This is a genomic window from Caballeronia sp. LZ024, from assembly GCF_031451455.1.
GTDB classification, from domain to species: Bacteria; Pseudomonadota; Gammaproteobacteria; order Burkholderiales; family Burkholderiaceae; genus Caballeronia; species Caballeronia telluris.
Genome location: NZ_JARUXL010000001.1, coordinates 2,666,798 through 2,724,468 on the forward strand (window position 1 = coordinate 2,666,798; position 57,671 = coordinate 2,724,468).

General features: G+C 64.9%; 47 protein-coding genes (1 of these 47 cut by a window edge). 19 read left to right on the forward strand and 28 right to left on the reverse strand.

Annotation, left to right across the window (positions count from 1 at the left end; genetic code table 11):
• The 5 genes from QCE48_RS12005 to QCE48_RS12025 all read left to right on the forward strand — a co-directional run.
• The coding region (locus QCE48_RS12005; RefSeq protein ID WP_309794154.1) for a DUF2345 domain-containing protein at positions 1-1,069 on the forward strand (1,069 nt) is incomplete at its 5' end.
• A 4-nt stretch (positions 1,070-1,073) separates the two neighbouring features.
• Positions 1,074-2,945, forward strand: a complete 1,872-nt coding sequence (locus QCE48_RS12010; RefSeq protein WP_309787616.1) for a phospholipase D-like domain-containing protein — start codon at positions 1,074-1,076, stop codon at positions 2,943-2,945.
• A 3-nt stretch (positions 2,946-2,948) separates the two neighbouring features.
• Positions 2,949-4,229, forward strand: coding sequence for a DUF6396 domain-containing protein (locus QCE48_RS12015; protein ID WP_309787614.1), 1,281 nt, complete (start codon positions 2,949-2,951; stop codon positions 4,227-4,229).
• Positions 4,230-4,273: 44 nt separating this feature from the next.
• Positions 4,274-4,765: a hypothetical protein gene (locus QCE48_RS12020; protein ID WP_309787612.1), complete on the forward strand. Its 492-nt coding sequence runs from the start codon at positions 4,274-4,276 to the stop codon at positions 4,763-4,765.
• Positions 4,743-5,906, forward strand: a complete 1,164-nt coding sequence (locus QCE48_RS12025) for an MFS transporter (protein WP_309787611.1) — start codon at positions 4,743-4,745, stop codon at positions 5,904-5,906. The genes QCE48_RS12020 and QCE48_RS12025 overlap by 23 nt, the downstream gene beginning before the upstream one ends.
• On the opposite strand, the gene fahA is transcribed toward QCE48_RS12025, so the two are convergent.
• On the reverse strand, positions 5,898-7,202 hold the full coding sequence (gene fahA / locus QCE48_RS12030; RefSeq protein ID WP_309787610.1) for a fumarylacetoacetase: 1,305 nt from the start codon (positions 7,200-7,202) through the stop codon (positions 5,898-5,900). The genes QCE48_RS12025 and fahA overlap by 9 nt on opposite strands.
• Positions 7,199-8,536 (reverse strand): homogentisate 1,2-dioxygenase, encoded by a 1,338-nt coding sequence (gene hmgA / locus QCE48_RS12035; protein WP_309787609.1) that lies wholly within the window; start codon positions 8,534-8,536, stop codon positions 7,199-7,201. The genes fahA and hmgA overlap by 4 nt, the downstream gene beginning before the upstream one ends.
• Positions 8,537-8,814: 278 nt before the next feature.
• Between hmgA and QCE48_RS12040 the strand changes: the two genes are divergently transcribed.
• The 4 genes from QCE48_RS12040 to QCE48_RS12055 all read left to right on the forward strand — a co-directional run bounded on the left by QCE48_RS12040 (position 8,815) and on the right by QCE48_RS12055 (position 13,936).
• A complete protein-coding gene (locus QCE48_RS12040) occupies positions 8,815-9,636 on the forward strand; it encodes an EAL domain-containing protein (RefSeq protein ID WP_309787608.1) in 822 nt (273 codons plus the stop codon).
• 238 nt (positions 9,637-9,874) lie between these two features.
• Positions 9,875-11,266 carry a D-arabinitol 4-dehydrogenase gene (gene dalD, locus QCE48_RS12045; RefSeq protein WP_309787606.1) on the forward strand — a complete coding sequence of 464 codons (1,392 nt, stop codon included), beginning with the start codon at positions 9,875-9,877 and terminating at the stop codon, positions 11,264-11,266.
• A 135-nt stretch (positions 11,267-11,401) separates the two neighbouring features.
• Positions 11,402-12,883, forward strand: coding sequence for a xylulokinase (xylB, locus tag QCE48_RS12050; protein ID WP_309787605.1), 1,482 nt, complete (start codon positions 11,402-11,404; stop codon positions 12,881-12,883).
• Positions 12,884-12,988: 105 nt separating this feature from the next.
• The gene (locus tag QCE48_RS12055; RefSeq protein ID WP_309787603.1) at positions 12,989-13,936 is read left to right on the forward strand and encodes a sugar-binding transcriptional regulator; all 948 of its coding nucleotides are present in this window, start codon (positions 12,989-12,991) and stop codon (positions 13,934-13,936) included.
• A gap of 394 nt (positions 13,937-14,330) precedes the next feature.
• Here the strand turns inward: QCE48_RS12055 and QCE48_RS12060 are convergent, their stop codons facing one another.
• From QCE48_RS12060 to QCE48_RS12085, 6 genes are all read right to left on the reverse strand, one after another.
• The gene (locus QCE48_RS12060; RefSeq protein ID WP_087631533.1) at positions 14,331-15,452 is read right to left on the reverse strand and encodes an ABC transporter ATP-binding protein; all 1,122 of its coding nucleotides are present in this window, start codon (positions 15,450-15,452) and stop codon (positions 14,331-14,333) included.
• A 67-nt stretch (positions 15,453-15,519) separates the two neighbouring features.
• The gene (locus tag QCE48_RS12065; protein WP_309788339.1) at positions 15,520-16,188 is read right to left on the reverse strand and encodes an HAD-IA family hydrolase; all 669 of its coding nucleotides are present in this window, start codon (positions 16,186-16,188) and stop codon (positions 15,520-15,522) included.
• 58 nt (positions 16,189-16,246) lie between these two features.
• On the reverse strand, positions 16,247-17,095 hold the full coding sequence (locus QCE48_RS12070; RefSeq protein ID WP_309787602.1) for a carbohydrate ABC transporter permease: 849 nt from the start codon (positions 17,093-17,095) through the stop codon (positions 16,247-16,249).
• Positions 17,092-18,006 carry a carbohydrate ABC transporter permease gene (locus tag QCE48_RS12075; protein ID WP_404983344.1) on the reverse strand — a complete coding sequence of 305 codons (915 nt, stop codon included), beginning with the start codon at positions 18,004-18,006 and terminating at the stop codon, positions 17,092-17,094. The genes QCE48_RS12070 and QCE48_RS12075 overlap by 4 nt, the downstream gene beginning before the upstream one ends.
• Positions 18,007-18,120: 114 nt before the next feature.
• The gene (locus QCE48_RS12080) at positions 18,121-19,482 is read right to left on the reverse strand and encodes a sugar ABC transporter substrate-binding protein (RefSeq protein WP_309787600.1); all 1,362 of its coding nucleotides are present in this window, start codon (positions 19,480-19,482) and stop codon (positions 18,121-18,123) included.
• Between the two features lie 361 nt (positions 19,483-19,843).
• On the reverse strand, positions 19,844-20,617 hold the full coding sequence (locus QCE48_RS12085; protein ID WP_309787599.1) for an L-iditol 2-dehydrogenase: 774 nt from the start codon (positions 20,615-20,617) through the stop codon (positions 19,844-19,846).
• 291 nt (positions 20,618-20,908) lie between these two features.
• Here QCE48_RS12085 and QCE48_RS12090 point away from each other — a divergent pair, with 291 nt between their 5' ends.
• The 4 genes from QCE48_RS12090 to QCE48_RS12105 are packed head-to-tail and all read left to right on the forward strand — an operon-like array spanning position 20,909 to position 23,982.
• On the forward strand, positions 20,909-21,367 hold the full coding sequence (locus QCE48_RS12090) for a Fur family transcriptional regulator (RefSeq protein WP_309787598.1): 459 nt from the start codon (positions 20,909-20,911) through the stop codon (positions 21,365-21,367).
• A gap of 41 nt (positions 21,368-21,408) precedes the next feature.
• Positions 21,409-22,290, forward strand: coding sequence for a metal ABC transporter solute-binding protein (locus QCE48_RS12095; RefSeq protein ID WP_309787597.1), 882 nt, complete (start codon positions 21,409-21,411; stop codon positions 22,288-22,290).
• Complete coding sequence (locus QCE48_RS12100; protein ID WP_309787596.1) at positions 22,287-23,207, forward strand: ATP-binding cassette domain-containing protein; 921 nt, start codon at positions 22,287-22,289, stop codon at positions 23,205-23,207. The genes QCE48_RS12095 and QCE48_RS12100 overlap by 4 nt, the downstream gene beginning before the upstream one ends.
• Entirely contained in the window at positions 23,200-23,982 is a 783-nt protein-coding gene (locus QCE48_RS12105) for a metal ABC transporter permease (protein WP_309787595.1), read from the forward strand. Before QCE48_RS12100 ends, QCE48_RS12105 begins: the two co-directional genes overlap by 8 nt.
• 735 nt (positions 23,983-24,717) lie before the next feature.
• Here QCE48_RS12105 and fghA read toward each other — a convergent pair.
• From fghA to QCE48_RS12125, 4 genes are all read right to left on the reverse strand, one after another.
• Positions 24,718-25,566, reverse strand: coding sequence for an S-formylglutathione hydrolase (fghA, locus tag QCE48_RS12110; RefSeq protein ID WP_309787594.1), 849 nt, complete (start codon positions 25,564-25,566; stop codon positions 24,718-24,720).
• Between the two features lie 16 nt (positions 25,567-25,582).
• Positions 25,583-26,689: an S-(hydroxymethyl)glutathione dehydrogenase/class III alcohol dehydrogenase gene (locus tag QCE48_RS12115; protein WP_309787592.1), complete on the reverse strand. Its 1,107-nt coding sequence runs from the start codon at positions 26,687-26,689 to the stop codon at positions 25,583-25,585.
• A 35-nt stretch (positions 26,690-26,724) separates the two neighbouring features.
• Positions 26,725-27,957 carry an AGE family epimerase/isomerase gene (locus QCE48_RS12120; protein WP_309787589.1) on the reverse strand — a complete coding sequence of 411 codons (1,233 nt, stop codon included), beginning with the start codon at positions 27,955-27,957 and terminating at the stop codon, positions 26,725-26,727.
• A gap of 81 nt (positions 27,958-28,038) precedes the next feature.
• Complete coding sequence (locus QCE48_RS12125; RefSeq protein ID WP_309787588.1) at positions 28,039-29,475, reverse strand: FGGY family carbohydrate kinase; 1,437 nt, start codon at positions 29,473-29,475, stop codon at positions 28,039-28,041.
• 348 nt (positions 29,476-29,823) lie between these two features.
• Here QCE48_RS12125 and QCE48_RS12130 point away from each other — a divergent pair, with 348 nt between their 5' ends.
• Together QCE48_RS12130 and QCE48_RS12135 are read left to right on the forward strand one after the other, a co-directional pair.
• On the forward strand, positions 29,824-31,197 hold the full coding sequence (locus QCE48_RS12130; protein ID WP_309787586.1) for a nucleobase:cation symporter-2 family protein: 1,374 nt from the start codon (positions 29,824-29,826) through the stop codon (positions 31,195-31,197).
• Between the two features lie 158 nt (positions 31,198-31,355).
• Complete coding sequence (locus tag QCE48_RS12135) at positions 31,356-33,458, forward strand: PhoX family phosphatase (protein ID WP_309787584.1); 2,103 nt, start codon at positions 31,356-31,358, stop codon at positions 33,456-33,458.
• An 82-nt stretch (positions 33,459-33,540) separates the two neighbouring features.
• Here the strand turns inward: QCE48_RS12135 and QCE48_RS12140 are convergent, their stop codons facing one another.
• The 3 genes from QCE48_RS12140 to QCE48_RS12150 are packed head-to-tail and all read right to left on the reverse strand — an operon-like array spanning position 33,541 to position 39,652.
• Complete coding sequence (locus QCE48_RS12140; RefSeq protein WP_309787582.1) at positions 33,541-35,172, reverse strand: efflux transporter outer membrane subunit; 1,632 nt, start codon at positions 35,170-35,172, stop codon at positions 33,541-33,543.
• 1 nt (position 35,173) lies between these two features.
• Positions 35,174-38,365 (reverse strand): efflux RND transporter permease subunit, encoded by a 3,192-nt coding sequence (locus QCE48_RS12145; RefSeq protein WP_309787580.1) that lies wholly within the window; start codon positions 38,363-38,365, stop codon positions 35,174-35,176.
• A gap of 15 nt (positions 38,366-38,380) precedes the next feature.
• Positions 38,381-39,652, reverse strand: coding sequence for an efflux RND transporter periplasmic adaptor subunit (locus QCE48_RS12150; RefSeq protein WP_309787577.1), 1,272 nt, complete (start codon positions 39,650-39,652; stop codon positions 38,381-38,383).
• A gap of 436 nt (positions 39,653-40,088) precedes the next feature.
• On the opposite strand from QCE48_RS12150, the gene QCE48_RS12155 reads away from it, so the two are divergent.
• Positions 40,089-40,736 carry a TetR family transcriptional regulator gene (locus QCE48_RS12155; RefSeq protein WP_309787575.1) on the forward strand — a complete coding sequence of 216 codons (648 nt, stop codon included), beginning with the start codon at positions 40,089-40,091 and terminating at the stop codon, positions 40,734-40,736.
• Here the strand turns inward: QCE48_RS12155 and QCE48_RS12160 are convergent.
• Positions 40,716-41,342 carry an isochorismatase family protein gene (locus tag QCE48_RS12160; RefSeq protein ID WP_309787573.1) on the reverse strand — a complete coding sequence of 209 codons (627 nt, stop codon included), beginning with the start codon at positions 41,340-41,342 and terminating at the stop codon, positions 40,716-40,718. The two genes, QCE48_RS12155 and QCE48_RS12160, sit on opposite strands and share 21 nt — an antisense overlap.
• A 102-nt stretch (positions 41,343-41,444) precedes the next feature.
• Between QCE48_RS12160 and QCE48_RS12165 the strand changes: the two genes are divergently transcribed.
• Positions 41,445-42,419 (forward strand): helix-turn-helix domain-containing protein, encoded by a 975-nt coding sequence (locus tag QCE48_RS12165; RefSeq protein ID WP_404983178.1) that lies wholly within the window; start codon positions 41,445-41,447, stop codon positions 42,417-42,419.
• 16 nt (positions 42,420-42,435) lie between these two features.
• On the opposite strand, the gene QCE48_RS12170 is transcribed toward QCE48_RS12165, so the two are convergent.
• The 6 genes from QCE48_RS12170 to QCE48_RS12195 form a co-directional block, all read right to left on the reverse strand.
• On the reverse strand, positions 42,436-43,251 hold the full coding sequence (locus QCE48_RS12170) for an SRPBCC domain-containing protein (RefSeq protein ID WP_309787569.1): 816 nt from the start codon (positions 43,249-43,251) through the stop codon (positions 42,436-42,438).
• Between the two features lie 107 nt (positions 43,252-43,358).
• Positions 43,359-43,727: a DUF427 domain-containing protein gene (locus QCE48_RS12175; protein ID WP_309787567.1), complete on the reverse strand. Its 369-nt coding sequence runs from the start codon at positions 43,725-43,727 to the stop codon at positions 43,359-43,361.
• Positions 43,728-43,931: 204 nt separating this feature from the next.
• Positions 43,932-44,414, reverse strand: coding sequence for a carboxypeptidase regulatory-like domain-containing protein (locus tag QCE48_RS12180; RefSeq protein ID WP_309787564.1), 483 nt, complete (start codon positions 44,412-44,414; stop codon positions 43,932-43,934).
• 153 nt (positions 44,415-44,567) lie between these two features.
• Positions 44,568-46,085: a DegQ family serine endoprotease gene (locus QCE48_RS12185; RefSeq protein ID WP_309787562.1), complete on the reverse strand. Its 1,518-nt coding sequence runs from the start codon at positions 46,083-46,085 to the stop codon at positions 44,568-44,570.
• Between the two features lie 103 nt (positions 46,086-46,188).
• Entirely contained in the window at positions 46,189-47,490 is a 1,302-nt protein-coding gene (locus QCE48_RS12190) for an ATP-binding protein (protein WP_309787560.1), read from the reverse strand.
• A complete protein-coding gene (locus tag QCE48_RS12195) occupies positions 47,490-48,152 on the reverse strand; it encodes a response regulator (RefSeq protein ID WP_309787558.1) in 663 nt (220 codons plus the stop codon). Before QCE48_RS12195 ends, QCE48_RS12190 begins: the two co-directional genes overlap by 1 nt.
• A 199-nt stretch (positions 48,153-48,351) precedes the next feature.
• On the opposite strand from QCE48_RS12195, the gene dacB reads away from it, so the two are divergent.
• Positions 48,352-49,968 carry a D-alanyl-D-alanine carboxypeptidase/D-alanyl-D-alanine-endopeptidase gene (gene dacB / locus QCE48_RS12200; RefSeq protein WP_309787557.1) on the forward strand — a complete coding sequence of 539 codons (1,617 nt, stop codon included), beginning with the start codon at positions 48,352-48,354 and terminating at the stop codon, positions 49,966-49,968.
• A gap of 281 nt (positions 49,969-50,249) precedes the next feature.
• Complete coding sequence (locus tag QCE48_RS12205) at positions 50,250-51,404, forward strand: SGNH/GDSL hydrolase family protein (protein WP_404983174.1); 1,155 nt, start codon at positions 50,250-50,252, stop codon at positions 51,402-51,404.
• Positions 51,405-51,500: 96 nt separating this feature from the next.
• Here QCE48_RS12205 and QCE48_RS12210 read toward each other — a convergent pair whose 3' ends face one another.
• The 6 genes from QCE48_RS12210 to pyk all read right to left on the reverse strand — a co-directional run.
• Positions 51,501-52,523, reverse strand: coding sequence for an L-threonylcarbamoyladenylate synthase (locus QCE48_RS12210; protein ID WP_309787552.1), 1,023 nt, complete (start codon positions 52,521-52,523; stop codon positions 51,501-51,503).
• A 10-nt stretch (positions 52,524-52,533) separates the two neighbouring features.
• A complete protein-coding gene (locus tag QCE48_RS12215; protein ID WP_309787550.1) occupies positions 52,534-53,721 on the reverse strand; it encodes a 5-(carboxyamino)imidazole ribonucleotide synthase in 1,188 nt (395 codons plus the stop codon).
• Positions 53,722-53,842: 121 nt separating this feature from the next.
• Positions 53,843-54,361 carry a 5-(carboxyamino)imidazole ribonucleotide mutase gene (gene purE, locus QCE48_RS12220; RefSeq protein ID WP_309787547.1) on the reverse strand — a complete coding sequence of 173 codons (519 nt, stop codon included), beginning with the start codon at positions 54,359-54,361 and terminating at the stop codon, positions 53,843-53,845.
• Between the two features lie 18 nt (positions 54,362-54,379).
• Positions 54,380-55,282 (reverse strand): phosphoribosylaminoimidazolesuccinocarboxamide synthase, encoded by a 903-nt coding sequence (locus QCE48_RS12225; RefSeq protein WP_309787545.1) that lies wholly within the window; start codon positions 55,280-55,282, stop codon positions 54,380-54,382.
• A gap of 144 nt (positions 55,283-55,426) precedes the next feature.
• The gene (fba, locus tag QCE48_RS12230; protein WP_309787543.1) at positions 55,427-56,491 is read right to left on the reverse strand and encodes a class II fructose-bisphosphate aldolase; all 1,065 of its coding nucleotides are present in this window, start codon (positions 56,489-56,491) and stop codon (positions 55,427-55,429) included.
• A 216-nt stretch (positions 56,492-56,707) separates the two neighbouring features.
• On the reverse strand, positions 56,708-57,671 hold the 3' portion of the coding sequence (pyk, locus tag QCE48_RS12235; RefSeq protein ID WP_404983171.1) for a pyruvate kinase. The gene runs 791 nt beyond the window's last position; 964 of the gene's 1,755 nt are visible here — the last part of the coding sequence; the start codon falls outside the window, past its right edge — the gene reads right to left on this strand; it ends in the stop codon at positions 56,708-56,710.

Below are 57,671 nucleotides of genomic sequence, written 5' to 3' on the forward strand. Positions count from 1 at the left end.
GAGAACATCGGGCTGGGGAGTGCTTCGCGCAGGCAAGGGCGTGATGGTGACCACCTACGACCGTCCCGGCGCGAGCGGCAAGCAACTGGACATGCAGGAAACCATTGCGCAGCTTGAGAGCGCGTTGGCGACGGCGAAGGCGCTGGCGGCGTCCGCCACGAGCGCGAAGGCCGAGCCAGCCGATACCGACGCGCAGCAGCAGATGAAGGACGATCTGGATGGCCTGAAAAACCCGGGGCTGCTGATGAGCACGCCCGCCTCGGCGGCCATCGTCGCGGGTAGCGGCGTGCAGTTGTCGGCGCAGGACAGCATTTCGACCGTTGTCGGGAAAAATGCCGACTGGAGCGCGCTGAAGCGGTTCACGGTTGCAGCGGGCGAAAAGATATCGCTGTTCGCGCAGAAGTTCGGCATCAAGATTTTTGCAGCGAAAGGCCCCGTCGAAATTCAGGCGCAAACCGATGCCATGTCCCTGCTGGCCGCCCAAGATCTGACAATGGCGAGCGTCAACGGCACGGTGCGCATCAGCGCGAAGAAGGAACTCACGCTCGAATCCGGCGGCGCGTTCATCAACATGAAGGACGGCAGTATCACGCTCGGCGGTCCCGGCGATCTGTTCCTGAAGACGATTACGGTCCAGAAAAAAGGCGCGGCGTCGCTGAACATGCCGTTAGACCTGAATCACCCGTCGCTCGCGGGCCTGCCGACCGTACCTCTCACGCTGAATACCGCAGCGTCGCCATCATCGCGGGCCGCCATTCCCGCAGGCATGCCTTATAAGCTGTTTGCTGGTGGCGCGCTAGCGAAGCAAGGCATATTCGATGAAACCGGGCTGCTTCAGGTCGATCATCATCCGACAACTCAACAATACACGCTGGAACTGGCGAGCGGCGTCACACATACGATTCCTGTTGCCAAGGCATATCGCGGTAACACAGCGAATGGCGATCTAGCGAATCAGGGCTTTCACTTCCATGAGAGTCAGCCATCCGCCGATATCAATCCACCGGGCGACCGTGCGTTGAACAGGCAGCGATACGACAAACTGCTCAACCCCGAAACGGAACAATAAGAACGTGGGCAAAACTTCATCTATCGTTACGCCGATTGCACTCGACAAGACTTCTTCGGCGCTGATCTGTACGCCATGGTTTGTGCAACTGACGGAATATCCCGCAATGGAGGCATCCTATCGTCCGTTAGTTAATGGCGAGGAAGCATTTGGCGCTTTATACAATGCCATCGAAAACGCCAAACATACCATTGACTACATCTGTTGGGGTTTTCAGCCATCAATGTACTTCAGGCGGGATGGCGGCAATTCGCTATGCATTGGCGACCTCCTCGTTAAGAAGGGGCAGGAAGGTGTGAAGGTCCGCCTTTTAGTCTGGGCAGACTCATTTGCCGTTGGACAATTCATCGAAAACGAAAACCCAGGCTATGACCTGCTGCGAAGTGTGAAAACGCAAAACGAGAATAATACCCAGCGCGAATACGACCGCGCTTGGTACTATCGCGCGCGAATCGCTGCCTCGCCGGAACAGGATTCTCTGTCGGAGGACTTGCGCGCGCATATGAAAGCTGCTCCGCCAAATTTGTCCTCTGCGCCTAAATTGGCGGTGCAGCCGCTGAAGAACATACAGCTCGTCACACGCGATTTCTCACTAACAGACCGCGCTGAGATCATGTACCGGGAAAGCCTGAGGAGAGCAGATAAGGGCTTAAGCGGACAGGCGGTGGCAATCGGTTTCGGTGGCGGCCCGTCGCACCATCAGAAGATGGCGATAATCGACTATGAGGCTCCGGAGCATGCGGTCGGATTTGTCATGGGACACAATACGCTCGACGCATATTGGGACGATGACGCGCATCGCTATGCCAGAATGAATGCGCGCTTTGGACGCAACGGAGAAACGCCGCGTCAGGATATGTCAAGCATCATCACCGGGCCGATTCTGGAGTGCCTGAACGCGAATTTTTGCAGCGCGTGGAAGCATAATGCGAAGGTTGACCTGCTGACGAAGCGCAAGCCATTGGCCGCCCGTTTGAAGGTGCGCCCTGATTTTGGAACTCCGGTCATGGCGCAGATTACGCGCACCCAGTCTCAGGAGAGTAAGCAGGATATCAAGTCGCTTTATCTTCAGGTGGCGTGCAACGCGACGAAGTTCCTCTATATCGAGAACCAGTATTTCCGCTGGGAACCGCTGGCTAAAAAAATCAAGGAAGCTGCCGCGAAACAGGTCGCATGGGGTCGCGATCCCGGAAAGCACGGGTCGATTTATCTCTTCGTCGTGACCAATTCAAGCGATGACGGGATGGGTGTTGGCACGGAAAGCACCTACAAGATGCTCGATAGTCTTGGGCAGGCAAATCTCATGTCCGGTATGGCGAAAGAGCATCAAGATATCCAGCAACAGCACGACGTCATGAGCGCGGTGAATGAACTTGCGATCGCCCGGATGAGTTCTGGAACGGACGCTGCGGCGCGTCAGAAGGCTGCACAGAAGAAACTTGATGACGCTCGACAGGGGCGCAATGGACCGCTTACGCCAAAGGACATCCCCGGTCTGAAAATTCACATCTGTACGCTGGTGGCGCCCGATTCGCCAGGCGATAATTGGATGCCGGTTTATATTCACAGCAAGATCATGATTATCGATGACGTGTTTCTGACGCATGGCTCGGCGAATATCAACACGCGCAGCATGGAGGTGGATAGTGAAATTAATATCTGCCATGAGCATATGGGAGTTACGCAGCCGCTGCGCCGGAAGCTGTGGACTATCCACACTGCAGACAAGGGAGCACATGATGATCCAAAGAAGGCTTTCAGCGCGTGGTCAAACATAATCACACAAAACGCAAGTAATCAGTTGAATGGAAAACCTCCCGTTGCGTCGCTTGTCGGCTTTTCACGCACGTCGACAACACAGAGCCGGATGGATTGATCCATGAGAAAAGCCTCGTTAGCCATTTGTCTCGCCTCGATGTTGTATGCCTGTTCAAATAAGGAAAATTCAGTGCCTTCAGCTTCTGATATGTCTGCCGTACGCGCCAAACTGACCTTCACTTGTACGCATGAAACCGATCATTTGCCACCACTTGATCCGACCGCTGACTTGTTGTTCAAGTACGGACGGCACCTCGAAAAAAAGGATGGTCCAAAGGATTTTGATGCAATTGCCCGTTATTACCGGATTGCCGCAGCCTATGGTCATTACAAAGCCAACAATAATCTTCAAGGCTTACTTACGGAAGGTTTAGCGTTGTCACCTGATGCCTCCAGCGAAGCGATCGATCTTGCTACGCAGTTAATTAACGCCGGTGTCCCAGCTGGGTACTACGATATGGGCCACTATCTTGAAGAGGGATACGGCGTCGAACAGGACGCGGACAAGGCGCGACGCTATTTCCGCAAGGCAGCCGATTTGGGCAACCCCAACGCACAATCTTATGTTGGCGATCTGCTTGCCCCGTTGGACCGAGCGCCGGATATTGCGAAGCAGATGCGTCAATGCGCGATGGAGCAGGGATTTGGGAAGGCAGCTACGACGTTAGGGGTCGATCTGAAGACCCAGAATAACTACCCCGAAGCTATTAAGGTATTTCAGAAGGGTGTAAAGGCCGGCGATTCTCAATCTGCGTCGTTCTTGGAAAATGGTTTCAAAGGGCCTCAGCCATCTGAGCAACTGTATTACATGGCGCTCCCTGACGACGCCGAGCGTTCGAGGCGCTACCAGTTGATTTGGGATTTCTTAACCGATAATGAAAATCTCAATCCGAAAGTGCCTGACATTGAGCAAATTGTGCCGCTGCCGCCGGCACCGCTGCCGGCGTGGGACGGCACGTTCCAGTGGGCGAAGGATCAGGCAGCGGCCGTGCCGCCGCAGAAGCCCGACGACCAGCTGGTTGAACGTCTTGCGCGCGAGAAGAACCTCGACCCTGCGACGGGGCTCCCTCTTGCGCCTGCCAAAAGCGCGAAGGACGAGCGCGTGCCATTGGGGACGGTTGCCCGCACGGGGCAGGTATGTCCGCAAGACGGGCTCTGGACCGTGCGGCAATTCGCGGACGTTTCCTACGACGCGACGCGCCGCTTCAAAAAAGGCGAAACGATGCCCCAACTCGTGATGAACGACCCTCGTCTCATTCCAGGCCTCGACGCTCTGCTCGGCATGCGCAAGTTTCGGAGCGACAGCGAATGGACCCTGAAGGCATACGTCGAAGAGGCATAGTGGGTTTCGTGATGGGCCGTAACGGCCTTCATCAACGTCAGGACATGTCCGCCAAGGTGACAGGACCGATCGTCGACTACCTGAACCGCAGTTTTTGGCAGGCCTGGGATGACGCGACCGGCCAGAGCCCGACGCAAGCGCGGGCGACGCTGGCATGCCGGCTGAAGCTGCGCCCGGAACATGGCACGCCGGTCGTGGCGCAGGTTCTTCGCACGCAGTCACAACACGGCAAAGGCGGCACGAAGGACATCCCTTCGCTGCACATTCAGGCAGTCAACAACACGACGAAGTTCGTCTACATCGAAAACCAGTATTTCCGGTATATGCCGTTCGCCGATAAGCTGCACACGCCAGCCAGTCCGTCCACGCCCGCTTCCCTGACCAAGTCGGGATCACTATCATGTCTCGCGTGCGCGCGCGCGGACGAACGGCCCAGGCGAGCCGCTTACGCCGCTATGCTGTGTCAAACTCTATGGTTTCCTCACAGGAACCCGCGCCGGCGCGCGTTCGTCGATGAAACGCATTCTCTCGCGTGACTTCCTTGCCTTGATCCTCAGTGTCGCCGTGGTCGGGCTCGGCCTCGGCGCGACACTGCCGCTCACCGCGATCGCGCTGACACAAGCGGGCTACGGCACCGACGTCGTCGGCCTGATGACCGCGATGCAGGCCGGCGGCGGCCTCGCGATCGTGCCGTTCGCGAGCCGGATCGCCGCGCGCTTCGGTGCGCGCGAGGCGATCGTCGGCACGGTGATCGCGGTTGCAGGCGCGACCGCGCTGATGCAGTTCACGACCCATCTCTGGCTCTGGGCCGTGCTGCGCTTCGTCTGCGGGGCGGCGCTGATGCTGCTCTTCACGATCGGCGAGGCGTGGGTCACGCAGCTCGCCGACGATTCGACGCGCGGCCGCGTCGTCGCGATCTATGCGACCAATTTCACGCTGTTCCAGATGGCGGGGCCGGTGCTGGTGAGCTTCATCGGCGACTGGCAGGCGGGGCGCTTCGCGCTGTGCGGCGCGATCTTCCTGTGCGCGCTGCCCGCGCTCGCGCTGATCCGCGCCGCGCCGCAGACGGAGGAAACGCACGACGCGCCCGCGAACTGGCGGCACGTCCTGCCGCGCATGCCGGCCATCGTGGTGGGCACGGGCTTTTTCGCGCTCTTCGACACGCTCGCGCTCTCGCTGATGCCGCTCTTCGCGATGTCGCACGGGGTGTCGGCGGAAGTGGCGGTGCTCTTCGCCTCCGCACTCCTCCTCGGCGACACGACCATGCAGTTCCCGATCGGCTGGCTCGCAGACCATGTCGGGCGCACGCGCGTGCATATCGGCGCGGGGGCGGTCGTCGTGATGCTGTTGCCGCTTTTGCCGTGGGCGGCCTCGCGGCCGTGGGTCTGCTGGCCGCTGCTCTACGTGATCGGCGCGGCGGCGGGCAGCATCTACACGCTGTCGCTCGTCGCGTGCGGCGAACGCTTTCGCGGCGCGGCGCTCGTCTCGGCGACGTCGATCGTCGGCGGTTCGTGGAGTATCGCGAGCTTCGGCGGCCCGGTCGTCGCGGGTGCGCTCATGCGCCAGAGCGGGCCGAATGCGTTGATCGCGGTGCTGGTCGCGAGCGCCGCCGCGTTTCTGGTCGCGGCGGCCTGGGAAGCGCGCGGCGCTCGCGCGATGTCGAACGTCTCAGACTGACGGCACGGCACGCGCCGCCAAAATCTGCCCCGCGCATTGACCGAAGCCGATGCGATAGCCGTCGCCCTGGCACCAGCCGGTGAGCGTGAGTTCGTCGCCGTCGACGATGAACGCGCGCTCGCCGCCCTCTTCCAGCGCGATCGGACGCTGGCCGTTCCAGGTGCTCTCCAGCAGGCTGCCGCAGGAATCCGGCGTCGGTCCGCTGATCGTGCCCGAGCCCATCAGGTCGCCGACGCGCGTGTTGCACCCCGCCACCGTGTGATGCGCGAGTTGCTGCGCCATCGACCAGTACATCAGCCTGAAATTGGTCCGCGAAATCGTGGTCGCCTTCGACGCGCCTTCGGGACGCAGCGTCACCTGCAATTCGATATCGAATGCGTGATCGCCTTCGTGACGCAGATACGCAAGCGGTTGCGGGTCCTGCGCGGGCGTCGCGGTGCGAAACGGTTCGAGCGCGTCGAGCGTGACGATCCACGGCGAGATGGTCGTCGCGAAACCCTTCGCGTTGAACGGCCCGAGCGGCACGTATTCCCACTGCTGAATGTCGCGCGCGCTCCAGTCGTTCAGCAGCACCATGCCGAAGATGTGCGACTCGGCCTCGTTGCACGCAATCGGCTCGCCGAGCGCATTTCCCGCGCCGACGATGAACCCCATCTCCAGTTCGATATCCAGCTTGCGACACGCGCTGAACACCGGCCGCTCGTCGTTCGGCAGCTTGATCTGTCCGTTCGGACGGCGCACCGGCGTGCCGCTCACGATCACCGACGACGCGCGCCCGTTGTACCCGATCGGCATCTCCGACCAGTTCGGCAAAAGCGCGTTCTTCGGATCGCGGAACATCGAGCCGACGTTCGTCGCATGCTCCTTCGACGAATAGAAATCCGTGTAGCCGGGAATCTCGACGGGCAAATGCAGCGTCGCGTCCGATTGGGGCACGAGCGCGCGCTGGCGCAGCGCGGCGTCGTCGCGCAGGGTCGCGTTGCCGTTCGCGAGCAGCGCGGAGAGCGCGATGCGCACGTCGCGCCAGGCGTCGCGGCCGAGCGCGATGAAATCGTTCAGACGCGGCTTGTCGAACACGCCGCTCGCCGGCAAGAGCCCGGCCCGTTCGAGCGCGGCAAGATCGACGATCCACTCGCCGATCGCCACGCCCGCGCGCGGCGCCGGATTCACCGCGTTGCTGAACACGCCGAACGGCAGGTTCTGGATCGGGAAGTCGCTCGCCGGGTCGTTGGCCGATTCGATCCAGCTTTTCAGCGCCGGGGCCCGCGTGGCGTTCAGTTGCTCGGACGTGCTCATCGTTGCTCCGGGTTGAAATGTTTCGTGAGACCTTGCCAGCATTCGTAGTAATGCGCCTGCAACTGCGCGGTTTCGAGCGCGAACTGCGTCGGCTTGATGAGCGTGCGGGTTTCGATCATGAACGCCATCGTGTCGCCAACCTTCGCCGGCTTCGACGTATCGATGCTCGATGCCTTCTCGAACGTGCCGGCGTCCGGGCCGTGCCCCGACATGCAGTTGTGCAGGCTCGACCCGCCCGGCACGAAGCCTTCGGCCTTCGCGTCGTAGGCGCCGTGCACGAGTCCCATGAACTCGCTCGCCACATTGCGATGGAACCACGGCGGGCGGAACGTATCCTCGGCGGCGAGCCAGCGCGGCGGGAAAATCACGAAGTCGATCGTATCGACGCCCGGCGTGTCGCTCACCGATTGCAGCACCAGAAAAATCGACGGATCCGGATGGTCGAAGCTGATCGAGCCGATGGTATTGAAGTGACGCAGGTCGTACTTGTACGGCGCGTAGTTGCCGTGCCACGCGACCACGTCGAGCGGCGAATGGCCGATGTCCGCGCGCCACAGCACGCCGTTCATCTTCGCGACGAGTTCGAACGCGCCTTCGCGGTCTTCATACGCGGCTTGCGGCGTGAGGAAGTCGCGCGGATTGGCGAGGCCGTTCGAGCCGATCGGCCCGAGATCCGGCAGTTGCAAAAGCGCGCCGAAGTTCTCGCAGATGTAACCGCGCGCCTGATCGTCCGGCAGCGCGACCGAGAAACGCACGCCGCGCGGAATCACCGCGATCTCGAACGGCGCGACATCGAGTTTGCCCATCTCCGTGAAGATCGCGAGGCGCCCTTCCTGCGGGACGATCAGCAACTCGCCGTCGGCGCTATAGAAAAAGCGATCCTTCATCGAGCGATTCGCGGCGTACAGGTGAATCGCGCAGCCCGTCATCGACTCGGCCGCGCCGTTGCCGGCCATCGTCACCCAGCCGTCGATGAAATCGGTCGGCTCGGCGGGCATCGGCAGCGGGTCCCAGCGAAGCTGGTTCGGCGGCGTCGGCGGCACTTCGGCGAAATTCGCGACGAGTTTCGCGCGCAACGGGTCGCCCGCGACCTGCGTGAACGGCATATGGACCGCCGCCGGGCGAATGCGATACAGCCACGAGCGGCGGTTGTGCGCGCGTGGCGCCGTGAACGCCGTGCCCGAAATCTGCTCGGCATACAAACCGTAGGGCGCGCGTTGCGGCGAGTTGCGGCCGAGCGGCAGGGCGCCTGCCAGCGCCTCGGTCGCGAAGTCGTTCGCGAAACCCGACTGATAGTGAAGGCTCGTGTCCGTGTGAGTCTCGAACGTCGGCATGGTGGATGTCCTCGTTGGGCTGTCCGTTTCGCGACGCGAACAGCCGCGTGTCGAGATGGACGGAGAGATGAGTGATTCAAATTCAATTTACGAATAGTAAAACGAATTACGTTTAGTTAAATCGTCGTTAACCCTAGGCACGCGTCCTGCGCTATAGAGCGGGCATATCAATATGTGAATATTGTGCAAAGCGGCGCGCCGCGCGCTGCTACCATCGACGGATGCCCCGCTGCGTCATCGCATCCGGCATCGCGCCCTGCCTAAAAGCTACGACCACAATGATCGCGCCGACCGTCCCCGAACTCGTTTCCAAAGCAGCGACCCATCCGTTTCTCGGCGCCCACATCGCGCTCGGCGATCGCGCTAATGGCGGCGCGGCCGTCGCGCAATACCACGGCGTCACGCTCGCGAGCGCCTATGAGCCGATCTTCGATGTCGGCACGCACAGCTTTCCGCAGACGCTCTCCGCGTCGCCGGAGAGCGCCGAGCGTTTCGGCGACGAACTCGGCATGCAGGCGCTGACGCTCGTCGATGAGCGCACGTCCTACGATCCGTTCGCGCCAATCGACGACGATCGCGAGCTGGTCGAGCTCGACCGCCTCTCGCGCGCGCTGCACGCGTTCAATTTCTTCGGCGCGCAGCGGCCGGGCCTTCTGTTCCTGCGCGTCCATGAACGGCTTCTGAAAAGCGTGAAATACGATCACGGGCTGCACTTCTCGTCCGTGCTGATCGACTTCGGGCTCAATCCGTCGCGCATCGTGATCGAACTGCCGGAGGCGGCCGTCGCGCACAAGACCTTTCTCGGCTATCTGACGAAGAGCTACCAGCACTACGGCTTCAAGGTCGCGGGCAACCTGCCGAACGCCGGGCAGATCATGTCGGTGTCCGACATGGCGCGGCTCGACTTCATCAAGATGGACGCGGGCGCGGCGCTGCGCGACTCGGTGGTGAAACATCTCGTCGGTTATGCGGGGCGCCTGCGCATTCCGCTCATCTTCAGCCACGTCGTCGACGAAGCGCAGTTCGACGCCCTCCAGCAATTCGACGTGCGCTTCGTGCAAGGCCCCGTCTTCGACGCGCATCCGGCAAATTCGCGCTGACATTCGTTGTGCGACGCAACCTTCGCGGCACGCCGAACCCGGCGTGCGTGCCGAGTCTTTCCGCCCGTTTCCTACCGCATCGCAGCGCCCGCTGAACTGCAAGGCGCCTTGACTTTCCGCGATCCGGATACGATCATTCGCTCACAACGAGAGCAATTGATCGACCATCGGCGATGCCGGGATCGACGCACAACAGCGGACGCCATCGACGGACGCTTCCATTCAGAGGACGACAGACATGACTAGCGAACGCAGTGCGGCCGCCGATGTGATCCTGCACATCGGCGCGGGATCGTTTCATCGTGCGCATCAGGCGTGGTATCTGCACCGGCTGATCGAGTCGGGCGACACGCGCTGGTCGCTCGCCGTCGGCAACATTCGCGGCGAGATGAACGCCGTGCTCGAAGCGCTCGCGGCCCAGGACGGCGCCTACACGCTCGAAACGGTGACGCCGCAGGGCGAGCGCGCCTACGAGACGGTCAAGTCGATCACGAAGGTCGTGCCGTGGTCCGCCGATCTGAACGCGCTGATCGTCGCGGGCGCCGCGCCCGAAACGAAGATCGTGTCGTTCACCGTGACAGAAGGCGGCTATTACCTCGACGAAAACGACAAGCTCGACACCGCTAATCCCGATCTCGCCGCCGACCTGAAAGGCGCGCGCACGACGATCTACGGCGCGCTCGCGGCGATTCTCGATGCGCGCATGAAAGGCGATGCCGGCAAGCTCACGCTGCAGAACTGCGACAACCTGCGCAGCAACGGCGATCGCTTCAAGGCCGGCATGCTCGAATTCCTGACGTTGCGCGGTGAGACCGCGTTGCGCGACTGGATGACCGCGAACACGTCGTGTCCGAATTCGATGGTCGATCGCATCACGCCGCGCCCGACGCCGGACGTGCGCGAGCGCGTAAAGGCCGCGACCGGTTTCGACGACCGCGCGCCCGTCATGGGCGAGGCGTTCATCCAGTGGGTCATCGAGGATCACTTCTGCGCGGGACGGCCCGCGTGGGAAAAGGCCGGCGCGGAGCTGGTCGAGTCGGTGCTGCCTTACGAGGAAGCGAAGATTCGCATCCTGAACGCGAGCCATAGCTGCATCGCTTGGGGCGGGACGCTGGTCGGGCTGCAATATATCCACGAAGGCACGCTCGATCCCGAGATTCGCGCGTTCGCCGAGGCCTACGTGACCGAAGACGTGATTCCGTGTCTCACGCCGAGTCCGCTCGATCTGGCGAAGTATCGCGACGTCGTACTCGACCGCTTCAGCAATCCGCATATTCAGGACACGAACCAGCGCGTCGCCGCCGACGGCTTTTCGAAGCTGCCCGGCTTCATCGCGCCGACGCTTTCGGAATGCTTCGCCCGCGACGTCGATCCGAACGCGACCGCCGTCCTGCCCGCGCTCTTCTTCCGCTTCCTCGAACGCTGGCACGAGGGCAAGCTGCCCTACACCTACCAGGACGGCGTGATGGATCCGGCGGTCGCGCACGGCTTTTTCACCTCGCCCGATCCGCTCAAGGCGTTCGCCGGCGACAAGCTGCTGTGGGGCAGCATGGCGGGCTCCGAAGGGCTCGAACGCGTGCTGCGCGCCGCCGTCGCCCGGGTCGACGGGTGGCTCGAGAAGCGCGGCTGAACGCCGGCACCGCGCGGCGCTCAACCGGCAGACGCTGGCTCCGTTCTAATGCTCATGGCGCAACGCGGGGCGCGGCGCTACATTAGCGGCTCGCGGCTTTCCCCATTGCCTTTCGCCTTCGATAAGGGTTCGTTCATGTATCTGGGTATCGACCTCGGCACCTCCGAAGTAAAAGTCCTGCTGCTCGCGAGCGACGGCAGCGTGATCGGCACGGCGGGCACGCCGTTCTCCGTGTCGCGGCCGAAGCCGCGCTGGGCGGAACAGAATCCGCTCGACTGGTGGGAAGGCACGCGCACCGCGCTCTTCGTCCTGCGCGACAAGTATCCGAACGAGTTCGCTCAAGTGCGCGGCATCGGCCTCTCGGGGCAGATGCACGGCGCCGTGCTGCTCGATTCGAACGATCGCGTGCTGCGTCCCGCGATCCTCTGGAACGATATGCGCAGCGACAAGGAATGCGCGGAACTCACCGAGCGCGCGCCGGAACTGCATCGCATCGCGGGCAATCTCGCGATGCCCGGCTTCACCGCGCCGAAGCTGCTCTGGGTCGCGCACAACGAGCCGGACATCTTCCGGCAAACGGCCTGCGTGCTGTTGCCGAAGGATTATTTGCGGCTGCATCTGACGGGCACGAAGGTCTCCGATCCGTCGGACGCGGCCGGCACGCTCTGGCTGGATGTCGCGCGCCGCGACTGGTCCGACGAACTGCTCGCCGCCTGCGACATGTCGCGCGCGCAGATGCCCGCGCTCGCCGAAGGCAGCGAGCCATCCGGCACGCTGCTGCCCGAACTCGCGCGCCAGCTAGGCCTCGCGGACGGCGTGATCGTCGCGGCGGGCGGCGGCGACAACGCCGCGAGCGCGATCGGCATCGGCGCGACGGAACCGGGCGACGGCTTCCTGTCGCTCGGCACGTCGGGCGTGCTGTGCGTGGTCGGCGACCGCTTCCGGCCGAATCCGGCGTCGGCGGTGCACGCGTTCTGCCACGCGATTCCCGACCGCTGGCATCAGATGAGCGTGATCCTCTCGGCGGCGAGCTGCCTGCGCTGGGTCTGCAAGCTGACGTCCACGGACGAACCGACGCTGCTCGCCGAAATCGCCGCGCTCGGCCCCGAGTCGACCGCCATCGCTCCGCTCTTTTTGCCGTATCTGAGCGGCGAGCGCACGCCGCACAACGATCCGTTCGCGCAGGGCGTTTTCTTCGGCATGACGCACGCGACCGACCGCGCCCTGCTCGGCTATTCGGTGCTCGAAGGTGTGACGCTCGCGCTGACCGACGGCCTCGACGCGCTGCGCTCGGGCGGCACCGAGGCGCATGCGCTGTCGCTGCTCGGTGGCGGCGCGCGCAGCGCGTACTGGGGGCAGATGTTCGCCGACGCGCTCGACACGACCACCCGCACGCACGGCGGCGGCGAGACGGGCGCGGCGCTCGGCGCGGCACGGCTCGGCTGGCTCGCGGCGGGCGGCGATCCGGCGACGGTGCTCGCGAAGCCGCCCATCAAGGACGAGTTCAGGCCGAACCAGGAACGACATGAATTGCTGCGCCAGCGTCTGAAGGGTTTTCGCGAGCTGTATCAGCACGTGCGGCCGCTCTTCGATCCGGCGCGTCCGCGGCTCGCGTAAGCGCGGCGGCGACAGCCGCCGCCGACATCCGAGGCACAGCAACTAGAATAAGAACGAGGCGGGCGCAGGCTTTTGCCGCGCCCGCGCAACGACAGCGACCACACCGTGCCCAAGTCCAACGAAAAACTCGATCTCGCGACGCGAGCCGCCTGGCTCTACTACGTCGCGGGCAACACGCAGAACGAGATCGCCGAGAAGCTGCAGATTTCGCGGCCGGTGGCGCAGCGGCTCGTGGCGTTCGCGGTCGAAAAGAATCTGATCCGCGTGCGGGTCGATCATCGGATTGCCGATTGCCTGTCGCTCGCGGCGCAATTGTCGAAGCGCTACGGGCTTTCGATGTGCGAAGTCGTGCCGATCGACGGCGATACCAGCGAGCAGGTCGACCGCAAGCTCGCCGTCGCGGGCGCGCAGGTGATGGAACGATTTCTCGTCGAGGAGAAGCCGCTCGTCGTGTCGATCAGCAGCGGCCGGACGCTGAAGGCCGTCGTCGCGCAGATCGGACAGCTCGAACGGCCGCAGCATCGGCTCGTGTCGATGGTGGGCGCGATTGCACACGACGGATCGTCGAATCGCTACGACGTCGCGCAGCATCTTTCGGAGAAGACCGGCGGCAAGCACTTCATGCTGCCCGCGCCGCTCATGGCCGACAACGAGGCCGAGCGCGCGCAGTGGTGCAATCACCGGCTGTATCGCATCGTCGATGCGCTCGCGCAAAAGGCGGACGTGGCGTTCGTCGGGATCGGCAATGTGGGCATCAACTGTCCGCTGCATGAGGACGGGTTCATCACGTCGGCCGAAGTGAAGGAGCTGATGCAGGCGGGCGCGGTGGCGGAACTGCTCGGCTTGCCGATCGATGCCGGCGGCGCACGGGTGAATTCGGCGACCGGCGCGCGCGTGACGAGCCTGCGGCTAGATACGCCGCCGAAGCGCCCGACGATCGGCTTTGCCGGCGGACAGCGAAAACGGGAAGCGCTGATCGCGACGCTCAAGGGCAAATGGCTCTCGGGGCTTGTGACCGACGAGCTTTGCGCGAGGGCGGCGCTGGAGGCGTGAGGCGCCGCTGGCTCCTTCTCAGGCGCCGGAACGCAGTACTCGCTCACGGATGCTTTGCACTTTTGCAAAGGGCGCGGCCGGTGCCTTGCCCACGGCTGCGGCGTCGCATTGCGCGCTCGCAGCACGAATGACTTCGGCATCCACGCAAGTGCAAATTTCGTTTCGCCTAGCTCCTCGAAAGAAACGGCATCCTCGTCCGATTGGTTGTATGTCGCCGATGTCATCGGAACGCCGAATACGAGGCCAGTTTGTCGGGCCGGCATCCGATGATGGCGGTCTCGTTAGGAATAGAAGTCAAAAAGCGCCTGGCTGCAACGCAATCCAGGCGCTTCGATCCTGTTCATCCATGCCCGACATCGACAGTCGGCGGAACGGCCAACGTCGCCGCGAAACCTCAAGCCGCCGACAACACCTCGATGATCTTACGCTTGAACGCCTGCCCTTCCGCGTTGAACAGGTGGCAATGCTCGGGCGTCGCGCCGAGCTTGAGCGTCTCGCCGCGCGCGTGCCGTTCGAGCGGCGGAATCCGCGCGATCAGCCCGTCCGGCGCGACCGGTGTTTCCGCATACAGATAAGCCGCATCGCCAAGCGACTCGACCGCCATCGTCGTGCTCGACACGCCGTGCTCGACGGTCGCCGCCGTGCCCGCGTGGAGATGCTCGCCCCGGATGCCAACCGTCACCGCATCGCCGACCTTCACCGGCCCCGGCTCGACCGCGACCAGTTGCGTCTCGCCGGTCGCGTACTTCACGAGCACGCCGTCGGACATCACCTGCGTGACCGTACCGTTCAGGAAGTTCATCTTCGGCGAACCGATAAACCCCGCGACGAACTTGTTCGCCGGCGCGTGATAAAGCTGGTTCGGCGTGCCCACCTGCTCGACGTTCCCCGCCGACAGCACGACGATCTTGTCCGCGAGCGTCATCGCTTCGACCTGGTCGTGCGTCACGTAGATCATCGTCGTCTTGAGCTCGTCGTGCAGGCGCGCGAATTCGAGGCGCATCTTCACGCGCAACGCGGCGTCGAGGTTCGAGAGCGGTTCGTCGAACAGAAACACCTTCGGCTTGCGCGTGATCGCCCGGCCGATCGCGACGCGCTGCCGCTGTCCGCCCGACAGCTGCTTCGGCTTGCGGTCGAGCAGGTGATCGATGTGCAGGATCTTCGCGGCGTTCTTCACCGCTGCGTCGATCGCCGGCTTCTTTTCGCCCGCGAGCTTGAGGCCGAACGCCATGTTGTCGTAGAGCGTCATGTGCGGATAGAGCGCGTATGACTGGAACACCATCGCGATGCCGCGCTTGGCGGGCGGCAGTTCGTTCACGCGCGTGCCGTCGATCATCAGATCGCCGGCGCTGATGTCTTCGAGTCCCGCGATCATGCGCATCAAGGTCGACTTGCCGCAGCCGCTCGGGCCGACGAACACGACGAACTCGCCGTCGCTGATGTCGAGGTTGACGTTCTTCATCACCTCGGTTTCTTCGTAGCGCTTGTTGATGCCGCGTAAGGTCAGGCTTGCCATGATGTGTCTCCCATGCATCCGATGCCGCTTAGGGCCAGTTAAGGCCGTCAAGACCGTTTTCCGGCCCCTAACGAATTTCGAAAGTCGCGTTCTGCAACCACTCGCCGGCGAGCGCGGGCAGCCGCGTCATGTCGTCGAAGACGACGCTCGCGCCCGCGCGCCGCAGCGCATCGATTTGTCCTTCCGTCGCGTGCCCGCCGCCGATGAAGCCGAGCACCGACATCCCCGCCGCCCGCGCCGCGGTGACACCCGTCACGCTGTCCTCGACCACGAGGCAGTGCGCCGTCGACACCCTGAGCGTGCGCGCCGCGGCGAGGTAGACGTCGGGCGCGGGCTTCGGGTTTTCGACCATGTCCGCGCAAAAACGCCGCTCGCCGAAAAAGCGCACGAGGCCCGTGCGCTTGAGCACGGTCTCGACATAGGGCGTGAAGCTGTTGCTCGCACACGCCTTCCGGAGCGGGATCGCCGCCAGCGCCTCGGCGATGCCCTCCACTGCCGGCGCCTCGACCGCGGCCGCCTCGACCGCGCGCCGGATCGCGTCGATCTGCTCGTGCGTCAGCGTGCGGTTGAGCGTGTCGGCCGTGCTCGCGAGCACGCCTTCGATGCGCAGGCCGAGCAGCGGCATCACGACCGGCTCGACATCGACGCCCGGCCACAGCGCGTGCAGCTCCGAAACGAGCACCCGCGCCGCGACCGCCTCGCTGTCGATCAGCACGCCGTCGCAGTCGCAGATCATCAGGCGATCCGCGTGCTCGGCCGGGTTTGATGTGAGGTTCAGGTTCACGAGCCCGGCCTCACTTCACGGCGCCGAAGGTCAGACCGCGCACCAGCTGCTTCTGCGACAGCCAGCCGACGATCAGGATCGGTGCGACCGCGAGCAGCGACGCCGCCGAGAGCTTCGCCCAGAACAACCCTTCGGGACTCGAATACGACGCGATAAAGACGGTCAACGGCGCCGCGTTCGAGCTCGACAGGTTGATGCTCCAGAACGCCTCGTTCCACGAAAGGATCACGAGCAGCAGTCCCGTCGATGCGAGTCCCGGCAGCGACATCGGCATCAGCAGGTAGACGATCTCCTGCCAGGTCGTCGCGCCGTCGATGCGCCCGGCTTCGAGAATGTCGCGCGGCACTTCGTTGAAGTACGTGAACGCCATCCACACGGCAATCGGCAGGTTGATCAGCGTGTAGACGATGATGAGGCCGGTCACGGTATCCAGCAGCCCCGTGTTCTTCCACAAGAGATAGATCGGCACCAGAACGCCGACCGACGGCATCATCTTTGTCGACAGCATCCACAGCAGCACTTTCTGCGTCTTCTTCGTCGGGAAGAACGCCATCGCGTAGGCGCACGGCACCGCGAGCAAAAGGCAGATGACCGTGACGCCGAGCGAGATCAGCACCGAATTCAGCGCGAAGCCGAAGTAGTTGCTGCGCGCGAGCACCTCGCGAAAACTTTCGAGCGTCGGCGTGAAGAAGAGCGACGATGCATACGCCTGCTGCTCCGTCTTGAACGCCGTGATGGTCATCCAGAAGATCGGGAAGAACAGCAGGATCGCGAAGAACCACGCGAAGAGGCCGGGAATGGCGCGCTTCACCGTGTCCAAAACCGGTACGGACGTGGTGGCGGTAACGGGATGGCTCATGACTCGTACTCCCCTTTCAGGTTCTTCGCGAGCATGCGCACGAGGAAGAACGCGACGATGTTCGCCAGCACGACCGCGAGAATGCCGCCCGCGGACGCGAGACCGACGTCGAACTGTTGCAGGCCGAGCGCGTAGATCAGGTACGACAGGTTGGTCGTCGCGGTGCCGGGACCGCCGCCCGTCGTCGTGTAGATTTCAGCGAAGATCGACAGCAGGAAAATGGTTTCCATCATCACCACGACCGCAATCGCGCGCTTCAGGTGCGGCAGCGTGATGAAGAAGAACATCGCGAACGGCCCGGCGCCGTCGATGCGCGCGGCTTCCTTCTGTTCCTGGTCGAGCGATTGAATGGCCGTGAAGAGAATCAGGAACGCGAACGGCAGCCACTGCCACGCCACGATGACGATGACCGCGAAGAGCGGATACTGCGCGAACCAGTCGATCGGCTGCATGCCGAGCGCGAGCATGCCCTGCGCGATCAGCCCATACACCGGATGCAGGATCATGTTTTTCCAGATCAGCGCACTGACGGTCGGCATCACGAAGAACGGCGCGATCACGAAGAGCCGCGCGATGCCCTGGCCGATGAACTTGCGGTCGAACAGCACCGCGAGCAGCACGCCGCCGATCACAGTGATCGCGAGCACCGAGCCGATCAGCGTCAGCGTGTGGCCGATCGACGGACCGAACGCGGGGTCGGTGGCGAGGAAGTGATAGTTGTCGAGGCCGGCAAAGCCTTTGACATCGGGGTTGAGCAGGTTGTAGCGCGAGAACGAATACCAGATCGTCATCGCGAGCGGGATAGCCATCCACAGGAACAGCAGTCCGGTCGACGGCGTAATGAGCCAGCGGACCGACTTCGCGCGGCGCTTGTCGCGCTCGGCCGCCGATTCGGCGTAGTGCTCCGTCATGGGGGGATTCAGTTGACTCATGATCGTGTCACCTCTCGATGATGCGCGGGCCGCGCCGCGCTCTCAGTCGTGCGCGGCCCGCTTCACTGCGTTGGGTTCAGCAAACTTCCGTGCTTATTTCTGATACCCCGCCTGTTTCACCGCGCGGTCGGCGGTGGCGTTGCCGGCCTTCAGCGCCGCGTCGACGGTGCTCTGCCCGGCGACGACACCCGAGATCGACTGCCCGACGACCGTACCGAACGACTGGAACTCCGGAATGCCGACGAACTGGATGCCGCTATACGGCACCTTCTTCAGCGACGCATCGTTCGGATCGGCCGATTCGATCGCCTTCAGCACGAAGTCGCCGAAGGGCGCGGCCTGCTTGTACTCGGGACGCGCGTAGGTCGACTTGCGCGTGCCCGGCGGCACCGACGCCCAGCCTTCGTCCTTGCCGACCATCTCGATGTATTCCTTCGAGGTCGCCCACGCGATGAACTTCTTCGCGGCGTCCTGCGACTTCGACGTCTTCGGAATCGCGAGCGACCACGACCACAGCCAGTGCGAGCCCTTCGGCGTCACCGCGACCGGCGCCGCCGCGAAGCCGATCTTGTCGGCCACCTGCGACTGCGCCTTGTTGTAGAGCATGCCGGCCGCGACCGTCGCGTCGATCCACATCGCGCACTTGCCCGACGACATCAGCGTGAGGTTCTCGTTGAAGCCGTTCGAGCTGGCTCCCGGAGGGCCGTCGCTCTTCAGGAGATCCGCGTAGAAGCCGACCGCCTTCTGCCACTCGGGCGTATCGAGCTGCGCCTTCCAGTTCTCGTCGAACCAGCGGCCACCGTAGGTGTTCACCACCGTCGACACGAACGCCATGTTCTCGCCCCAGCCCGCCTTGCCGCGCAGGCAGATGCCGTACTGGCCCTTCGATTTGTCGGTGAGCTTGTCGGCGAACTGCTTGATCTGGTCGTAGGTCGGCTGGTCGGGCATCTTGAGACCGGCCGCCTGGAACAGGTCCTTGCGGTAGTAGGTCATCGAGCTTTCGACGTAGAACGGCAGCGCATACAGCTGGCCGTTGTACGAGAGACCGTCGCGGGCGCTCTTCACGACGTCTTCGAGATCGTAGGACGCGGGCAGGCCGCTGATCGGCGTGAGCCAGCCGCGCTTGCCCCACAGCGGCGCTTCATAGGTGCCGATCGTCATCACGTCGAACTGGCCGCTGTTGGTCGTGATGTCGGTCGTGGCGCGCTGGCGCAGCACGTTCTCCTCCAGGATCACCCACTTGAGCTGGATGTCGGGATTCGCCTTCTCGAACGCCGGGGAGAGCTTCTTCAACTCGATCATGTCCGGATTGTTCAGCGTGGCGACCGTGACGGTCGTGGCGGCCTTGGCCGTCATGGAACCGAGCGCGGCTGCGGCGAAGGCAGCAAGGGCCAGCGTGCGGGCAGCCGTCGTGCGGCCCTGCAATGCTCGAACGTTGAATTGGGCGCGTTTCATGTTGTTTCGTCTCCTTTTTCGTGAGCACGGGCACTCGTGCTGCGTGGCTTGCCTGATAGCAGGCTCGATGCGGTTGGTTATGGATGGTGCGGGTTGCCTGATACGTAATCACGCGCCTTGGCAGGCACGAGACGCATCGCGCTGCGACTCCCTCTATGTATTGCCGGCAAAGCTGCCTTGATAATGCAAGTTCGCGGTGCAAGTTACCGATGCATGTAGCGGCATGCGCCGCCGTTCGATTGCGCTCCGGCCGTCGTTCGGTCTTGCGCCGTTCCAATATAGACGGCGCGAGAAGGCAATCAAGTGAAGCGAAGCCGGATGACACGGCGGGCGGCGCCTGCATGCGCCCCGGCGCGTGCGATCAGCTCATCCAGTTGCCGCCGTCCACGTTCAGGGTCTGCGCGGTGACGTAGTCCGAATCCGCCGATGCGAGAAAGAGCGCCGCGCCCGTCAGATCCGCGGGCAGTCCCATGCGGCCGAGCGGCACTTCTTCGCCGACGAGCCGTTTCTTCTCGCCGAGCGGCCGGTTCTCGTACTTCGCGAAGAGCGCGTCGACCTGCTCCCACATCGGCGTATCGACGACGCCCGGCGCAATCCCGTTCACGTTGATGCGCTCCTTCGCGAGCGCGAGCGCCGCCGACTGCGTATAGCTGATGACCGCCGCCTTGGTCGCGCAATAGTGCGACACGAGCGCCTCGCCGCGCCGTCCCGCCTGCGACGACATGTTGATGATCTTGCCGCCGCGCCCCTGCTCGACCATCCGCCGCGCGACCGTCTGCATCACGAAGAACATGCCCTTTACGTTGACCGCGAAGAGGCGGTCGTAGACGTCCCAGGATTCGTCGAGGACCGGGCGCATGTCGAAGAGCGCCGCATTGTTGAAGAGAATATCGACACCGCCGAAACGCTCGACCGTCGAATCGACGATGCGCTGAATGTCTTCGCGCTTCGTGACGTCGGCGCGCAAGGCAAGCACGCGATCGGCGGTGGCGGTGAACCGCTCTGCCAGTTCACCTGCGTCCTTCACGTCGACGACGACGACTCTCGCGCCTTCGTCGAGATACCGCCTGGCAACCGCCTCACCGATGCCGCTCGCCGCGCCGGTGATGATCGCGACCTTGTCTTGCAGTTTCAAGGCTGTCTCCGAATTCGTTTTTCCGGCCGTCGCACCGAGCGAACGCTCTGCATGCGAACAATTGCTCTCTCTTTGATCGAATGATCGGTGACGCGCCGGGCGCTGTCAAGGCACGTCGCGATCTTTCGATGCTGCGGCGCGCCATCTCGTTATCCTCGGGAAAACCCCTGCTGGCGCGGCTGACAGCGCGATGACACGCATTTCCGGCGACCGCACGCGACGCAAGTTCGCCATGCAAAAACGAGTGATACGTTATATCATCTCGGAACTTTCCAACGCCGCCCAACGCTCATGTCCGCGCCCTACGAACAGATGCTCTCGCGAGCCGAACGGCTCGCCGCCGAACGCGGCCTCGCGCTCACGCCGCTCAGGCGCCAAGTCTACGAACTCGTCCTGCGCGCACAGAAACCGATCGGCGCCTACGACCTGATCGACGCGATGGAGCCGCATCGCGGCGGCCGCGTGCCGCCCACGACGATCTATCGCGCGCTCGACTTCCTGGTGGAGAACGGCTTCGTGCACCGGATTGCGTCGAAGAACGCGTTCTTCGCATGCTGCGATGTGGGCCAGCCGCACGAAAGCCAGTTCCTGATCTGCGACGAATGCGGCGCGACGCTCGAAATTCCCGGCGACGAACTCGCGTCCACGCTTTCCGCGAGCGCGCCCGCGCACGGCTTCGAAGTGCGCCATCAGGTCGTCGAACTAAGCGGTGTGTGCAGCGACTGCCAGCACAAGCATCGCGACGCCTGAACACGATCCATCCCGATCAACCCCCGACATCCGACAACAACATGAAAAGACTTGCCATTTTTCTGGCGGGAGCCGCGCTTGCGCTCGGTTTGTGCGGCAGCGTGGCGGCCCAGAGCGCACGCATTCCGGTGGTCGCCGCGGAGAATTTCTACGCCGACGTGGTGAAGCAACTGGGCGGCGACCGAGTCCAGGTGACGAGCATCCTCAACAATCCCGACGAAGACCCGCATCTCTTCGAAGCCAGCCCGAAGACGGCGCGCGCGCTGCAACACGCGGCGCTCGTCGTGTACAACGGCGCCGACTACGATCCGTGGATGGAGAAGCTTCTCGCCGTATCGAAGGGTGAGAAGCGCACGACGATCGTCGTGGCGAATCTCGTCGGCCGGAAGTCCGGCGACAACCCGCATCTCTGGTACGACCCGGCGACGATGCCCGCGCTCGCCAAGGCGGTGAGCGGCTATCTCGTGCAGGCCGACCCGGCGCACAAGAGCGACTACGACGTGCGGCTCGCGACATTCCTCGCCTCGCTCAAAGCGATCGACGACCGTGTGGCGTCGCTCCATGCGCACTACAAGGGCGTGCCCGTGACCGCGACCGAGCCGGTCTTCGGCTACATGGCGGATGCGATCGGCTTCGAGATGCGTAATCAGCGCTTCCAGCTTGCCGCGATGAACGAAACGGAGCCGAGCGCGAGCGACATCGCCGCCTTCGAGAAAGACCTGCGCGAGCGGCGCGTGCACGTCCTGATCTACAACAGCCAGGCGACGGAAGCGCTGACGAAGCGCATGCTCAAGCTTTCGAAGGACTGGCATGTGCCGAGCGTGAGCGTCACCGAGACGCTGCCCGCCGGCAAGACGTTCCAGCAATGGATGCTGGCGCAGCTCGACGCGCTCTCCGGCGCGCTACAGGGATGGCAGCAATGAACGACGCTTTGAGCGACACCCGCGCGAACGCGATCGAAGTGGATCACGTGACGCTCGAACTGGGCGACCGCGTCATTCTGGACGACGCGACCTTTACCGTGCGCCGCGGCGAGTTCATCGGCGTGCTCGGGCCGAACGGCGCTGGCAAGACCACGCTGATGCGCGCGCTGCTCGGCCTGTTGCCGTTGTCGAGCGGATCGATCCGCGTGGATGGACAAGCGGTCGTGCGCGGCAATCCGTCGATCGGCTACATGCCGCAGATTCGCAGCGGCCTCGCGGGACGGCGCGTGCGCGGAAGGGATTTCGTCGCGATGGCCGCCGACGGGCATCACTGGGGCCTGCCGCATGCGAGTCCCGCCGTGCGCGCGGATGTCGAACGCGTGCTCGATCTCGTCGACGCTCAGGCGCTCGCCTCGCGGCCGCTGTCGGAACTCTCGGGCGGCGAGCGGCAGCGCCTTCTGCTCGCGCAATGTCTGCTCGGCAAGCCGAAGGTGCTGCTGCTCGACGAGCCGCTCATCAGCCTCGATCCGCGGCATCAGACGGGTGTCGTCGACTTGGTGCGGCGCGTGCAGCGCGAACTCGGCATCACGGTGCTGTTTTCCGCGCATGAACTCAATCCGCTGCTCAATTCGCTCGATCGCGTGCTGTATCTCGGCAATGGGCGCGCGGCGCTCGGCACCGTCGACGAGGTCATCACGAAGGCGGTGCTGTCGCGGCTGTACGGTTCGCCGATCGACGTCATGCGCGTGAACGGTCGCATCTTCGTGATGTCGGGCGATGTCGAGATCGACAAGCTCGACCACGCGCACGAAGAAGGCGGCGAAGGCCACGAGCACGACCATGAGCATGACCACGATCACGGCCACGGTCATGGGCACGGACACAAGGCCAAGGGAAAGCACACGCACAATGTTTGAATACGAATTCATGGTGAACGCCTTCGCGGCGTCGGGGATCGTGGCGGTGCTGGCGGGTATCGTCGGATATTTTCTGGTGTTGCGCGGGCAGACCTTCGCGGGTCATGCGCTATCGCATGTCGGCTTCACGGGCGCGACGGGCGCGGTACTGGTCGGCGTGTCGCCGCTCTGGGGCATGGTCGGCTTCACGCTCGCGGCGGGCGTCGGCATGGGCGCGCTCGGCGAGCGGCTGTCAGGGCGCGATGTCGCCATCGGCGTGATTCTGTCGCTGTCGCTCGGACTGGGGCTGCTGTTTCTGCACTTCTTCACCGCGTATGCGACGCAAGCGACCGCGCTTCTTTTCGGCAATGTGCTCGGGGTGAGCCGGGAGACGCTTGCGATTTTGGCCGGGCTCGCGGCGGTGAGTCTCGCCGCGCTCGCGGCGATCATGCGGCCGTTGCTGTTCGCCTCGTTGCAGCCCGAGCTTGCGGAGGCGAAAGGCGTGTCGTTGCGGCTCGTGTCGGTGCTGTTTCTTGCGGTGACCGCGCTTGCGGTTGCTGCGTGTACGCAGATCGTCGGAGTGCTGCTCGTGTTCGCGCTGATGGTCGGGCCCGCAGCGGCGGCGCAGAACGTGACGACGCGGCTCTCGACCGGGCTTCTGCTCGCCGCCGTGTTCGCGCTCGGGCAAGCGTGGGCCGGGCTCGTGCTCGCCTATTACACGGACTGGCCCACCAGTTTCTGGATCACGATGCTCGCGGCGCTGGTGTATGGCGGGAGTCTTTTGGGGCGGCGGTGAGGCGTCGCGGAGAGGTTGGGTGGGGGTTGGGTTGGGTCGGGTAACACCGTCTGATGTTTCTGCGCTTCTGCTGAACTTGCTTTGTTAGTGGTCTATTTGCTCTGCCCCTGTCCGGGGCGGGACTTACTTTCTTTGCTGCGCCAAAGAAAGTAAGCAAAGAAAGCAGCTATTCGGCCCACAGTGTTAGGACGTAATCACAATTGCAATACCGAGTGGACATACCACCTAAGTGTCGCCTCAAACGTCAGCGGGGCTTGGTGCGATTAACCACTGTGTCGTCGCACAGTGAACGACTTAGTAAGGCAGTCATCCGTCCGTCCGCGCTTCGCGGACGCAAGGCATAACCGAAAACCGTTGGTCCGCAGCCGCAAAATCATAACCACGAGCCTAAACTCCGCGACCAAGTGCACCTGACGTCTGAGCGAAGCGAAGACGGATGTATGACTGCTGTACCGTTGCAATCGCTGCGTGATGAAACAGTGGTTAATCGCACCAAGCCGCTCAGACTTCGAGGGCGACAGTTAGGTGGTATGTCCACTCAGTAGATCCAGTGCGTTGCCGTTCTAAGACTGCTGCCAGAAAAGCTGCTTTCTTTGCCTACTTTCTTTGCAGCAGCAAAGAAAGTAGGTGCCGCCCCGCACAGGGGCAGAGCCAATAGACCGACGCGAAAACAAGTTCACCGAAAGCACAGAACCACCGGCCGGTGTCAAAGCTTCAGGCAAGCCTCGGCCCGCCCTAACGGCTCAAAACCCGCGCATGATGCGCAACATGTTCCCCGATGAAGGTGGAGATGAAGTAATACCCATGATCATAGCCATCATGCTTGCGCAGCACGACCTTCTGCCCGCGAGCCACAGCGGCAGCCTCGAATACATCGGGATATAACTGCTCGGCGAGAAACTGATCCGCGAGCCCCTGATCGATGAGGATGCCCTCGGCAAACCGCCCCGCCGCCGTCCCCGCGATCAGTTCGCTCGCGTCATACGCTTTCCACGCCTCGCGATCTTCGCCGAGATAACCGGAAAACGCCTTCACGCCCCACGGACACCGCGAAGGCGCCGCGATCGGCGCAAACGCCGACACCGACCGGTAAAAATCGGGATTGCGCAGGGCCAGCACGAGCGCCCCATGTCCGCCCATCGAGTGCCCGAAGATGCCGAGCCGGTCGCCGCGCACGGGCAATTCCGCCAGCACCGCCTCGCGCAAGTCCTGCGTCACATACGAATACATCCGATAGTGCTTCGACCACGGCTCCTCGGTCGCATCGACGTAAAAACCCGCGCCGACGCCGAAGTCCCACGCCGCGCCCTCGTTCGGAATGCCCGCGCCGCGCGGGCTCGTATCCGGCGAAATCAGCGCGATGCCGTGCTCGGCGGCATAGCGTTGCGCGCCGGCCTTGATCGCGAACGTCTCTTCGGTGCAGGTCAGCCCGGCGAGATAGAACAGCGCAGGCACCTTCCCCGACGACGCCTGCTGCGGCAAAAACACGGAAAAGCGCATCGGCAGGCCGATCGACTTCGAATCATGCCGATAGGTCCGCTGCACGCCGCCCCACGAGCGATGTTCTTCCACGAGTTCAAGCATCGTCGTCGCCTCCGGTTTAGTAGACCACGACCGAACGGATCGATTCGCCCTTCTTCATCAGGTCGAAGCCCTCGTTGATGCGTTCGAGCGGCAAATGGTGCGTGATCAGGTCGTCGATATTGATCTTGCCTTCCATGTACCAGTCGACGATCTTCGGCACATCGGTGCGTCCGCGCGCGCCGCCGAATGCCGAGCCCTTCCACTCGCGGCCCGTCACGAGCTGGAACGGACGCGTCGAGATTTCCTCGCCCGCCGCCGCCACGCCGATGATGAACGACTGCCCCCAGCCCTTATGCGTGCATTCGAGCGCCTGACGCATCACCTTCGTGTTGCCGATGCATTCGAACGAATAGTCGGCGCCGCCATCGGTCAACTGCACGATGTGATCGACGACATTCTCGATCTCCTTCGGGTTGATGAAGTGCGTCATGCCGAACTTCTTCGCGAGTTCGACGCGGCCCGGATTCAGATCGACGCCGATGATCTTGTCGGCGCCCACCATCTTCGCGCCCTGGATCACGTTCAGGCCGATGCCGCCCAGCCCGAACACGACCACGTTCGCGCCCGCCTCCACCTTCGCCGAATACACGACGGCTCCCACGCCCGTCGTCACGCCGCAGCCGATATAGCAGATCTTGTCGAACGGCGCGTCTTCACGCACTTTCGCCACCGCGATCTCCGGCACGACGATGTAGTTAGAAAACGTCGACGTGCCCATGTAGTGAAAGAGCGGCTTGCCGTCAAGCGAGAAGCGCGAGGTCGCGTCGGGCATGAGGCCGCGGCCCTGCGTCGAACGAATGGCCTGACACAGGTTGGTCTTGCGCGACAGGCAGAACTTGCACTGGCGGCATTCCGGCGTATAGAGCGGAATGACGTGATCGCCCTTTTTCAGCGTGCCGACGCCCGGCCCCACATCGACGATCACGCCCGCGCCTTCATGCCCGAGGATCGCCGGAAAAATGCCTTCGGGATCGGCGCCCGAGAGCGTGTAGTAGTCGGTGTGACAGATGCCCGTCGCCTTCACTTCGATCAGCACTTCGCCGGCGCGCGGCCCTTCGAGATCGACTTCCTCGATCGTCAGCGGCTTGCCCGCTTCCCATGCAATGGCGGCTTTGGTTTTCATGGTGTCGCTCCTTTCATGACAATGCAATTCGGCTTTTAGCGCGTGACGTTCAGAACCTCGTAGCACGCGCCCATCGTGTGATAGTCGACCTTGCCGGCCGGGCTTTTCTCGTCGCTGTACTGGCGGTTGTCGCGGGTCAGGATGCGATACCACGCGCCATGCTTGTGATCGACGAAATGCGTCCAGCTATAGGCCCATAGTCGTTCGTATTCGTTCCAGTAACGTTGGGACGCCGCTGCGTCGCCTTGTGCCGACATGCGTCCGGCGAGCAGCGCGGCCGCCGCCAGCGATTCGGCCTGCACCCAGAAATACTTGTCTTCGTCGTAGAAGCGGCCGTCGGGGGCGAAACCGTAGACCATGCCGCCATGCTCGCCGTCCCACGACAGTTCGAGCGCGCGGTCGAACAACTCACGCGCGCGCGTCAGATGCCACGCATCCGGACGATGCCGGTCGAGAATCAGCAAGAGCTTCGCCCACTCGGTCTGATGCCCCGGCTGAAAACCCCACGGACGAAAGATGTTGCTGCGATCGCCCTTGTTGTATTCCCAGTCGATCGACCAGTCGGGCTTGTAGTGCTCCCATACGAGGCCGCCCGCGAGCGCGGCCTGCCGGTTCACCATGTTGTCGGCGAGCAGCGCGGCGCGGTCCAGATAGCGCGCTTCGCCGCTCGCTTCATAGGCCGCGAGGAACGCCTCGCACGCGTGCATGTTCGCGTTCTGCCCGCGATAGTCGGACACTTGCCAGTCGGCGGTTGCTTCGTCCTTGTACAAACCGTGTGGCGCGTCCCAGAAGCGCGACTCCATCAGGTTCCAGGTTTCATCGAGGTAGGCGCGCGCCTCCTCGAAACCGGCTTCGAGCGCCTTCGCATACGCCAGCACGACGAACGCGAGACCGTAGCAATGGTTCGTGGCATCGGTGACGTCGCGGCCGTTTAACGTCCACGCGTAACCGCCCGTCTCGGGATTGCGATGGAACTTGCGCAGATAGTCGATGCCATGCGCGACGCCGCCGCGATACTCGTCGAGGCCGAAATGCTTGTACGCCATCGCGTAGTTGAAGACGAAGCGCGTGCTCGACACGAGATGCCGCGTCTTGCGATCGTAGATCGTGCCGTCGTTCTTGTAGAAGTGGTAGAAGCCGCCCGCCGGGTCCATGCAGTGCGGGTGATAGAAGGTCATCGTGCGCAACGCGTGGTCCAGCAGGAACTCGCGCGAGCGGAAATCGGGTGGTGCAGGCTGCGTGGAGGTCGGAGTTTCGATGGCGGGCATGGAAAGTTCGAAGTGGTGTCTCGACGTCGCGCGCTAAAAGCGCCGCGGGGTTCAAGTGTAAGCGTTCAGGCAAGTCTCATGTCAGAACCAGTCCTTGACGCGGCCGTACAGATCGATGAAGCGCGCATGGCGTTGGTCGAGCGCGGCGTCGTCGCGGGGCGTGGCGGCGAGCGTCGCGGATGGCGCGAGCGTCGCGAGATCGCCCGCGTGCCAGTGGCCGACCGCAAGGCCGCCGAGGAGCGCCGCACCGCGCGTCGCGGCGTTCGGGCAATCGACGGCGTGCAGCTCGACCTTCAGCGCATCGGCGAGCAATTGCCGCCAGCGCGGATCGATCGACCCGCCGCCCGCGAGGCGCATCGCGGGAATCGTCGCGCCGCTCGAACGGATCGCATCGAGACCGGCGCGCAACGAAAACGCGACGCCTTCGAACGCCGCGCGCATCAGCGTGCCGCGCGTGTCGGAAAGGCCTAGGCCGAGCCAGCCGCCGCGCGCCGACGGATTCATCCACGGCGAGCGCTCGCCGCTCAGATACGGCAGGAAACTCACGCGCGCCGATGCCTGCGCGGCGAACGCGTCCTCGTAGGCGCGCGGCCACGCATTGAACGCGAGCCAGCCGCGCACGGCTTCGAGCGCCACGCCGACGTTCTGCATCGCGGCCATCCGATACCACTCGTCCGTGGCCGCACGATAGGCGTGCAAACCGGCGACCGACGCGGGCGCATCGTGCGACATCACGACGATCTGCCCGCCCGTGCCGGTGGTGAGCAGCGCGTCGCCATCGCGGCAGAGGCCGCTGCCGAGCGCGGCGCACGGCGTATCGCCCGCGCCGACCGCCATCACGACGCCCGCCTTCAATCCGAGCGCGTCCGCCGCCCCGGCCGACAGCGTGCCCGCCGCCGCATAGGAAGGCGCGAGCTGCGCGAACCATCTGCGCGGCAGGCCGAGCTTCGCGATCAGCGCGTCGTCCCAGAGGCCGGACGGCTCGGCGAGCGCGGTCGCGCAGGCTTCGGACGGGTCGGTCGCGATCTCGCCGCCCAGTTCTCCTCCTGGTTCGCCCCCTAAGCGCGTGCGCAGCCAGTCCTTCGGCTGCAGCGCCCAGCGCGCTTGGTCGAGCAGCGCCGGCTCGCTGAGCGCGATCCAGCGCAAGAGCGGCCCGGCCATGCCGGGCGAGACAGGATTGACCTGCGGCAAAGGCCACGCATCGAGCAGATCGCGAGCGCGCGTGTCGGGCCAGAGCATCGCGGGACGCAGCGCGCGCCCTTGTCCGTCCGTCAGCACGACGCCGTGCATCTGCCCGGAGAAGCCGATCGCGCGCACGGCCTCGCGCTCGGACGCCGGCAGCCGCGACGCGGCGTCGAGCAGCGCATGCCACCAATCGTCGACCGGCGTCTCAGCCCAGCCGGGGTGCTCGGTCCTGACCGCATAAGCCGCATTCGAGAACGCGATTTCGCGTCCATCCTCGTCGACGATGGCGAGTTTGAGCGAAGCCGTACCGAGGTCGATGCCGAGAAAACGCATGGGAGTCGAGGTCCAGTGAGCGCGGTCGAAAAAGATAAGGGAAAGCCCGCAGAGGCGCGGGTTAACCCGTCATCTGCGCACGAGTGATCGAAAACGGCCTATATCGGCGGACGGATAAACATCATAACGACGAGCACAAGATCGTGGCCTTTTGCCGCGCGACAAATACCGGGCGATGTGCGTCGAGCCCCTTGCAGCAAGGGCTTCGGCCTGATCGCACCGATCCTCCGCGGCGTCTCGCATATCGTCCGGCGAACGCGACGTATAGCGCCACGCAGTCTTGTTGTGCCTTTTTGTGGCGCTTACCTTTGATGCCACTCAATCAGAACAGCAATCAGGAGACAGCATATGGCTTCGAACACCGTGCATCCGTGCGACGAGCGGCTACCCACCGGACAATTGCTCACGCTGGGCATTCAGCACGTTCTCGTGATGTACGCAGGCGCGGTCGCGGTTCCGCTGATCCTCGGCGCCGCGATGAACCTGCCGAAAGACCAGATCGCGTTTCTCATCAGCGCCGACCTGTTCTCGTGCGGCATCGCCACGCTGATCCAGACGCTCGGCCTCTGGATCTTCGGCATCCGCCTGCCGGTCATCATGGGCTGCACGTTCGCGGCGGTCGGCCCGATGGTCGCGATCGGCACGAATCCGAGCCTCGGCATTCTCGACGTGTTCGGCTCGACGATCGCGGCGGGTGTCGTCGGCATCCTGCTCGCGCCGATGATCGGCAAGCTCCTGCGCTTCTTCCCGCCGGTCGTGGTCGGCACCGTGATCGCGGTGATCGGGCTCTCGCTGATGGGCGTCGGGATCAACTGGGCGGCGGGCGGCATCGGCAATCCCGAGTACGGCAATCCGGTGTATCTGCTGCTGTCGCTCGTCGTGCTGATGCTGATTCTGCTCATCAACAAGTTCATGCGCGGCTTCATCGCGAACATCTCGGTGCTGCTCGGGATGGTCGCGGGCTTCGCGATCGCGGCGGCACTCGGCCTCGTCAACATGGACGGCGTCGCGCACGCACCGTGGGTCGGCGTCGTGCTGCCGTTCCACTTCGGCCTGCCGCACTTCGACCCGCTCTCGATCGCGACGATGATCATCGTGATGTTCGTCACCTTCATCGAATCGACCGGCATGTTCCTCGCGGTCGGCGATCTGGTGGAACGTCCGGTCGACCAGAAGGCGCTCGTGCGCGGACTGCGCGTCGACGGACTCGGCACGCTGATCGGCGGCATCTTCAACTCGTTCCCGCATACGTCGTTTTCGCAGAACGTCGGACTGATCGGCGTGACGGGCGTGAAGAGCCGCTTCGTCTGCGCGACGGGCGGCGTGATCCTCGTCGTGCTCGGCCTCTTTCCGAAGATGGCGCAGGTGGTCGCCTCGGTGCCGCCGTTCGTGCTCGGCGGCGCGGGCATCGTGATGTTCGGGATGGTCGCGGCGAACGGCATCAAGGTGCTGTCGAAAGTGGACTTCGTGAAGAATCACCACAACCTGTTCATCGTCGCGGTGAGCATCGGCCTCGGGATGGTGCCGGTCGTCGCGCCGAAGTTCTTCTCGCAACTGCCGCACGCGCTCGAACCGATTCTGCATAGCGGGATTCTGCTGGCGTCGGTGTCGGCGGTAGTGCTGAACATCATCTTCAACGGCGTGAAAAAGGAACGCGATGCGCGTCGCGAGATTCGTCACGCGGGTCACGATTTCGACGGAACGGCGACGGAAGCGAAGTAAAGCCGCAACGGCGAACGAGTGAAAACGCAAAACGCCGCGACGAAAGTCGCGGCGTTTTGCGTTTGGGATGAACCCGATAACGAGAAAGTACTTTGTAATATTATTTCCATACAGACGGCCTACATTCGTGGACTCTTCTTCCCCTCGGAAAATCCACAATGAGCCACAACCGCTACGCCCACAAGCCCGAGACCTACACCGAATCCGACGACGACAATCCTAGCGCGAACTTTCATTTCACCGACATCCTGAACGCCCGCCTGAGCCGCCGCCAGACGGTGATCGGCGGTTTGTCCGCGACGACGGCCGCCCTCTTCGGCTCGTTTTCGCTGTCCGCGTGCGGCAGTTCCGACGACAATGCCGCCGCGCCGACCAAGCCGCCCGTCACGAAGGCGACGCTCAACTTCGGCGCGGTCGGCCACAGCCTCGACGACATCGTGAAGGTGCCGGCGGGCTATAGCGTCGGCGTGCTGTATGCGCTCGGCGACCCGCAGCAGTTCGGCGATCTGAGCTGGCCGGGCAACGGCTCGGAGAGTGCGGAATCCTACGAACGCCGTGCGGGCGATCATCACGACGGCATGCACTTCTTCGGTCTCGCCGACGACGGCACCTACGCCGCCTCGCGCTCCGATCGCGGCGTGCTCTGCGTGAACCACGAGAACATCACCCAGGCTTACCTGCACGCAGCCGGTCCGACGACGGTCGCGGGCGCGCGCCCCGCCGCCGAAGTCGACAAGGAAGTGAACTGCCACGGCGTCAGCGTGCTGGAACTGAAGCGCTCGACCGGCAACGCGCTGGCTTACGTGCGCGGCTCGCGCCTGAACCGGCGTCTCACGGCGGCGAGCCGCTTCGCGATCGAAGGACCGGCCGCGGGCTCGGCGCGCATGAAGACGCTCTACGCCGCCGATGGCACCGCCACGCGCGGCACCGTCAACAACTGCGCGAACGGCTACACGCCGTGGGGCACGTATCTCACCTGCGAGGAAAACTGGGCCGGCTATTTCAGGCGCGCCGCCGCCGACACCGCGCGCGCCGATGCGAAGAGCCTCGATCGCTACGGCGTGAAGGCCGGACAGTCGGGCAACTACGGCTGGAGCACGCCGGAGGGCGACCTGTACCGGCGCTGGGACACGTCGTCGACGTCCGCTGCCGACGGTTCTTCCGACTATCGCAACGTCGCGAACACGTTCGGCTGGGTCGTCGAAATCGATCCGTTCGATCCGGCCTCCACGCCCGTCAAGCGCACCGCGCTCGGCCGTTTCGGACACGAAGGATGCCAGCCGGCGAACCCGGTCGAAGGCCAGCCGCTCGTGTTCTACATGGGCGACGACAGCCGCAACGAATACATCTACAAGTTCGTGTCGAAGGCGCCGTGGTCCGCCGCCGACAAGGGCCTCGCCGCTGGCGCGAAGTATCTGAACGAAGGCACGCTCTACGTCGCGAAATTCAACGCGGACGGCACCGGCAACTGGCTTGCACTGTCGAGGTCGAATGCCGCGCTCGCGTCGTTTGCGAGCGACGCGGACATTCTGATCGACACCCGGCTCGCGGCGGACATCGTCGGCGCGACGAAGATGGACCGGCCGGAGTGGACGGCCGTGCATCCGGCGAACGGCGAGGTCTACGTGACGCTCACCAACGGCACGGCCGCCGTGCGCCCGCAAAGCGCGACCGATGCGGCGAATCCGCGCCCGGGCAACGTGAACGGCCATATCGTGCGCTGGCGCGAAGCGAACGGGCGCGCCGACGCGACCCAGTTCCAGTGGGACGTGTACCTGTTCGGATCGCCGTCGGCGGAGGCGCCGGGCTACAACATCTCCGCGCTCACCGACAACAACGACTTTTCGAGCCCTGACGGCCTCTGGTTCGACTCGCGCGGCGTGTTGTGGATCGAAACCGACGACGGCGCCTACACGTCCACGACGAACTGCATGCTGCTCGCGGCGACGCCGGGCCAGGTCGGCGATGGCGGCGCGATTACCGCAGGCGGCGGCACGGCGACGTTCAAGGGCGCGAATCCGGGCGAGCAGAACCTGCGGCGCTTTCTGGTCGGGCCGAAAGAGTGCGAACTGACCGGGATCGCGATGACACCCGACAACAAGACGCTGATGGTGAACATCCAGCATCCGGGCGAAGGCGGGACGGCGTCGACGCTCACGAGCCACTGGCCGGACAGCCAGGGGAACGCCGCGAGCACGGCGCGTCCGCGATCGGCGACGATCTTCATCACGAAGGACGACGGCGGAGCGATCGGGGTCTGAGCCACGCCTCGTCTCGCTGAAAAGCAAAAAAACCGCAGCCTCTTTCGAGACTGCGGTTTTTTGTCCTGCGCGTCCGGCGAAATCAGCCCGGCGCGCCGGCCTTCTGAGCCGACTCGGCTTGCGGCGCGCGCGGCAGCAACCGTTCGATGGGCGTCATCTGCGAAACCGTCGCTGACGACGCAGCCACCGCTCCCGAAGCCGGAGCGGCCGGCGCCGTCGAACCGTAGTCGACCGGCGCGTCGGCCGGACGCGGCTGATCGCCCGCGTGCTCGATCCACCCGCCGCCGAGGAACTGATACAGGTCGACGAGATTCGTCAGCCGTTGCAGGCGCGCATTGATCAGCAACTGCTGCGCGTTGTAGAGATCGGTCTGTGCCGTCAGCACCGCGAGATAGCTGTCGACCCCGTTCCGATATCGCAAATCGGACAATTCCAGCCGCCGGCTCTGCGAACTCGTGAAGCGTTCTAGCGCCTTGATCTGGTCGTCGAAGGTGCCGCGCGCAGCCAGCCCGTCTGCCACTTCGCGGAACGCGTTCTGGATCGCCTTCTCGTAGTTCGCGATCTCGATACGCTTTTGCACCTGCGCCAGATCGAGGTTGGCGATGTTCGTGCCGCCCTCGAAGATCGGCACCGAAATCTGCGGCGCGAACGACCACGCCGCCGAGCCCGGCTTGAACAGACCGCCGAGCGTCGGCGACAGCGTGCCGAAGCTGCCCGTCAGCGAGACGCGCGGGAAGAACGCCGCGCGCGCCGCGCCGATGTTCGCGTTCGCCGCGAGCAGCGACTGCTCGGCCGCCGCGATGTCGGGCCGGCGCACGAGCAGATCGGACGGCAAGCCGGCCGGAATGTCGGAGAGCAGATTCTGGCTGTCGAGCGGCAGACCCGTCGGCAGATCGGCCGGCAGCGGTTCGCCGACGAGCAGCACCAGCGCGTTCTCCGCCTGCGCCCGTAGACGCATTTCCGTCTGGAGGTTGGCGCGCGCCTGTTCGACCACGCCTTCCGCCTGACGCTCGTCGAGCTCCGACCCCACGCCGTTGTCGTACTGCAGCTTCGTGATGCGGTACGAATCCTCGGCCGTCTTGAGCGTATTGCGCGTGACGGTCAAGAGATCGTCGACGGCGAGCATCTGCAGATACTGGTCCGCCACCGACGACACCAGCGCGATCTCCGCCGCCTTGCGCGATTCGGCCGTCGACAGGTACTGCGCGAGCGCCTGATCCTTCAGGCTGCGGATGCGCCCGAAGAAGTCGATTTCCCACGACGCGTTCAGCCCGACCGAATACGTGTTCGAGATCGTCTGGTCGAAGAACGACAGATTGCGCGGCGTGCGCTGCTTGCTCTGGCTCGCGACCGCGTCGATCGTCGGCAGGAGCGCGGCGCGCGTGATCTGGTACTGCGCGCGCGCCGCCTCGACGTTGAGCACCGAGACGCGCAGGTCGCGGTTGTTCTTCAGCGCGAGTTCGACGATGCGCTGCAAGCGCGTATCGGCGAAGAAATCGCGCCAGCCGATGTCGGGCGCCGCGAGGTTGTTCGCCGTGCGGCCGTTGCTCGCACTCGACGACGAAGTCGGCTGGTTGCTGTAGATGCCGCCTTCCGGGAACGTCGACGTGGTGGGCTCGGCCGGCCGCGCGTACTTCGGCTCGAACGTGCAGCCGGCCACGAGCACGGTGAGCGCCGCGGCGACGGCTGTCGCCATCAAAGATTGTCTAAGCATTTCAATGTCCTTCCTTGGGCGCACCGCCATTGCCGCCATTGCCGCCGTGCGGGCCTTGGATATCCGCGTGCGTGCCCGGTGTCGGCGTGTCCTTGCTCTTGCTGAACTTGCTGATCACGACAAAGAACATCGGGATCATGAAGATGGCAAGGAAGGTCGCCGTGAGCATGCCGCCGATCACGCCGGTGCCGATCGCGTGCTGGCTCGCCGAGCCCGCGCCGTTACTGATCGCGAGCGGCAGCACGCCGAGAATGAACGCGAGCGACGTCATCAGGATCGGGCGAAGCCGCAGCCGCGCCGCTTCCACCGCGGCTTCGATCGTCGACATGCCCTGCATGCGCAGTTCACGGGCGAATTCCACGATCAGAATCGCGTTCTTCGCCGACAAACCGACCGTGGTCAACAAGCCGACCTGGAAGAACACGTCGTTTTCCAGACCGCGCAGCGTGGCGGCGAGCAGCGCGCCGAGCACGCCGAGCGGCACCACCATGATGACCGAGAACGGAATCGACCAGCTTTCATACAGCGCCGCGAGACACAGGAACACGACGAGGATCGAGATGCCGTACAGAATCGGCGCCTGCGAACCCGACTGGCGTTCCTGATACGACAGCCCCGTCCACTCGTAGCCGATACCCGCCGGCAGTTTCGCCGCAATCGCCTCGATCGCCGTCATCGCCTGGCCGGTCGACTTGCCCGCCGCCGCCGCGCCCTGGATTTCGACCGCCGAAATGCCGTTGTAGCGTTCGAGCTTCGGCGAGCCGAAGATCCACTGGCCCGTCGCGAACGCGGAGAACGGCACCATCCCGCCCGACGCATTGCGCACGTACCACGCGTTCAGGTCTTCCGGATTCATGCGGAAGCGCGGTTCGCCCTGCACGTAGACCTTCTTGATCCGGTTGTCGACGTCGAGGAAGTTGTTCACGTACTGCGACGCCCAAGCGATCGAGAACGTCTGGTCGATGTCGGCAGCCGTCACGCCGAGCACGTTCGCCTTCTCGCGGTCGATATCGACCTTGAACTGCGGCGTGTCGTTCAGGCCGTTCGGACGCACCTGCGCGAGCGACGGGTCCTTCGCCGCCATGCCGAGCAGCATGTTGCGCGCTTCCATCAGCTTCGCGTGACCGACGCCCGCCCGGTCCTGCAACTCGAAGTCGAAACCCGAGGCCGTGCCGAGTTCCGGAATCGACGGCGGGTTGACCGGGAACACCATCGCGTCCTTATAGCCCGCGAAGTGGCCGAACATCCGCCCGACGAGCGCCTGCACCTTCTCGTTGCTCGACTGCCGCAGCGCGTAGTCCTTCATCCGCACGAACACCAGACCGGAGTTCTGGCCGCGGCCCGCGAACGAAAAGCCGTTCACCGTGAACACCGATTCCACAATCGCCTTCTCGTCGTTCAGCAGATAGTTCTGCACGTCGACGAGCACCTTGGCCGTGCGCTCCTGCGTCGAGCCGACCGGCGCCTGGACGAGCACGAACATCGTGCCCTGGTCTTCGTCGGGGAGGAACGACTTCGGCAGCCGGATGAACAGCATCCCCACCGCGACGATCACCACCAGATAGATGATGAGCCAGCGGCCCGAGCGCTTGATGACGTGCTCGACGCCGCTGTGGTACTTCGTCTGGCTCTTCGCGAAGGTGCGGTTGAACCAGCCGAAGAAGCCTGTCTTCTCGTCGTGATGGCCCTGCGGGATCGGCTTGAGAATGGTCGCGCAGAGCGCTGGCGTCAAAATGAGCGCGACGAGCACCGAGAGCACCATCGCCGCGACGATCGTGAGCGAGAACTGCCGGTAGATCGCGCCGACCGAGCCGCCCGAGAACGCCACCGGCACGAACACCGCGGAGAGCACGAGCGCCACGCCGATCAGCGCGCCGGTGATCTGGTCCATCGCCTTGCGCGTGGCGTCTCTTGGCGAGAGGCCCTCTTCCGCCATCACCCGCTCGACGTTTTCCACGACCACGATCGCGTCGTCCACCAGCAAGCCGATGGCGAGCACGAGACCGAACATCGAGAGCGTATTGATCGAGAACCCGACGATCGACATGATCGCAAACGTACCGAGCAGCACCACCGGCACGGCGATCGTCGGGATCAGCGTGGCGCGCAGGTTCTGCAGGAACAGGTACATGACGAGGAACACGAGCACGATACCTTCGATCAGCGTCTTGACCACTTCCTCGATCGAGAGCTTAACGAACGGCGTCGTGTCATACGGATACTTCACGACGAGCCCGTGCGGGAAGTACTTCGACAGGTCGTCGATCTTCTGGCGCACCAGTTTCGCCGTCTGCAGCGCGTTCGCGCCCGTGGCGAGCTGGATACCGAAGCCGGCCGTCGGTGCGCCGTTGTACTTCGTGTCGAAGTTGTAGTTTTCGCCGCCGAGCTCGATGCGCGCCACGTCCTTCAGGCGCACTTGCGAGCCGTCCTGATTCACCTTCAGCAGGATGTTGCCGAACTGCTCGGGCGTTTGCAGCAGCGTGGCTTCCGTGATGGTCGCCTGCAACATCTGGCCCGGCACCGACGGCGTGCCGCCGAGACCGCCACCCGCGACCTGCACGTTCTGGTTCGTGATCGCGGTCTTCACGTCGACGGGCGTGAGGCTGTAGTTGGTCAGCTTGGTCGCGTCGAGCCACACGCGCATCGCGTACTGCGAGCCGAAGAGCGTGACCGTGCCGACGCCGTCGATCCGGCTGATCGGGTCCTGCACCTTCGACGCCACGTAGTTCGCGAGGTCGTACTTGCTCATCGTGCCGTCTTCGGAGACGAACGCCATCACGAGCAGGAAGCTGCTGCTCGACTTCGTCACCTTCGTGCCGAGCTGCTGCACGGCCTGCGGCAGAAGCGGCGTCGCGAGCTGCAGCTTGTTCTGCACCTGCACCTGCGCGATGTCCGGATTCGTGCCGGCCGCGAACGTCAGCGTGATGGTCGCGGTGCCGGAGTCGTCACTCGTCGACGACAGGTACAGCAAGTGGTCGAGACCGCTCATCTGCTGCTCGATCACCTGCGTCACCGTGTTTTCGACGGTCGAAGCCGAGGCGCCCGGGTACGTCGCGCTGATCTGGATCGCAGGCGGCGCGATGGTCGGGTACTGCGCGACCGGCAGGTTGAAGATCGACGCGATCCCCGCCAGCATCAGGATGATGGCGATCACCCAGGCGAAGATCGGACGATCGATAAAAAACTTTGCCATGAAACAGGCTCCCTGTTATTGCGCGCCGGACGCGGCCTGAGCGCTCGACGCCCCCGCTGCACCGCTCGCGGCGCCCTGCGCGCCGCTCGCGGCGGGCGCGCCGGATGCATTGGATAGAGCCGCCGCTTGTGCGTCCGAGGCAGGCTGGGCGGGCAGTTGAGCCGCCACCGGCTTGACCGTCATGCCCGGCTTCGCTTTCTCGACGCCGTTCACGATCACGCGGTCGCCCGGATTCAGCCCGCTGTCGACCACCCAGTTGTTGCCGTGCGTGCCCGAGGTCACGAGCGTGCGCAGTTCGACCTTGTCGCCCTGGCCGATCACGAGCGCGACCGCCTGACCCTTCTGGTCGTGCGTCACGCCGATCTGCGGCACGACGAGCGCGCGGTCGTTCACGCCTTCCTCGATGCGCGCGCGCACGAACATGCCCGGCAGCAGCACGCGGTCCTTGTTCGGGAAGATCGCGCGCACGGTGACGGAGCCCGTGCCCTGATCGACGCTCACGTCGGAGAACTGGAGCTTGCCGGCTTCGGGATAGACGCGGCCGTCTTCGAGCACGAGTGTCACCTTCGCCGCGTGGATGCCCTGCGTCTGCAGGCGCCCTTCCTGGATCTGCCTGCGCAGCTTGAGACCTTCGACGCTCGACTGCGTCAGGTCCACGTACACCGGATCGAGCTGCTGCACGGTCGTAAGCAGCGTGGCCGCGCTCGCCTGCACGTATGCGCCGGGCGTCACTTGCGAGAGTCCCGTGCGGCCGCTGATCGGCGAGACGACGTCGGTGTAGCCGAGGTTGATCTGCGCGGTATCGACGGCGGCCTTGCCGGCTGCGACGTCGGCGACCGCCTGGCCCTGCGCGGCGAAGGCGTTGTCGTAGTCCTGCTTGCTGACCGCGTTCGCCGCGACGAGCACCTTGTAGCGCCCGACCAGCGCGTTCTGGGTCGCGACGTTCGCCTGCGCCTTCGCCAGCGTCGCCCGGGCGTTGTTCAGCGCCGCGATGTAGGGCGCCGGATCGATCTTGTAGAGGCGCTGGCCGGCCTTCACGTCCGCACCTTCGGTGAACTCGCGGCGCAGCACGATGCCGTCGACCCGCGCGCGCACCTGTGCATTCAGGAACGCGCTCGTTCGGCCCGGTAGTTCGGCCACGACGGGCACGGTGGTCGGCTGGACGGTGACGACGCCCACTTCGGGCGTCTGCGGCGGAGGTGCCGATTGTTTTTGTCCGCAGGCTGCAAGAAACAAGGCAGCCGTCGCGGCACTGATTAAGCGGAATGGAACCCGTTCGACGCGCATGGAGCGACCTCTGTCTAAGACTGAGTTTGAAATAAGTGCGCGGCCGCCTTCTACGGGCAGGCCGCGCACGAGCGTCTCGATGACGCTGACCAACAGCCGGCTGGCAGGCAAACAGCCGGCGCCGACTCACCGTTCGTGCCCGCGCGCGGCGCTCTGATGGCGCCTTCCGGCCGGAGGGACGGCCTGAATCGGGCGGTTGGATTGAAAGCTTGTCGGATATTAACCGTTCGACATGACTTGGGTCATGGATCGACGGATGGTATTGTATATACATTCATGAACGAATGTATAAGTGACGAAATTAATTTGGGATGGAGTGCAGGAGCGGATTCCCCTCAAAGGTATCGATTACCTTCGACAAACATTTGACGCCGCTGCAACCGCAGGGGTCAGGCAATCGCAGCGAAGCAGGAGAGGACGGCCACGGCCGCAGGATATGGTCAGACGAACCAAGGAAGAAGCGCAGTTGACGCGCAACCGCATTCTCGATGCGGCGGAGCGCGTGTTCTACGACAAAGGCGTGTCGCGCACCACGCTCGCCGACATCGCGCAGGAAGCCGGCGTCACGCGCGGCGCTATCTACTGGCATTTCGCGAACAAGGGCGACCTGTTTACCGCCATGTTCGACCGCAGTCTCATGCCGCTCGACGAACTGATCGTCGCGTCGCTCGACAGCAAGGAACCCGATCCGCTCGGCCGGATGCGCGACATCTTCGTCTGGTGCATGCGCAACATCGCGCTCGACGAGCAGCGCCGGCGCGTGTTCGACATCCTTTTTCTGAAATGCGAGTTCGTCGAGGACATGGGGCCGGTGCGCGAACGGCATCAGAACAACATGCGCGAAGGGATCGAGCGCATCGAGCGCGGGCTCGTCAACGCGATCGCGCAGGGCCAGCTTCCCGCCGACCTCGACACGCGGCAGGCCACGACCATCCTCCACGCGCTTTTCACCGGCATCCTGCACGACTCGCTGATGCTGCCCGAAGGCGTCGATCTGGAGCGCGACGCCGAACGGCTGATCGACGCCTGCTTCGACTCGCTGCGCTTCAGTCCGGCGCTGCGTTCAACCCGCGGCGCGGCCTGAACGCGCCTGTTGGTTCGACGCGTAGATCGAATCGCGCGCGGGTGCCTCGCCCGTGCCGAGCGCGGCGATCCATTCGGCGGTGGTGAGCACCGCCGCGAAACGCGACTGCATCACCACCGTGAAGACGCGGTGGATTTCCTCCGCGCTCGCCCGGCCGGCGCGGTTTTCGTAGGGCACGGCGCCCGTCGCGTCGCAGAGAAATTCCACCGACAAACCCGCGTGCACGGCGTGCTTCACCGTCGAATCGTCGCAGTTGTGCGTCATGTAGCCGGCGATCACGAGCGTGTCGATTTCGTGCTCCGTCAGCCAGTGGGCGAGATCCGTGCCGGCGAAGGCGCTCGGCAACGCCTTGTCGATCTGGTGCGCGTGCGGGCGGCTCGCGACCACCTCGTGCAACTCGGCGCCGTGCGAATCGTGCGCGAACAGCGGCGAAGTCGCCGGCGCGACCTGCCGCACGACGACCACCGGCACGCGATGCACATGCGCGGCGTCGATCGCCCGGCCAATATTAGCGAGCGAGACGTTCACATCCGGATATTCGATCGGCAGATTGCCGGTGATGTATTCATTCTGGACATCGATCACGATGAGCGCGCGGCGCGGCATGGTTTCATTTCCTCGAACTGGCTGGCAATGACGTCATTCTCGCGGCCCGCGCGTGCGGGCGTAAGTGGCCCGATAGCCAGACAGCGATAGAATCGGGCCAATATGTCACGCGCCGGGAGTCAGCCAATGTCCGTTGTCGCCGTCGTCGCCTTCGACGGGATCAGCCCGTTTCATCTGTCGGTGCCGTGCATCGTGTTCGGCGAAAACCGCACCGACGCCGGCCTGCCGTGCTTTGAGTTTCGCGTCTGCGCGGCCGAACCGGGGCGTCTCTCGACCACCGCGGGTTTCACGATCGCCGCCGATCACGCGCTCGACGCCCTCGCCGACGCCGACATCGTGATCGTCCCGAGCTGGCGCGATCCCGCCGAGACGCCGCCCGCCGCCCTCCTCGACGCGCTGCGGGCCGCCCACGCGCGCGGCGCGCATTTGATCGGCCTGTGCCTCGGCGCGTATGTGCTCGCGGCGGCGGGCTTGCTCGACGGCCGCGTCGCGACCACGCACTGGGCCTGGGCCGACGACTTCGCGCGGCGCTATCCGCGCGTGCGGCTCGATCCGAAGGTGCTCTACGTCGATGACGCGACGCTCACCACGTCGGCGGGAACGGCGGCGGGCATCGACTGCTGTCTGCATGTGCTGCGGCAGTTGTGCGGCGCCGAAGCCGCGAATCACGTCGCGCGGCGGCTCGTCGTGCCGCCGCACCGGCAGGGCTCGCAGGCGCAGTACGTCGAAGAGCCGCTGCCGCGGCACGCGAACGGCGACCGTCTCACGGAGTTGCTCGACTGGCTGCGCGGCAATCTCGCGACGCCGCATTCGCTCGACGCGCTCGCGGCGCGCGTCGCGATGAGCCGGCGCACGTTCACGCGGCGTTTTCACCGGCTGACGGGCGCGACGGTGGGCGCGTGGCTGCAGGGCGAACGCATCGCGTTGGCGCGGCGGCTTTTGGAAACCACCGACCTTCCGATCGACCGGATCGCCGAAGCGTGCGGCTTCAATACCGGCGCGACGCTGCGCCAGCAGTTCGCGCAGACGCTGAAGACGTCGCCGTCGACGTATCGGCGGGAGTTTCGGGGAAATTAGCGGGCGCGCGGCGCGCTTACTGCAAGCCGACGCGCGGCGCGAGAAACGCGAAGAGCGCGATGCACACGAGCATCGCCGCCCACGCCCAGACGGGCAAGCCGAGCGGATGCGGATCGTGGAAATGGTCGCGGTCGCGGTGCCCGAGGCCGTGTCCCGGCAGCCGGTGATGTAGCACGCCGCTCGCGGCGTCGGCGCCGCCCGGGTGGATCCGGCGTTGCGGCGCGCCGGGACGCCGCATGAACGCCGCCGACATCGCGCTCGGCCGCAGGAAGACGTGACGCCGCACGCCGGGGTCCTGCTGCGCGCGCATCGACGACAAGCCGTGCTTCGCTCGCACCACTTCGCAGAATTCGGAGAAGAAATCGTCGGCGACTTCGCGCAGCGAATTTTCGATCTGCCGCGAGGGCAAGCCGGCAAGCGGCCCGGAAAGCGTCGCCCACAGCGTGTAGTCGACCCACGTCGATTCGCCGCTCGCGTCCGGATTGAGCGCGACGGCGATCTGTCCGCGCAACGAGCCGACGCCTTCGCCCCGCGCCTTGAAACTGAGCGTGCGGGCGTACCCGCCGGCCGCGTCCGGCGCGGCTGTGGCGGCGTCGGCTTCGCCATCGGTGTGGGCGTTCTGCCGCGTGACGCCCGCTCCGTGCGCCCGAATCTCGTAGCGCGCGCGCAACGCGCCGAGCGGCACGATCATCGTGAGCGCATATTCGCCGCCGGGGAGTTTCGTGAACGATTCGCAGTGGTCGAGGCTCGCCCGCAGGAGCGCGAGATCGCCGAGGGCTTCCCGGACGTGCGCCGGGTCGAGGGGAACACGCAACGCATCGGTGACTTCCATCTGAGCCTCCCAGGCAAAGACTGCACTCGTTCGTTATCTTGCGGCGTGGATGAAGCGGCGAAGCAGAATCGGCTTAACGGGCAAGGCGGGCAAAACGGATGCGGCGTTCAGGAAGTCTCGTCGATGCGGTCGACGCGCGACGTATGAAACGCGAGGTAGCCCTTGATCCGGGCGGCGCCGTCGGTGGGCTCCTCGTAGCTCCACGCGGCGTTCTCGACGGGGCCGTCCTCGGTCAGCAAGTGGTAATGCGTGGCATCGCCCAGATGCTGGCAATGCGAAACGTGGATCGAGCGCTGCAGGCGCGCCATGTTGACGTCCGCGCGCGGGAAATAGTGCACGGCAGGCGAGCCGGTTTCGACGACGGTCAGCGATGCGTGCGTATCCGCGTAGGTGACACCCTGATGGATCACCCGGCAACGCCGGCCGTTCGGCGTGATCTCGATGCGATGCGCGGATTCTTGCGTGTCGGTGTTCATCGATGCCCTCCCGGTTCGGCTGAGAAAAGCGCGAGGCACGTCGTCGTGCCCAGACTAACCGCAAAAAAAAGCCGCGGGCACATTCATGACCCGCGGCTTCATTATGAGCAAACTCCGGCCGGCTGTGTGCGCGCTTTCACGCGCTCGATCGTGCGAATTTCGGTGAATCGCCGGCCGGCGTTTTGCAGGGCGCTCACGCGCCGGTCATTGAATACTCCAGTGAAACGCAGCCTTCGCCTTGCCCGCGCCCGCGACGCTCACCGCGTGTTTCTGCTCCTGGTCCTTGTATTTCGCATACACGGTGTAGCTGCCAGCCGGCAGCTTCACCAGCATGTAGGGACCCATCGCTTCGACATTGAGCACCTCGGCGTTCTTCGCATCGACGATCCTCACGTGGACGCCCGACAAGTAGTCTGCGGTCGGCCCGGTGAACCGCAACGATAGCGGCCAGTGAGCCTGTTCGCGCAACAGCGCCTTCGATTCGTCGAGCCCTACACCACCCGACGTGTACGACACGCTGCCTTGCTGCTCGATCTGCGGCAAGCCGCCGCCGTTGGTGTTGCCGGCGCTGCTCGTGTCGCTCGCCGCCGCGCTCGATGCCTGCGCCCACGCGCCGCCCGTCATGCTCAGGGCCATCACGGCTGCCAGTGTCAGCGTCGCGTGCCTGCCTTTGGTCTTGATCGTCATTGTCGTTTCGCTCCATGTTTCGCGTAGCGCATGGCTACGCTCGACCCGAAAACCGCCCGATGCGCCGGCACGGCGCGATGGGGCACCACGACGTGGCGACAGCATACTTCGTGCCCGATCGCGCCCTGTCAATATCGACGCCGACTCTGACAATCAGCCCAGATCGACCGGCACGAAGATCTGCGCATCGTCACGCTGGATCAGGAGCGCGAGGCTCTCGCCCGCGTGCGCGACCATTGCCTTCAACTGCTGCACGCTCGTCACCGGCTGGCCGTTGACCGCGAGAATTACGTCGCCGGGCTGGATGCCCGCGTTCGCCGCCGCCCCGTTCGCCTGCTGGACGATGAGGCCGCGCGAGAGCGAGCTGTCCTGCTTTTCCTCCGGCGTGAGCGGGCGCACCGCCACGCCCAAGCGCGCGTCCTGCGCCGAGGCGCCGTCGCCGTCGCTCTTATCGCCCTTCGCGCTCGCGGTCTTGGCGTCCTTGAGCGCGCCGACCGTCACCGTCAGGTCCTTCGTGCCCTTGTCGCGCCACACCTGCACCTTCGCCTGGCTGCCCGGCGGCAGGCCCGCGACCTGCGAGGGCAACGAGGTCGAATCCGAGACCGCGAGACCGTTGAGCGACATGATCACGTCGCCCGGCTGCAGACCCGCCTTCGCGGCCGGACCGCCCGGCTCGACCGAACTCACGAGCGCGCCCTGCGGCGTCTTCATGCCGAACGAATTGGCGAGCGTCTGGTTCATGCCCTGCACGGTCACGCCGAGGCGCCCGCGATCGACGTGGCCCGTCTTCACGAGCGCGTCCTTCACCTTGATCGCTTCATTGATCGGGATGGCGAACGAAAGTCCCTGGAAGCCGCCCGTCTGCGAATAGATCATCGAATTGATGCCGATCACTTCGCCTTGCAGGTTGAAGAGCGGGCCGCCCGAGTTGCCCGGGTTCACCGGCACGTCGGTCTGGATGAACGGCGTGTAGTTCTCGTTCGGCAGCGAGCGCGACTTCGCGCTGATGATGCCCGAGGTCACCGTGTTGTCGAAACCGTAAGGCGAACCGATCGCGACGACCCACTGGCCGACCTTGCTGCCGTTCGGGTCGCCGATCTTCACGATCGGTAGGTTCTTCGCGTCGATCTTGAGCACCGCGACGTCCGACTGCTTGTCCGCGCCGACGACCTTCGCGCGGTACTCGCGCTTGTCGGTGAGCTTGACGGTGACGACATTCGCGCCATCGACGACGTGCGCGTTGGTCAGGATGTAGCCGTCGCTGCTCACGATGAAGCCGGAGCCGAGGCCCTCGCTCGGGCGGTCCTGACCGCCGTTGCCGCCGCCGGGGCCGCCGAAGCCGGGCATGCCGCCGAAGCGCTTGAAGAACTGGTAGAACGGATCGTTCGGATCGATGGGCAGTTGCGAGGCGCCGCCATTGCGTTGCGACGTCTGCTTGACGACGTGCTTCGCGCTGATGTTCACCACCGCCGGCCCGTAGGTCTCGACGAGACCGGAGAAGTCGGGCACGCCGGTCTTCGCGGCGGCTTCGGCCGGCATCATCGCGGCGGCCTGCGCGGGTGCAATGACCTGCGGCGCCGGAACGTTGTTGTGACCGGCCACGTAGCCCGCCGACAAGGCGATGGCGACGGCTGCGGCAACGGCGCTGCGGGTGAGAATCTTCGCTTTCATCGTGTGCTCCTGACAGGGGCGTTTTAGGATGAAACGAAGGTTACGTGGCGTCGCTTAAAGGTCGCTTAAAGCTGTCTCGAAACTTCGCGCCGATGCGTCCCGCTCAAAACCACACCGTGACGAGCAGCCCGCCCGCCGCCGATTCGCCGAGCACGACGCGCGCGCCGTTCTGGTCCGCGATGCGCTTGACGATCGCAAGGCCCAGGCCGCTGCCCGCGACGTCCGTGCGCGTGCGGCTCGCGCCCTCTCCCACGCGATAGAAGCGGTCGAAGACGCGCTCGCGCTCGTCGGCGGGAATGCCCGGGCCGCTGTCCGCGATCCGCACGACCGGGCGTCCCTCCTCCACCTTCAGCGAAACGTCGACGCGCCCGCCGCGCGGCGTGTACTTCGTCGCATTGTCGATGACGTTGTTGAACATCACGCGCAGCGCGTCGCGATTGCCGGTGACGCTCGCGGCCTCGCTCGTCTCGATGCCGAGATCGACGCCGCGTTCCTGCGCGAGCAGCACACTCGCGCCGACGCATTCGTCGACGAGCGCATGCAGGTCGACGTCCTGCATCGACGTCTTGCTGTCCGGCTCGGCGCGCGCGAGCGCAAGCAGTTGCTCCGCCAGCCGCGTCGCGCGCGCGATGCCGGCCTGCAGGTCCGCGAGCGCTTCCTTGCGCGAGCCGTCGTCCTGCGCGCGGGCGACGAGCTGCGCCTGGATCTGCACGGCCGCGAGCGGCGTGCGCAGTTCGTGGGCGGCGTCGGCGACGAAGGCCTTCTGCGTGTCGAGCGCCGTCGCGAGGCGCGAAAGCAGCGCGTTCAGCGCGTGCACGACGGGTTGCACTTCCTCCGGCAGACGCGTGTCCGGCAAAGGTTCGAGCGCTTCGGGATGACGCGTGTCGAGCGCGCGCGTCACGCGCTGCAACGGCGCGAGCCCGCGCCCGACGATCAGCCACACCGCGAGCCCGAGGAACGGCAGCAGCAGCACGAGCGGCCAGAGCGTGCGCCACGCGACGCCCGCCGCGAGCCGGTTGCGGATCGAGAGCGGCTGCGCGAGCTGCACGACGTTATCGCCGACGATCGCGCTGTACACGCGCCATTCGCCGCGCGCGGTCATCTCGGTGGAAAAGCCGAGTTCCGCGTGCGGCGCGAGCGGCACGCGCGGATGCGAGTAGTACATCAGCACGCCATTGCGATTCCAGATCTGGATCACGACGCCTTCGTCGCTGTCCGCGCGCGAACTGAGCACCGACGAAAACGGCTCGGACGGCAACGCGGACGCGATCTGCTGCAACTGGTAATCGAAAAGTTCGTTGGCTTCGGCGAGCGCCTGACGGTAGATGAGCCAGCCCGCGAACCCCACGCCGACGATCACGAGCGCAAGCAGCCAGACGAGGAGCTGGCGGCGAATCGAATGCATCAGGCGTCCTTCGCGACCATGTAGCCGAGGCCGCGCACATTGCGGATCAGGTCGGCGCCGAGTTTCTTGCGCAACGAATGGATGTAGACCTCGACCGTGTTGCTGCCGATCTCCTCGCCCCAGCCGTAGATCTTCTCTTCGAGCTGGCTCTTCGAGAGCACCGCGCCCGGACGCGCCATCAGCGCTTCGAGCAGCGCGAACTCGCGCGCGGAAAGCGTGACGGGCGCGCCGTCGAGCGTCACCTGATGGCCGACGGGATCGAGCGTGAGCGGCCCGTTGCGCACGAGCGACTCGCCGCGTCCCGCGTGACGGCGGATCAGCGCGCGCATGCGGGCGCCGAGTTCGTCGAGGTCGAAGGGCTTGACGAGATAATCGTCCGCGCCGGCGTCGAGCCCTTTCACGCGATCGGCGATGGCGTCGCGCGCCGTCACGATCAGGACCGGCAGCGCGTTGCCGCGCGCGCGCAGGCTTTTTAGCACGTCGAGGCCGTCGCGCTTCGGCAAGCCGAGGTCGAGCAGCATCAGGTCGTAGGGCTCGCCGCCGACGGCCGTGAGCGCCGTGTCGCCGTCCTGCACCCAGTCGACGGCAAAGCCGTCGGCACGGAGCGCCTTCCTCACGCCCTCGGCGATCATCCGATCATCTTCGACTAGCAGGATTCGCATGGCGCGCTCGTTGTCGTATGGGGGAGCGGTCCATTTTAGCCGCGCCCGGCGGCCCAAGGATTAAGCGGGACTTAAAGGCGCGTCAGGCACATTGCGACGCACGGCAACGATTTAGCAAGGAAGCTTGTCTACAATAGCCGCTTCGTTCCGGGCCCCGACGCATGTGCGGCGCTCATCACTTCGCATCCAAAAAGAATTCATGCTGCTCGCTCCGCTCTTCGCCTTCCCCCGACCGATCACCGCCCGCCTGTCCTCCTACGCGCTCGCCGTTGCGTTCGTGGTCGGCGGCGCGCTCGCGTATGCGCCTCACGCCGACGCGCGCGGCGGCACGAAAGCCGAATCGCAGACGCAGTCGCCCAAACGCGCCGCGCGCGGCGGGCTCAAGGCGAAGCGCGCCGAGCGCGTGGAACGCGCGGAACGCGTGACCGTGCCGGCCGGCCCGCTGCCGCCCACCGTGATGGCGGCGCTCGCGCGCGCGCACGTGCCGGTGTCGTCGATGAGCGTGGTCGTGCAGCGGATCGGCGCGCCAGTGCCGCTCGTCGCGATCAACGCGACCCAGCCGATGCTCCCCGCCTCGACGATGAAGCTCGTCACCACCTACGCCGGCCTTTCGCTGCTCGGCCCGGACTATCGCTGGAAGACGACCGCCTACGCCGACGGCGAAGTCGACGCGCACGGCGTGCTGCACGGCAACCTGTACATCCAGGGCACGGGCGACCCGAAGCTCGTGCCGGAAGAACTGATCGATCTCGTCGACCAGATCCGCAAGAACGGGATCACGGGCATCGACGGCGCGCTCGTGCTCGACAAGCGCTACTTCGACGCCTCCACGCGCGACCTGCCCGCCTTCGACCACGACGACAGCGCGCCCTACAACGTCGGTCCCGATCCGCTCTTGTACGCGTTCAAGTCGCTGTCGTTCACGCTGACGCCGAACCCGGAGGGCGGCGTCTCCATCGACGTGCTGCCGCAACTCGCGCAACTGCAGATCGACAACGAACTGCGCGTCACGCGCGGCGCGTGCGCGGGCACGCTGCCGGCAGCTTCGCCCAGCGTCGCGCAGACGAACTTGGGCTTCGTGCAGGCGTCGTTCATCGGCGACTATCCGCTGCGCTGCGGCTCGCGCACGATCAACGTCGCGGCGCTCGATCACTCCACATTCTTTGCGGGCGGCTTCCTCGCGCTCTGGAAGCAGACGGGCGGCACCTTCGCCGGCACGACCCGCGAAGGCGCGACGCCCTCGAGCGCGCGGCTCGTCGGCACGCACCGCAGCCCGGTGCTCTCCGATATCGTTCGCGACATCAACAAGTTCAGCAACAACGTGATGGCGCGCAACCTGTTCCTCACGATCGGCGCGGCCACCGCGAAGCCGCCCGCGACGCCGGTGAAGTCCGCGCAGGCGATTCAGCAGTTCCTGCGCAGAAGCGCCCTGCCGATGAACGGCCTGGCGCTCGACAACGGCTCCGGACTCTCGCGTGACGAGACGATCAGCGCGCTGTCGCTCGCCGATCTCCTGCAGGCGGCGAATTCGAGCCCGGTTGCGCAGGTGTTCACGGAATCGCTGCCGATTGCAGGCGTCGACGGCACGATGCGCAACCGCCTGACCAACGCGGGCGCGCTCGGCAACGCGCACATCAAGACCGGCACGCTGCGCGACGTCCGCGCGATCGCCGGGTACGTCGGCGCGGGGAACGGCGAGACCTACGTGGTCGTGAGCTTCATCAACGATCCGCGTGCGGAAGCCGCGCGCGCCGCCCACGATGCGCTGCTCGAGTGGGTGTACGAAGGCGCGCGCAAGCCGGGCGCGACCGAGTAGAAACCCGGGCTTCGAATATTTCTTCTACGAAGTCGCGAGCGCCGCCGCGCGCTCCCCGTGTACGCTCACGCACGCGGTCCGGTTCCGCCGCACGAAGTCCGGCGGCCCCGGCGATACGCCATTCGCGCGAAACATCTGATGGAGGTGGGAAGATTCGGTAAGCTAGCGCGACGCTGGCTGGGCGCGAATGCCCGGCGCGGCGCCTGACAACATCGAAAAAACGCGGCAGTCGAGCCGCGGCATTAACTACAAGATTCACCAAAAAGATGGAGACGAGGTCGATGAACAAGCACACCACCACGCGCGGCGCGATGCTGCGTTATGCCCAGTTCGCCACGGCGAGCGCCGCGCTCGCCATGCTCGCCGCATGCGGCGGCGGCAGCGACGACAACAACAATTCGACTCCGCCGGGCGGCGTCAAGCTGCAGGTCGTTTCGTTCGGCGACAGCCTGTCGGACGTCGGCACGTACTCGCCCGTGATCACGCGCAGCTTCGGCGGCGGCCGCTTCACGACGAACCCGGGACAGGTCTGGACGCAGAACGTCGCGCAATACTACGGCGACACGCTCACGCCCGCCGCGACCGGCGGCTTCGGCGTGCCGCTCACGCCGGGAACCGGCTTCGGCTACGGCCAGGGCGGCGCGCGCGTGACGCTGCAGCCGGGCATCGGCCACGCGACGCCGGGCACGACCAACGCCGATTTCTCGCAAGCCACCACGATTCCGATCAACGATCAGGTCAGCAGCTATATCGCCGCGCACGGCACCTTCAACGCGAACCAGCTCGTGTTGATCAACGGCGGCGCGAACGACATCCTCCTGAATCTGACCATCGCGCAGACTGCCGCCGCGCAGGCCGCCGCCGGACAGATTCCCCCGCAAGCGGCAGCACAGGCGGGCGCGGCGGCGCAGGCCGCGATCCAGCAGGCGGCGATCGATCTGGCGAACGTCGTCGGGCGGGTCTTGCAGGCGGGGGCGACGCACGTCGTCGTGTCGAACGTGCCGGACATCGGCACGACGCCGCAAGGTCTCATGAGCGCCGACAAGGGCGCAACGCTCTCGAGCGCATCGAACGGTTTCAATACCGTGCTGAAGGGCGCGCTGACGCAAGCCGGCCTGATTTCCAAGGTCATCTACGTGGACGTCCCGCCGATACTTGCCAACGTCACGGCGAACTATCAGGCGATGGGCTTCACGGTGTCGAACACGGGGACGGCCTGTAACCTCCAGGCAATGATCGCCGCCGCGACGAAGGCCGGCCAGACGAATCCGACGGCGTTCGGCAGCTCGCTCTTCTGCTCGCCTGAAACGCAGACGGTCGCGGGCGCGGACCAGACGTACATGTACGCCGACACCGTCCATCCGACGACGCACCTCCACGCGCTGTACGCGCAGGCCGTCGAGCAGACGATCGCGAAATCCGGGCTCGGCAAGTGATTCCGGCTTTTTGATTAGAAGCCGTCTGAAAGCGAAACGCCCGGTCGATCGACCGGGCGTTTTGTTTTCTTGCGTTGTTTTCGCGACGAGGAAAGCCTATTCCTGCGCCTCGAACGCCGCCGCCGCGCGCCCGAGCCGATCGTTCACCGCGATCCATTCGATCGATTCGGGCAGCTTTTCGATCAGGATCCGCTCGACGTTCGCCCGGTCCAGCGCGCGCAGCAAGCCGTAGAGATCGCGCGCGTAGGTCTGCGGATCTTCCGGCGCGGCGACGAAATGCACGCCCGGCGCCTGCGCCCACGCGAGCGCGCTCGACGCGCGCGCGACCAGCGCGATTTTCTCCACGTTCGTCGCGCCATGCGACGCGAGCAGCGCTTCGATCGCCGCGAACGGCAACAGCGCGAGCGGCGTGCGCGGCGCGTAATGCGCCTTCAGCGTGCCGGAGGCGCGCGGCGCGGTGGCGTCGCTGCCGTCGGGCAGACGCGGCGCGACGCCGAGCACGTCCGCGATGGCCTGCGGGCTCACGTGACCCGGGCGCAACAGCGCCGGAAAGCCGCGCGACAAATCCAGAATGGTCGATTCGATGCCGACGTCCGCCGCGCCGCCGTCGAGCACATGAACCGTCGCGCCGAACTCGTCGCGCACATGCTGCGCGGTCGTCGGGCTGACATGTCCGAAGCGGTTCGCCGACGGTCCCGCGACGCCGCCGTGTCCGCCGCGCCGCGCACTGAACGCCACCAAAAGCTGCTGCGCCACCGGATGCGACGGCGCGCGGATGCCGACCGAATCCTGCCCGCCGCTGACCGCCGCCGGAATATGCGCGGCGCGCTTGAGGATCAGCGTGAGCGGACCGGGCCAGAAGGCGTCGATCAGCTTGACCGCGTCGGGGACGAGCGACTGCACCCAGTACGCCGGATCGCCTTCGGGCGCGAGATGCACGATCACCGGATGATTCGCCGGGCGCCCCTTCGCCGCGTAAATGCGCGCGATGGCGTCGGGATTCTCGGCGTCGCCGCCGAGGCCGTACACCGTTTCGGTCGGGAACGCGACGAGTTCGCCCGCGTCGAGGAGCGACGCCGCTTCGTCGATCTGCGCGGCGCTCGGGTAGAGGATGCTCATCGGCGCGCGCTCAGTCGAGCGGGATGTGCAGCATGCGCGCGCAGTCGCGTGCCGCCGTGCGGGCTTCTTCGAGCGTTTCCGCCGTGAAGTTGATGTGGCCCATCTTGCGGCCCGCGCGCGCCTCTTCCTTGCCGTACAGATGCAGGCGCGCCGCCGGCATCGCGGCGACTTCCGTCCACGGCGGCGTGCGCGCCTTCTTGCCGTCGAACCAGACATCGCCGAGCAGGTTCAGCATCGCGGCCGGCGAATGCTGGCGCGTGTCGCCGAGTGGCATGCCGGTCATCGCGCGCACTTGCTGCTCGAACTGGCTCGTAGCGCACGCATCGACCGTGTAGTGCCCCGAGTTATGCGGACGCGGCGCCATTTCGTTGGCGATCAGCGTGCCGTCTTCGAGGATGAAGAATTCGACGCACAGCACGCCGATATAGCCGAGCTTCGCGGCGATCGTGAGCGCGGCGTCCTGCGCCTGCGCGACGAGCGACGCGGACGCGTCGGGCGCGGGCACGACCGTCTTCGCGAGAATGCCGTTGACGTGGACGTTCTGCGCGAGCGGGAACACGGCCGATTTGCCGTCGCCGCCGCGCGCGATCAGCACGGACACCTCGAACTTGAGCGGCATGCGCTTTTCGAGCACGCACGGCACGCCGGCGAGCGACGCATACGCGGTGCGCACTTCGTCGACGTTTCGCACGCGGATCTGGCCCTTGCCGTCGTAGCCGAGGCGCGCCGTCTTCAGGATGCCGGGCAATACGGCGGCGATCTTGTCGTCGGGGATCGCGGCGAGCGCTTCCGGCGATTCGATCACGACATGCGGCGCGACCGGCACGCCGGCGTCGCAAATAAAGCGCTTCTCGGCGACGCGGTCCTGCGCGATCGCGACGCACTTCGCCGCCGGGCTCACGAACGTGCAGTTCGCGAGGAATTCGAGACTCGCGGCGGGCACGTTCTCGAATTCCGTCGATACCGCCGCGCACAGGCGACCGAGTTCGGTGAGCGCGGCTTTGTCGTCGTAGGCTGCGCGGATGTGTCGGTCTGCGACGGCGCCCGCCGGGCTCGACTCGTCCGGATCGAGGACGGCGACGCGATAGCCCATCGACTGCGCCGCGAAACAGAACATGCGGCCGAGCTGGCCGCCACCGACCATGCCGAGCCAGGCGCCGGGCAGGATGGGTGAAACCGGAGAGTTGTGTGGATTCATCGTGGTTGTGAGCGCCGTGGGGGCGCTGGTTTTGGGGCGGTTGCAGCGTCGGATGTTGCTGGGCTTTTGGGCTTTGGGGAACCTTGTCTTCAAGTTCCACGCAAGCGCAAAAACACCCAACCTAGAGCGCAGGCAAACCCATCGCAAGAGCGGCTTCATTCTGCCGCACACGGAACGCGGCGAGACGTTCGGCATATACGTCGTCCGTGCCGGAAAGAATCGACACCGCGAACAGCGCCGCATTCGCCGCGCCCGCCTCGCCGATCGCAAACGTCGCAACCGGCACGCCCTTTGGCATCTGCACGATCGAATGCAGCGAATCGACGCCCTTCAGATACTTGCTCGCGACCGGCACGCCGAGCACCGGCACGGTCGTCTTCGCGGCCAGCATGCCGGGCAGATGCGCCGCCCCGCCCGCGCCCGCGATGATCGCACGCAGCCCGCGCTCGCGCGCCTTTTCGGCGTATTCGAACATCTCGTCCGGCATGCGATGCGCCGAAACGACCTTCGCCTCGTATGGCACGCCGAATTCCTGCAGGATCGCGACCGCGTTCTTCATCACGTCCCAGTCGGAACTGGAGCCCATCAGCACGCCGATGACCGGCGCGGCGTGCGTGTGTGCGGTCTGTGCTTCGCTCATCTTGATTTTCCGTCCCGGTTAAACGAGCGACTGCCCGGTCAGGCGTTGCAGTGCCTCTTCGTACTTTTCGGCCGTCTTTGCGACCACGTCGTCCGGCAGCTTCGGCGCGGGCGGCTCTTTCTTCCACGGCTGCGTCTCGAGCCAGTCGCGCACGAACTGCTTGTCGAACGAAGGCGGATTCGTGCCGACCTGATAGCCGTCGGCGGGCCAGAAGCGCGACGAATCGGCCGTCAGCACTTCGTCCATCAGATACAGTTCGCCGCGCTCGTCGAGCCCGAACTCGAACTTGGTATCCGCGATGATGATGCCGCGCGTCGCCGCGTACTCGGCCGCTTCCTTGTACAGCTTGATGGAAATGTCGCGGATCGTTGCCGAAAGCTCAGTGCCGATGCGGCGCTCCATCTCATCGTAGGTGATGTTTTCGTCGTGATGGCCCATTTCGGCCTTCGCGGCCGGCGTGAAAATGGGCTCGGGCAGCTTCTGCGCGTTCTGCAGGCCCGGCGGCAGTTCGACGCCGCACACCGCGCCCGTCGCCTGATAGTCCTTCCAGCCGCTGCCGGCGAGATAGCCGCGCACCACGGCTTCAACCAGGATCGGTTCCAGCCGCTTCACCACGACCGCGCGCCCCTGCACCTGCTCGACCTCGTCCGGCGCGACGACCGTCGCCGGATCGATGCCGGTATTGTGGTTCGGCACGATGTGCGAGAGCTTGCCGAACCAGAAATCGGCCATCTGGTTGAGCACGCGGCCCTTGTTCGGAATCGGCTCGCCCATGATGACGTCGAACGCGGAAAGGCGGTCGGTCGTGACGATGAGGAGCTTGTCCTGACCGACGGCGTAGTTGTCGCGGACCTTGCCGCGCCCGAGCAGCGGCAAGGACTGGATCGTGGATTCGAGAAGTGTGGAACGCGGAGTAGCCATCGTGATCGACCGGAAAAAATGCCGCAAAAATAAAAGCCAAACGCCGTTCCCCGAAAAGGCAGGAACGGCGGCGGATGACAACCAAACCAAACAGAAACGGGTCCCGTGGCGGAACCCCTTGATTTTACTCGCTCAATCTCGAATTTATTTGACGATCTGCGAGAGTTCGCCGGACTTGTACTTCTCGGCGATCTTGTCGAGCGGAATCGGCTTGATCTTGCCGGCCTGACCTTCGCAGCCGAACTGCATGTAGCGTTCGAGACAAATCTTCTTCGCCGCTTCGCGCGCCGGCTTCAGATAGTCGCGCGGATCGAATTTCGACGGATTTTCCGCAAAATAGCGGCGGATCGCGCCGGTGATCGCGAGACGCAGGTCGGTGTCGATGTTCACCTTGCGCACGCCGTGCTTGATGCCTTCCTGAATTTCCTCGACCGGCACGCCGTAGGTTTCCTTCATGTCGCCGCCGAATTCGCGGATTTCGGCCAGAAGATTCTGCGGCACCGACGACGAACCGTGCATCACCAGGTGCGTGTTCGGGATGCGCTGGTGGATTTCCTTGATGCGCTGGATCGCGAGGATGTCGCCCGTGGGCTTCTTCGTGAACTTGTACGCGCCGTGCGAGGTGCCGATCGCGATCGCCAGCGCGTCGCACTGCGTTTTCGCCACGAAGTCGGCGGCCTGCTCGACGTCGGTGAGCAACTGCTCGCGCGTCATCGTGCCTTCGGCGCCGTGGCCGTCTTCCTTGTCGCCCTTCATGGTTTCCAGCGAACCGAGCACGCCCAGTTCCGCTTCGACCGTCACGCCGATCGAATGCGCCATCTCCACGACCTTGCGCGACACGTCGACGTTGTACTCGTAAGATGCCACCGACTTGCCGTCGGCTTCGAGCGAACCGTCCATCATGACGCTCGTGAAGCCGCTCCTGATGGCCGCCATGCAGACCGCCGGCGATTGTCCGTGATCCTGATGCATCACGACCGGAATGTGCGGATACGACTCGACGGCCGCTTCGATCAGGTGACGCAGGAACGCTTCGCCCGCATACTTACGCGCGCCGGCCGACGCCTGCATGATGACGGGCGCGTTGACTTCGTTCGCGGCGGCCATGATCGCCTGCACTTGCTCCAGATTGTTTACGTTAAATGCCGGGAGTCCGTAGCCGTTTTCGGCTGCGTGGTCCAGCAACTGACGCATTGATACGAGAGGCATTGTGAAACTCCTTGAGATGAAACGAATTCTTGGGCGTGCGGCCGGAGATTTTTGAGGATTTTAGCGAAACGCAAGCGCCGATCCTGTGCGCTTGCGTGCGTTCCCGTGCGTTTCGTCACGCCTTTTTGCCTCCGCCGGCGCATTTCATGGCGTTCTCCGGGAGAAACCCGGCGCGCCGGCGGACGCTGCAAATCCCGCTTCAGACGGCGGCGCCGGTCAGAAAACCTCGCCGACGCGCACGATCTTCAGCGTATTGGTGCCGCCCGCCTGTCCCATCGGCTCGCCGACCGTCAGCACGACCATGTCGCCGCGCGCCGCGTACCCCTTGCTCACCACCACTTCCAGCGCCTGATGCAGCGCGGTGTCGCGATCGGTGTTGGTGTCGAGGTGCAGCGGCGTGACGTTGCGGTACAGCGACATCGTGCGCTCGCTGCCGAGGCGCGGCGTCAGCGCGAAGATCGGCACGTGGGTCCAGTGGCGCGACATCCAGAGCGCGGTCGCGCCCGATTCCGTCAGCGCGACGATCGCCTTCGCGCCGAGGTGATAGGCCGTGAAAAGCGCGCCCATCGCGATCGACTGGTCGATGCGCGTGAAGGTGCGGTCGAGGAAATCCTTGTCGAGCTGCGAGTCTTCCGACTTCTCCGCTTCGACGCAGATCGCCGCCATCGTCTCGATGGTCGTCACCGGATACTTGCCTGCCGCGGTTTCGGCGGAAAGCATCACGGCGTCGGTGCCGTCGAGCACGGCGTTCGCCACGTCCGACACTTCCGCGCGCGTCGGCACGGGCGCGTGGATCATGGATTCCATCATCTGCGTGGCCGTGATCACGAGCTTGTTCGACTCGCGCGCCATGCGGATCATGCGCTTTTGCAGCGCCGGCACCGCCGCGTTGCCCACTTCGACCGCCAGATCGCCACGCGCGACCATGATGCCGTCGGACGCGTCGAGGATGCCTTGCAGCGCGGGAATCGCTTCCGCGCGCTCGATCTTCGCGATCATCTTCGGCTTCAGTCCGTAGGGCTGGCCGGCGATGTTCGCCAGTTGCCGCGCCATTTCCATGTCGGTGGCGTTCTTCGGGAACGACACCGCGACGAAATCCGCGCCGAGCGACATCGCCGTCTTGATGTCCTCCATGTCCTTTTCGGTCAGCGCGGGCGCCGTCAGGCCGCCGCCTTGCCGG

Excerpts from the sequence above, each read along its gene's own strand:
- QCE48_RS12145 (WP_309787580.1), bottom strand. The coding sequence starts at position 38,365 with ATGGCAAAGTTTTTTATCGATCGTCCGATCTTCGCCTGGGTGATCGCC.
- QCE48_RS12120 (WP_309787589.1), bottom strand. The coding sequence starts at position 27,957 with ATGCCCGCCATCGAAACTCCGACCTCCACGCAGCCTGCACCACCCGAT.
- dalD (WP_309787606.1), top strand. The coding sequence starts at position 9,875 with ATGACTAGCGAACGCAGTGCGGCCGCCGATGTGATCCTGCACATCGGC.
- QCE48_RS12095 (WP_309787597.1), top strand. The coding sequence starts at position 21,409 with ATGAAAAGACTTGCCATTTTTCTGGCGGGAGCCGCGCTTGCGCTCGGT.
- QCE48_RS12205 (WP_404983174.1), top strand. The coding sequence starts at position 50,250 with ATGAACAAGCACACCACCACGCGCGGCGCGATGCTGCGTTATGCCCAG.
- QCE48_RS12040 (WP_309787608.1), top strand. The coding sequence starts at position 8,815 with ATGATCGCGCCGACCGTCCCCGAACTCGTTTCCAAAGCAGCGACCCAT.
- QCE48_RS12195 (WP_309787558.1), bottom strand. The coding sequence starts at position 48,152 with ATGCGAATCCTGCTAGTCGAAGATGATCGGATGATCGCCGAGGGCGTG.
- fahA (WP_309787610.1), bottom strand. The coding sequence starts at position 7,202 with ATGAGCACGTCCGAGCAACTGAACGCCACGCGGGCCCCGGCGCTGAAA.
- QCE48_RS12025 (WP_309787611.1), top strand. The coding sequence starts at position 4,743 with ATGAAACGCATTCTCTCGCGTGACTTCCTTGCCTTGATCCTCAGTGTC.
- QCE48_RS12125 (WP_309787588.1), bottom strand. The coding sequence starts at position 29,475 with ATGCGTTTTCTCGGCATCGACCTCGGTACGGCTTCGCTCAAACTCGCC.
- xylB (WP_309787605.1), top strand. The coding sequence starts at position 11,402 with ATGTATCTGGGTATCGACCTCGGCACCTCCGAAGTAAAAGTCCTGCTG.
- QCE48_RS12100 (WP_309787596.1), top strand. The coding sequence starts at position 22,287 with ATGAACGACGCTTTGAGCGACACCCGCGCGAACGCGATCGAAGTGGAT.
- QCE48_RS12075 (WP_404983344.1), bottom strand. The coding sequence starts at position 18,006 with ATGACGGAGCACTACGCCGAATCGGCGGCCGAGCGCGACAAGCGCCGC.
- QCE48_RS12115 (WP_309787592.1), bottom strand. The coding sequence starts at position 26,689 with ATGAAAACCAAAGCCGCCATTGCATGGGAAGCGGGCAAGCCGCTGACG.
- QCE48_RS12140 (WP_309787582.1), bottom strand. The coding sequence starts at position 35,172 with ATGCTTAGACAATCTTTGATGGCGACAGCCGTCGCCGCGGCGCTCACC.
- QCE48_RS12215 (WP_309787550.1), bottom strand. The coding sequence starts at position 53,721 with ATGAATCCACACAACTCTCCGGTTTCACCCATCCTGCCCGGCGCCTGG.
- fba (WP_309787543.1), bottom strand. The coding sequence starts at position 56,491 with ATGCCTCTCGTATCAATGCGTCAGTTGCTGGACCACGCAGCCGAAAAC.
- QCE48_RS12210 (WP_309787552.1), bottom strand. The coding sequence starts at position 52,523 with ATGAGCATCCTCTACCCGAGCGCCGCGCAGATCGACGAAGCGGCGTCG.
- QCE48_RS12185 (WP_309787562.1), bottom strand. The coding sequence starts at position 46,085 with ATGAAAGCGAAGATTCTCACCCGCAGCGCCGTTGCCGCAGCCGTCGCC.
- QCE48_RS12090 (WP_309787598.1), top strand. The coding sequence starts at position 20,909 with ATGTCCGCGCCCTACGAACAGATGCTCTCGCGAGCCGAACGGCTCGCC.
- QCE48_RS12105 (WP_309787595.1), top strand. The coding sequence starts at position 23,200 with ATGTTTGAATACGAATTCATGGTGAACGCCTTCGCGGCGTCGGGGATC.
- QCE48_RS12165 (WP_404983178.1), top strand. The coding sequence starts at position 41,445 with ATGTCACGCGCCGGGAGTCAGCCAATGTCCGTTGTCGCCGTCGTCGCC.
- QCE48_RS12020 (WP_309787612.1), top strand. The coding sequence starts at position 4,274 with ATGTCCGCCAAGGTGACAGGACCGATCGTCGACTACCTGAACCGCAGT.
- QCE48_RS12160 (WP_309787573.1), bottom strand. The coding sequence starts at position 41,342 with ATGCCGCGCCGCGCGCTCATCGTGATCGATGTCCAGAATGAATACATC.
- QCE48_RS12070 (WP_309787602.1), bottom strand. The coding sequence starts at position 17,095 with ATGAGCCATCCCGTTACCGCCACCACGTCCGTACCGGTTTTGGACACG.
- QCE48_RS12225 (WP_309787545.1), bottom strand. The coding sequence starts at position 55,282 with ATGGCTACTCCGCGTTCCACACTTCTCGAATCCACGATCCAGTCCTTG.
- QCE48_RS12060 (WP_087631533.1), bottom strand. The coding sequence starts at position 15,452 with ATGGCAAGCCTGACCTTACGCGGCATCAACAAGCGCTACGAAGAAACC.
- QCE48_RS12155 (WP_309787575.1), top strand. The coding sequence starts at position 40,089 with ATGGTCAGACGAACCAAGGAAGAAGCGCAGTTGACGCGCAACCGCATT.
- QCE48_RS12180 (WP_309787564.1), bottom strand. The coding sequence starts at position 44,414 with ATGACGATCAAGACCAAAGGCAGGCACGCGACGCTGACACTGGCAGCC.
- purE (WP_309787547.1), bottom strand. The coding sequence starts at position 54,361 with ATGAGCGAAGCACAGACCGCACACACGCACGCCGCGCCGGTCATCGGC.
- QCE48_RS12190 (WP_309787560.1), bottom strand. The coding sequence starts at position 47,490 with ATGCATTCGATTCGCCGCCAGCTCCTCGTCTGGCTGCTTGCGCTCGTG.
- QCE48_RS12170 (WP_309787569.1), bottom strand. The coding sequence starts at position 43,251 with ATGGAAGTCACCGATGCGTTGCGTGTTCCCCTCGACCCGGCGCACGTC.
- dacB (WP_309787557.1), top strand. The coding sequence starts at position 48,352 with ATGCTGCTCGCTCCGCTCTTCGCCTTCCCCCGACCGATCACCGCCCGC.
- fghA (WP_309787594.1), bottom strand. The coding sequence starts at position 25,566 with ATGCTTGAACTCGTGGAAGAACATCGCTCGTGGGGCGGCGTGCAGCGG.
- hmgA (WP_309787609.1), bottom strand. The coding sequence starts at position 8,536 with ATGCCGACGTTCGAGACTCACACGGACACGAGCCTTCACTATCAGTCG.
- QCE48_RS12135 (WP_309787584.1), top strand. The coding sequence starts at position 31,356 with ATGAGCCACAACCGCTACGCCCACAAGCCCGAGACCTACACCGAATCC.
- QCE48_RS12130 (WP_309787586.1), top strand. The coding sequence starts at position 29,824 with ATGGCTTCGAACACCGTGCATCCGTGCGACGAGCGGCTACCCACCGGA.
- QCE48_RS12150 (WP_309787577.1), bottom strand. The coding sequence starts at position 39,652 with ATGCGCGTCGAACGGGTTCCATTCCGCTTAATCAGTGCCGCGACGGCT.
- QCE48_RS12015 (WP_309787614.1), top strand. The coding sequence starts at position 2,949 with ATGAGAAAAGCCTCGTTAGCCATTTGTCTCGCCTCGATGTTGTATGCC.
- QCE48_RS12080 (WP_309787600.1), bottom strand. The coding sequence starts at position 19,482 with ATGAAACGCGCCCAATTCAACGTTCGAGCATTGCAGGGCCGCACGACG.
- QCE48_RS12065 (WP_309788339.1), bottom strand. The coding sequence starts at position 16,188 with ATGATCTGCGACTGCGACGGCGTGCTGATCGACAGCGAGGCGGTCGCG.
- QCE48_RS12175 (WP_309787567.1), bottom strand. The coding sequence starts at position 43,727 with ATGAACACCGACACGCAAGAATCCGCGCATCGCATCGAGATCACGCCG.